The organism is Luteolibacter arcticus, assembly GCF_025950235.1.
In the GTDB taxonomy this organism is placed as follows: domain Bacteria; phylum Verrucomicrobiota; class Verrucomicrobiia; order Verrucomicrobiales; family Akkermansiaceae; genus Haloferula; species Haloferula arctica.
Map to the genome: position 1 here is coordinate 1 of NZ_JAPDDT010000002.1, position 57,671 is coordinate 57,671.

The 57,671-nt window shown below is 63.9% G+C and carries 45 protein-coding genes; 16 read left to right on the forward strand and 29 right to left on the reverse strand.

Features of this window, described 5'->3' with window-relative positions:
- Positions 1 to 227 precede the first annotated feature (227 nt).
- The 8 genes from OKA05_RS04795 to OKA05_RS04830 all read right to left on the reverse strand — a co-directional run bounded on the left by OKA05_RS04795 (position 228) and on the right by OKA05_RS04830 (position 7,818).
- Positions 228 to 1,205: an amidohydrolase family protein gene (locus OKA05_RS04795; RefSeq protein WP_264485967.1), complete on the reverse strand. Its 978-nt coding sequence runs from the start codon at positions 1,203 to 1,205 to the stop codon at positions 228 to 230.
- 254 nt (positions 1,206 to 1,459) lie between these two features.
- A complete protein-coding gene (locus OKA05_RS04800) occupies positions 1,460 to 1,798 on the reverse strand; it encodes a DUF6370 family protein (protein WP_264485968.1) in 339 nt (112 codons plus the stop codon).
- Between the two features lie 134 nt (positions 1,799 to 1,932).
- On the reverse strand, positions 1,933 to 2,727 hold the full coding sequence (locus OKA05_RS04805) for an alkaline phosphatase family protein (RefSeq protein WP_264485969.1): 795 nt from the start codon (positions 2,725 to 2,727) through the stop codon (positions 1,933 to 1,935).
- A gap of 59 nt (positions 2,728 to 2,786) precedes the next feature.
- A complete protein-coding gene (locus OKA05_RS04810; RefSeq protein WP_264485970.1) occupies positions 2,787 to 3,650 on the reverse strand; it encodes an alpha/beta hydrolase in 864 nt (287 codons plus the stop codon).
- A gap of 113 nt (positions 3,651 to 3,763) precedes the next feature.
- Positions 3,764 to 4,690 carry a PEP-CTERM sorting domain-containing protein gene (locus tag OKA05_RS04815; RefSeq protein ID WP_264485971.1) on the reverse strand — a complete coding sequence of 309 codons (927 nt, stop codon included), beginning with the start codon at positions 4,688 to 4,690 and terminating at the stop codon, positions 3,764 to 3,766.
- Positions 4,691 to 4,808: 118 nt separating this feature from the next.
- A complete protein-coding gene (locus OKA05_RS04820; RefSeq protein WP_264485972.1) occupies positions 4,809 to 6,284 on the reverse strand; it encodes a methyltransferase in 1,476 nt (491 codons plus the stop codon).
- A gap of 5 nt (positions 6,285 to 6,289) precedes the next feature.
- A complete protein-coding gene (locus OKA05_RS04825; protein ID WP_264485973.1) occupies positions 6,290 to 7,231 on the reverse strand; it encodes an Hcp family type VI secretion system effector in 942 nt (313 codons plus the stop codon).
- Positions 7,232 to 7,239: 8 nt separating this feature from the next.
- Positions 7,240 to 7,818 carry an Hcp family type VI secretion system effector gene (locus tag OKA05_RS04830; protein WP_264485974.1) on the reverse strand — a complete coding sequence of 193 codons (579 nt, stop codon included), beginning with the start codon at positions 7,816 to 7,818 and terminating at the stop codon, positions 7,240 to 7,242.
- A 195-nt stretch (positions 7,819 to 8,013) separates the two neighbouring features.
- Here OKA05_RS04830 and OKA05_RS04835 point away from each other — a divergent pair, with 195 nt between their 5' ends.
- The gene (locus OKA05_RS04835) at positions 8,014 to 10,656 is read left to right on the forward strand and encodes a PH domain-containing protein (protein ID WP_264485975.1); all 2,643 of its coding nucleotides are present in this window, start codon (positions 8,014 to 8,016) and stop codon (positions 10,654 to 10,656) included.
- Between the two features lie 12 nt (positions 10,657 to 10,668).
- Here the strand turns inward: OKA05_RS04835 and OKA05_RS04840 are convergent, their stop codons facing one another.
- Both OKA05_RS04840 and OKA05_RS04845 read right to left on the reverse strand, forming a co-directional pair.
- Positions 10,669 to 11,715: an alpha/beta hydrolase gene (locus OKA05_RS04840; protein ID WP_264485976.1), complete on the reverse strand. Its 1,047-nt coding sequence runs from the start codon at positions 11,713 to 11,715 to the stop codon at positions 10,669 to 10,671.
- A gap of 74 nt (positions 11,716 to 11,789) precedes the next feature.
- Positions 11,790 to 12,287: a GNAT family N-acetyltransferase gene (locus OKA05_RS04845; protein WP_264485977.1), complete on the reverse strand. Its 498-nt coding sequence runs from the start codon at positions 12,285 to 12,287 to the stop codon at positions 11,790 to 11,792.
- Between the two features lie 122 nt (positions 12,288 to 12,409).
- On the opposite strand from OKA05_RS04845, the gene OKA05_RS04850 reads away from it, so the two are divergent.
- Both OKA05_RS04850 and OKA05_RS04855 read left to right on the forward strand, forming a co-directional pair.
- Entirely contained in the window at positions 12,410 to 12,649 is a 240-nt protein-coding gene (locus tag OKA05_RS04850) for a hypothetical protein (protein WP_264485978.1), read from the forward strand.
- Between the two features lie 54 nt (positions 12,650 to 12,703).
- A complete protein-coding gene (locus OKA05_RS04855; RefSeq protein WP_264485979.1) occupies positions 12,704 to 13,741 on the forward strand; it encodes a hypothetical protein in 1,038 nt (345 codons plus the stop codon).
- Positions 13,742 to 13,747: 6 nt separating this feature from the next.
- Here the strand turns inward: OKA05_RS04855 and OKA05_RS04860 are convergent, their stop codons facing one another.
- From OKA05_RS04860 to OKA05_RS04870, 3 genes are all read right to left on the reverse strand, one after another.
- On the reverse strand, positions 13,748 to 14,524 hold the full coding sequence (locus tag OKA05_RS04860) for an ABC transporter permease (protein WP_264485980.1): 777 nt from the start codon (positions 14,522 to 14,524) through the stop codon (positions 13,748 to 13,750).
- Positions 14,517 to 15,437: an ABC transporter ATP-binding protein gene (locus OKA05_RS04865; RefSeq protein ID WP_264485981.1), complete on the reverse strand. Its 921-nt coding sequence runs from the start codon at positions 15,435 to 15,437 to the stop codon at positions 14,517 to 14,519. The genes OKA05_RS04860 and OKA05_RS04865 overlap by 8 nt, the downstream gene beginning before the upstream one ends.
- A gap of 235 nt (positions 15,438 to 15,672) precedes the next feature.
- Positions 15,673 to 16,719 (reverse strand): glycoside hydrolase family 43 protein, encoded by a 1,047-nt coding sequence (locus tag OKA05_RS04870; RefSeq protein ID WP_264485982.1) that lies wholly within the window; start codon positions 16,717 to 16,719, stop codon positions 15,673 to 15,675.
- A 95-nt stretch (positions 16,720 to 16,814) separates the two neighbouring features.
- On the opposite strand from OKA05_RS04870, the gene OKA05_RS04875 reads away from it, so the two are divergent.
- The gene (locus tag OKA05_RS04875) at positions 16,815 to 17,354 is read left to right on the forward strand and encodes a hypothetical protein (RefSeq protein ID WP_264485983.1); all 540 of its coding nucleotides are present in this window, start codon (positions 16,815 to 16,817) and stop codon (positions 17,352 to 17,354) included.
- A 52-nt stretch (positions 17,355 to 17,406) separates the two neighbouring features.
- Here OKA05_RS04875 and OKA05_RS04880 read toward each other — a convergent pair whose 3' ends face one another.
- On the reverse strand, positions 17,407 to 17,874 hold the full coding sequence (locus OKA05_RS04880) for a hypothetical protein (RefSeq protein WP_264485984.1): 468 nt from the start codon (positions 17,872 to 17,874) through the stop codon (positions 17,407 to 17,409).
- A 111-nt stretch (positions 17,875 to 17,985) separates the two neighbouring features.
- On the opposite strand from OKA05_RS04880, the gene OKA05_RS04885 reads away from it, so the two are divergent.
- From OKA05_RS04885 to OKA05_RS04900, 4 genes are all read left to right on the forward strand, one after another.
- The gene (locus OKA05_RS04885; RefSeq protein WP_264485985.1) at positions 17,986 to 18,513 is read left to right on the forward strand and encodes an SRPBCC family protein; all 528 of its coding nucleotides are present in this window, start codon (positions 17,986 to 17,988) and stop codon (positions 18,511 to 18,513) included.
- Positions 18,513 to 18,854, forward strand: a complete 342-nt coding sequence (locus OKA05_RS04890; protein WP_264485986.1) for an ArsR/SmtB family transcription factor — start codon at positions 18,513 to 18,515, stop codon at positions 18,852 to 18,854. The genes OKA05_RS04885 and OKA05_RS04890 overlap by 1 nt, the downstream gene beginning before the upstream one ends.
- Before the next feature lie 83 nt (positions 18,855 to 18,937).
- Entirely contained in the window at positions 18,938 to 20,560 is a 1,623-nt protein-coding gene (locus OKA05_RS04895; protein ID WP_264485987.1) for a family 43 glycosylhydrolase, read from the forward strand.
- 94 nt (positions 20,561 to 20,654) lie between these two features.
- Positions 20,655 to 20,960, forward strand: a complete 306-nt coding sequence (locus tag OKA05_RS04900) for a hypothetical protein (RefSeq protein ID WP_264485988.1) — start codon at positions 20,655 to 20,657, stop codon at positions 20,958 to 20,960.
- Between the two features lie 48 nt (positions 20,961 to 21,008).
- Here the strand turns inward: OKA05_RS04900 and OKA05_RS04905 are convergent, their stop codons facing one another.
- The 5 genes from OKA05_RS04905 to OKA05_RS04925 form a co-directional block, all read right to left on the reverse strand.
- Positions 21,009 to 26,090, reverse strand: coding sequence for a DNA repair ATPase (locus tag OKA05_RS04905; protein ID WP_264485989.1), 5,082 nt, complete (start codon positions 26,088 to 26,090; stop codon positions 21,009 to 21,011).
- A 21-nt stretch (positions 26,091 to 26,111) separates the two neighbouring features.
- Complete coding sequence (locus OKA05_RS04910; protein ID WP_264485990.1) at positions 26,112 to 26,462, reverse strand: hypothetical protein; 351 nt, start codon at positions 26,460 to 26,462, stop codon at positions 26,112 to 26,114.
- A gap of 35 nt (positions 26,463 to 26,497) precedes the next feature.
- Complete coding sequence (locus OKA05_RS04915; protein WP_264485991.1) at positions 26,498 to 28,570, reverse strand: flotillin family protein; 2,073 nt, start codon at positions 28,568 to 28,570, stop codon at positions 26,498 to 26,500.
- Positions 28,571 to 28,581: 11 nt separating this feature from the next.
- Positions 28,582 to 29,187, reverse strand: coding sequence for a hypothetical protein (locus OKA05_RS04920; RefSeq protein ID WP_264485992.1), 606 nt, complete (start codon positions 29,185 to 29,187; stop codon positions 28,582 to 28,584).
- Between the two features lie 171 nt (positions 29,188 to 29,358).
- A complete protein-coding gene (locus OKA05_RS04925; RefSeq protein WP_264485993.1) occupies positions 29,359 to 30,975 on the reverse strand; it encodes an FtsX-like permease family protein in 1,617 nt (538 codons plus the stop codon).
- Here OKA05_RS04925 and OKA05_RS04930 point away from each other — a divergent pair.
- The 4 genes from OKA05_RS04930 to OKA05_RS04945 all read left to right on the forward strand — a co-directional run bounded on the left by OKA05_RS04930 (position 30,974) and on the right by OKA05_RS04945 (position 40,655).
- Positions 30,974 to 32,557, forward strand: coding sequence for a sensor histidine kinase (locus tag OKA05_RS04930; protein WP_264485994.1), 1,584 nt, complete (start codon positions 30,974 to 30,976; stop codon positions 32,555 to 32,557). The genes OKA05_RS04925 and OKA05_RS04930 overlap by 2 nt on opposite strands.
- Before the next feature lie 85 nt (positions 32,558 to 32,642).
- Positions 32,643 to 33,296 (forward strand): response regulator transcription factor, encoded by a 654-nt coding sequence (locus tag OKA05_RS04935; RefSeq protein WP_264485995.1) that lies wholly within the window; start codon positions 32,643 to 32,645, stop codon positions 33,294 to 33,296.
- A gap of 204 nt (positions 33,297 to 33,500) precedes the next feature.
- Positions 33,501 to 36,278, forward strand: a complete 2,778-nt coding sequence (locus tag OKA05_RS04940; protein ID WP_264485996.1) for a beta strand repeat-containing protein — start codon at positions 33,501 to 33,503, stop codon at positions 36,276 to 36,278.
- A gap of 111 nt (positions 36,279 to 36,389) precedes the next feature.
- Positions 36,390 to 40,655 carry a hypothetical protein gene (locus OKA05_RS04945; protein WP_264485997.1) on the forward strand — a complete coding sequence of 1,422 codons (4,266 nt, stop codon included), beginning with the start codon at positions 36,390 to 36,392 and terminating at the stop codon, positions 40,653 to 40,655.
- Positions 40,656 to 40,685: 30 nt separating this feature from the next.
- Here OKA05_RS04945 and OKA05_RS04950 read toward each other — a convergent pair whose 3' ends face one another.
- A complete protein-coding gene (locus tag OKA05_RS04950; RefSeq protein ID WP_264485998.1) occupies positions 40,686 to 41,576 on the reverse strand; it encodes a hypothetical protein in 891 nt (296 codons plus the stop codon).
- Between the two features lie 201 nt (positions 41,577 to 41,777).
- Between OKA05_RS04950 and OKA05_RS04955 the strand changes: the two genes are divergently transcribed.
- The 3 genes from OKA05_RS04955 (at position 41,778) to OKA05_RS04965 (ending at position 44,654) form a co-directional block, all read left to right on the forward strand.
- Entirely contained in the window at positions 41,778 to 43,502 is a 1,725-nt protein-coding gene (locus OKA05_RS04955) for a tetratricopeptide repeat protein (protein WP_264485999.1), read from the forward strand.
- 136 nt (positions 43,503 to 43,638) lie between these two features.
- Positions 43,639 to 44,334, forward strand: coding sequence for a hypothetical protein (locus OKA05_RS04960; protein ID WP_264486000.1), 696 nt, complete (start codon positions 43,639 to 43,641; stop codon positions 44,332 to 44,334).
- A gap of 155 nt (positions 44,335 to 44,489) precedes the next feature.
- Positions 44,490 to 44,654, forward strand: coding sequence for a hypothetical protein (locus tag OKA05_RS04965; RefSeq protein WP_264486001.1), 165 nt, complete (start codon positions 44,490 to 44,492; stop codon positions 44,652 to 44,654).
- Positions 44,655 to 44,701: 47 nt separating this feature from the next.
- Here the strand turns inward: OKA05_RS04965 and OKA05_RS04970 are convergent, their stop codons facing one another.
- The 8 genes from OKA05_RS04970 to OKA05_RS05005 all read right to left on the reverse strand — a co-directional run bounded on the left by OKA05_RS04970 (position 44,702) and on the right by OKA05_RS05005 (position 52,992).
- On the reverse strand, positions 44,702 to 45,568 hold the full coding sequence (locus OKA05_RS04970; protein ID WP_264486002.1) for a sigma-70 family RNA polymerase sigma factor: 867 nt from the start codon (positions 45,566 to 45,568) through the stop codon (positions 44,702 to 44,704).
- 136 nt (positions 45,569 to 45,704) lie between these two features.
- Complete coding sequence (locus tag OKA05_RS04975) at positions 45,705 to 46,190, reverse strand: fasciclin domain-containing protein (protein WP_264486003.1); 486 nt, start codon at positions 46,188 to 46,190, stop codon at positions 45,705 to 45,707.
- Between the two features lie 119 nt (positions 46,191 to 46,309).
- Positions 46,310 to 47,062, reverse strand: a complete 753-nt coding sequence (locus OKA05_RS04980) for an anti-sigma factor (RefSeq protein WP_264486004.1) — start codon at positions 47,060 to 47,062, stop codon at positions 46,310 to 46,312.
- Positions 47,059 to 47,829, reverse strand: coding sequence for an RNA polymerase sigma factor (locus tag OKA05_RS04985; protein ID WP_264486005.1), 771 nt, complete (start codon positions 47,827 to 47,829; stop codon positions 47,059 to 47,061). Before OKA05_RS04985 ends, OKA05_RS04980 begins: the two co-directional genes overlap by 4 nt.
- A gap of 146 nt (positions 47,830 to 47,975) precedes the next feature.
- The gene (gene lpdA / locus OKA05_RS04990) at positions 47,976 to 49,358 is read right to left on the reverse strand and encodes a dihydrolipoyl dehydrogenase (RefSeq protein ID WP_264486006.1); all 1,383 of its coding nucleotides are present in this window, start codon (positions 49,356 to 49,358) and stop codon (positions 47,976 to 47,978) included.
- Positions 49,359 to 49,763: 405 nt separating this feature from the next.
- Positions 49,764 to 50,999 (reverse strand): DUF4832 domain-containing protein, encoded by a 1,236-nt coding sequence (locus OKA05_RS04995; protein ID WP_264486007.1) that lies wholly within the window; start codon positions 50,997 to 50,999, stop codon positions 49,764 to 49,766.
- Positions 50,996 to 52,441 (reverse strand): hypothetical protein, encoded by a 1,446-nt coding sequence (locus OKA05_RS05000; protein WP_264486008.1) that lies wholly within the window; start codon positions 52,439 to 52,441, stop codon positions 50,996 to 50,998. The genes OKA05_RS04995 and OKA05_RS05000 overlap by 4 nt, the downstream gene beginning before the upstream one ends.
- A complete protein-coding gene (locus OKA05_RS05005; RefSeq protein WP_264486009.1) occupies positions 52,438 to 52,992 on the reverse strand; it encodes a sigma-70 family RNA polymerase sigma factor in 555 nt (184 codons plus the stop codon). Before OKA05_RS05005 ends, OKA05_RS05000 begins: the two co-directional genes overlap by 4 nt.
- A gap of 151 nt (positions 52,993 to 53,143) precedes the next feature.
- On the opposite strand from OKA05_RS05005, the gene OKA05_RS05010 reads away from it, so the two are divergent.
- Positions 53,144 to 56,701 (forward strand): fibronectin type III domain-containing protein, encoded by a 3,558-nt coding sequence (locus OKA05_RS05010; protein ID WP_264486010.1) that lies wholly within the window; start codon positions 53,144 to 53,146, stop codon positions 56,699 to 56,701.
- A 59-nt stretch (positions 56,702 to 56,760) separates the two neighbouring features.
- On the opposite strand, the gene OKA05_RS05015 is transcribed toward OKA05_RS05010, so the two are convergent.
- Entirely contained in the window at positions 56,761 to 57,654 is an 894-nt protein-coding gene (locus OKA05_RS05015; protein ID WP_264486011.1) for a hypothetical protein, read from the reverse strand.
- Positions 57,655 to 57,671: the final 17 nt, after the last annotated feature.

Below are 57,671 nucleotides of genomic sequence, written 5' to 3' on the forward strand. Positions count from 1 at the left end.
GTCCGTGCTTTCCGCGTAGGCGCACTGGTGACAGTGCGGAGTGGTCCCTGAAAGCAGACTTGTTCCCGTGCTTCCGTGGTGTCACCACCACGCCTACGGATGCCAAGGTGAGCCCGCCGCGGTTGTCCGTGCTTTCCGCGTAGGCGCACTGGTGACAGTGCGGAGTGGTCCCTGAAAGCAGACTTGTTCCCGTGCTTCCGTAGTGTCACCACCACGCCTACGGGTACTCACTTCACGCCCCTCAACACGTCCGCCGCGCGGGTGAACGCCACATCGTTGAAGCCCATCATCCGCTTCAATGTGGCGTCCCGCTCCAGTGGATTCGCCACGCCCCGGCTATCCATGAAATCTTCCCACGGGATCATCCCGAAGGCCCATGGCAAGAGACCGCTGGGAGGCACCGGCAAGTCGCTGCCGTGAAGGATGCGCCCGTCCATCGCCGCCGAAGTCATCACGCGCAGCGCCGATGGCCGCAGGCGAAAGCTCAGGCCGGCGAGGGCACTGTTATCACCATAGAGATTCGGATACTTCGCGAGCATCTCCGTGAAGACATCGAAGTAATCCGGATCCAGCACCATCATGCCGGTGCCAGCGTGCGCCGCGATGCACGTGACGCCGATCTCCAGCGCGCGCGTCAGCACCCGTGGTGAAGCGAGCGCATGATCCATCACCGGCATGGTCCGCTCGCTGCCGGTGTGGGCGAGCAGTGGCAGGCCTGCCTCCGCCATGCGCTCGAGGAAAGCGGTGTAGCGCGGGCTATTCCAATCGATACCCTGCACATTCGGCAGACACTTCAGCGCCGCCGCACCGCCGGCGAGGCACTTCTCCAATTCCTCCATCGCATCCTTTCGCGCCGGATGGATCGAGACCCCGGCGAGGAATTCGGAGTGCTCCTGCGCGAGCTTCAGCACGCAGTCATTCGGCACATACAGCGACGATCGCTCGGGCAAGGACGTGCCGTCTTCCAGATGCGGCAGCTCGTGCGCGAGCAGCAACGCGCTATCGACTGACGAGCCGCGGATAAACTCTAACAGATTTCCGACATAGAGCTGGTCGAACTCCGGCCCGTGCAGGTCGCGGGTGGTCAGGCCGACCGCCTTCACCAGAAATGGCTCGCCGATCTTCGTAAGGCCCTTCGGCCGGTACCAGCAGCCGGTGCCGCCTGCGCCGGTGCCTACCATGTGGACGTGACAGTCAATGCGCATGGGATGAATGAGCCGCCCATCAAAGGGGGCCGCGCGTGCGGCGTCGAGCGGGACTTCCCGCTTGTGGCGGCGGCAGAGTCCGCTCCGCCGGTAGCTCCCGCGGTGCCACGACCGCGCCTACGAAGGACGATGGCAGTCCGCCGCGGAAACCGTAGGCGCACTCGTGAGAGTGCGGAAGCAAGGGTGAAGCCCGCTTCACAAGTGGCCTCCGCGGTGTCACCACCGCGCCTACAGAAGATCAGGACTCCCCCGAATCACTTCTTCGTCTTCTCTTCAATCGACGTGACTTCAAGCATCTTCTTGCCGTCCTTGTCGCTGACGGTACCGGTCGCCTTTGCCTCCTTGGAGGATTTGCAGATCTTCTTGTGGAACTCTTTGTCGGGCTCACCGGTGATGTAGTAGGTCACCGTCTTGTCGCCGTCCTTCACCTGGAGGACAGTGGCACAGGTATCTTCGGTCCCCAGATCGCATTTCGCGCAGGTGGCGGTGCCTTCCAAGGTCACGGTCTTGCCCTTGGTTTCTTCCGCGGCCAATCCGCCGGAAGCAAATGCGGCAGCGGCTGCCGACATGAGGATGGTGGTGAGAATTTTCATAATGAGCGTGAGTTTGTGGTGAAACGACAAGCATGCGCCTGTCCCAAAAACAGGCGACAATCGTATCACTACAGTTTGGCGAGCTCTCAGCTCCCCGCAACGTGCAAATCCGGCGCGTCGCCCGGAGCTCACAGCTACCCGGCTCGTGAGAGGAAGATCTCTTCGATGATCTTTCCTTCCCAATCCGGATGAGGGGCGATTCCCAGGAGACGGGCAATGGTAGGAGCCGAGTCCATGATCGAAACCGGCGCCTGGATCGTGTGCGCAGGCCTGATCCCGCTGCCCGTGGCGATCCACGGCACCAGCATGTCTTCACGGCAATCCGTTCCGTGGTTCCGCTCGTGTCCACCGTGGTCTGCGTGCACGATCACGGCGTAGTCGTCAGGAAGTGCATCGAGCACCTCACCGAGCAGGGAGTCCACGCGCTCGAGCTGTCCCAGATACTCCGGCGACATCCAGCCATGCCGGTGACCGGCGGTATCCACGGTGCCGAAATAAAGGAACACGAAGTCCCACCTCTCCGCGGGAATCCGGATCGCCGCTTCTCTCGCCAGACCATCATCACCATCGTCGTCCGCGCTGGTATCCGTGAAATAGGAGAACGATAGCGCCCCCGGCCGGCTGAGGTCGCGGAGCTGTTCCCAATTGTAGAAGAACGCGCACTTTTTCCCTGCGGCGGCGGCGACATCGATCAAACCGGGAATCGGTCGCGCCATCGGTACCCACGTGTTGCTGGTGATCCCGTGACGGGTCGGCGGCACGCTATGGAAGATGGAGGTATGGCAGGGCAGGGTGACCGAAGGCATCACGCTCCGCGCCGCGAAACTTGAAGCCCCCTGAGCCACCAGCCGGTCGAGCGTGGGAGTGCGCGCTTCCTGGACTGCGTCCGGCCGCACGCCATCAAGCATCACGAAAAGCACCGGCAGCATGAGCTTCGCTACACAGGCCATTCCCTGATGTCAAAGCCCGCCGGTTGCGATCAAAGACCTCACTTCATCAGCCCGCTCTCCGCCATCCACTTCAGCGCGCCGGCCTGCCATGCGTCCCACATCGGGCCCTTGTAGCCGTTCAGCCCATGGCCGCCGGAAGGCAGCTCGAGATACTCGTTCAACACGCCTTTCTCCTTGAGTGCCGCTTGAAAAGACCGGCTATGCGACGGGGGCACCACGGCATCGTCCGCCGCGTGGGTGAAGTAGATCGGCGGGGTCTTCGCGGTGACTTGCTTCTCCGCGGAGTAAAGCGCGATGGCCTCCTCCGTGGGGGTTGGCCCGAGCAAATTCTTCCGCGATCCGCCATGGGTGCTCTCGCCCATCGTGATGACCGGATACACCAGCACCGCGAAGTCCGGCCGGCATCCCTGGCGCTCGATCGGATCCTTCGCCGTGCGATCGCCCTCGTCGAAGCGCGTCGCCGCCGTCGCCGCGAGATGACCTCCCGCGGAAAAGCCGATGATGCCGACTTTCTTCGGGTCGCAGCGCCAGTCCCTCGCTTTCGCCCGCACGGTCCGCACCGCGCGCTGCGCATCGAGCAGCGGCACCTTCGACCGTCCATTCGGCAGGCGATATTCCAACACCACGCCGGTGATGCCGTGCGCATTCAGCCACTTCGCGATGCCATGGCCTTCCCCATCCACCACCAGCCCGCCGTAGCCGCCGCCGGGACAGATCACCATCACCGCGCCATTCGGCTTCTCCGGCCGATGCAGCGTCAGCTTCGCCCCGGTCTTCTCGGAGGTCCCATCACCCACCGGAGCTTGATCCGGCCATAGCGGGATCACTTCAGGTTCTGCGGGAGCAGCCATGGCGATGCCGAAAGCAAAGAGGGAACAGAGCACGGTGAAAATCCGGATCATGAGATGAGGAAGAAATGGCGGGGGAGCCAATTACCCCAAGCTACCGTCGGGCGCGTCCCGATCTTCCTGCGAAAACGTGCCGGGCCATTCATTCGCGGATTCCCGCCGGAGTCTCAAGCGGCCATGAGCCGCCGGCGGCGTCCTAACAGGACCAGTCCGCCAAGGCCCCCGAGGAGGACGGTGCCCGGCTCCGGAACGATTTCCAGGAAGCCGCCCGCCATGTTGTCGGCCGAGGTCACGACGATTTCGACATTGCCGCCATTGTGGTCGCTCCGCATGAGATTCTTGTTGTTGGTCCAGTAGAGATGCTCGTCATCGGCCACCATCCCGCGGGCCCATGTCGCGGAGACGATGACCTGGAGATTCTGTCCCTCGTGGTCCGAGCGGTAGATCACCCTTTCCATGCTATCGAACCAAAAGAGATAGGCGGCACTGGAGCTCAGGTACTGGGGCTCGCTCAATCCGGTCAGGATCGAAAGCGCTTGGCTGGGATTCGCGTGATCCAGGGTCCAGATCTGGGACCGGCCTCGCGAATCGCTCACGACTTGGGTCCAATAAAGGCTCTGGGCCGTTGCAGTCATGTAAGCCGGGGAGGGAGCTACGGTCGGAGAATCGAACACCATCTCCAGACCGCTGCCATCCAGATTCGAGCGGGTGATCGTGTCGTTCAGCGAGTCGCTCAGATACAAGTGATCGTCGGTGACGGCGAAGCCCCAGGAGGTGGTTTTATGGTCGATCTCATAGAGGTGCGTGGTCGACCCACCCTGGAGGTCGGTGCTGTAGACATTCCAACCGCTGTAGGACGAGTCCTTTGGCACGGCATAGTAGACGGTGCCCTTGTGCACCGTGACGCTCTCGGCGCGCTGCGGAAGCGCCAGATAGGAGTGGCTCCCGGCTTCGCCGAGGATCATCGAGTGGAGACCCGTTCGATTGTCGCCCGCAGGCCCGGTGCCGGTCCAACTGAGCCGGATGCTTGCAGCATCGCACGCCATCGGGATCGCGAGGAAAAGGAACCAGCGAGCAAGGGTGGGGAGATTCATGGGGGGAAAAGCGGCGGGCGCGAATCGCTGCCGCTTGACCGACTCGCATATCCCTTCATTCCCCCATCGCCAATCTAACAGAACCAGCGGGGATGCACCGCATGACCCGCCTTCCCGCTCAGCCCTGCGCGACCGGCACCAGCATCCCGTGGGACACGAGGTCTCTCACCAGCGCGGCAATGCGCTCGGGCAGATCCGGCAGGGCGGCGAATTCGAGGCGGCTGCGGATTTCAGCCACCATGTCGGCAGGCGTCCCACCGTCGCCGAGGAGGGCGAGCAAGCGCAGGATATTCTCGTCGATCTGGCCGTCGTAGGACAGGCGGGCCGGGCTGGTGAGGCGGATGGTGTCGCGCGCCCAGCTTCCCGTATGCAGGGTCATCCGCGCTTCCGCGGCGATGCCGGGAGGGACACGGAAGTGCGAGTGAAGAAGGTCGGGTTCTCGGGTCAGCCAGCTCTCGTTGGCGAGCACCCGCAGCACGTCATGCCCGGCATCGGCCTCGATGTTCTCCGCGGCGCGGCTTTCGGTGCGCACCCATTCCTCGCCGGACGCGCATTTCTGGAGAACCATGAAGCCACCGCTGATGCGCCGGACGCCAGTGTTCTGGTAGTGCCTGAGCCAGCGCCGGATTTCCTCCTCCGCCACTTGCTCCTCCTGGAAGCGCAGGTCAGGGGCGATCCACTTCCAAGCATAGTCCGCGGGGGACGAGCAGTCCGACTGGAACAGCCAGCGCCGGACCCCCGCGGCGGGCACCCACGAAAGCGGCACCTCGCTCCAATCGTCCTCGCCGGTGTGGGTCCAGTTGATCAGCACCACGGCGATGCCGCCAGGCGCGAGGTGATTCGGAATCTCCCGCAGCAGCCGCGCGCATACCGGGTCACCGGTCGGCGCTTCCTTGTAGGTCATCGAGCCCCCCGGCGACTGGACGTAGGGAGGATTGGCGACGATGAGGTCGAAGGTTTCCCCGGCCACGGTCGACAGGCCATCGCCTTGGCGGAAATCGATGCCGTCGAACCCGCCGAGCCGCGCGGAAAAGCGGCCGAGCTCGAGGGCGCGCGCATTGAGATCGGTCGCCACCACTTCCATGCCCCGGCTCGATAGCGCGCCCGCCAGCCAACCGATGCCGCACGCGAGCTCGAGCACGCGGCCCTTCACCTGCGGAGCCAGCGAGGCCAGCAGGATGCTGGAAGGACCCACGCCCATCACATAGTCATCCACGTCTTCGCCCTGGCGCTGGTGGAAATCGCAGCCGACCCATCGGTCACCGATCGGGCAAATCTGATAGTGCGAGCGAACCCGCCCGCCGCTCGCTTCCAGGAAGCCGATCTCCAGCAGCCCCGGCGCCGCATCGCCCAGCGCGAACAACACCGCCTCGGGCTCAACATCATCACCCAGCGTGAACAGCCGGATCAGCGTGTGGATCGGCGAGCCTGCCTGAGCGCGACCGAGCATGGCCGCGCGCCGCACCGATGACCTCAGCCAGTGCTCCGGCATGCCGAGCGCTTGCAGCGCCGTGCGATGGAAGCCGCCCTTTGAAAGCTGGGCCCGCAGCGGTGCAGGATCCCACGACTCCAGATCACGGAACAAGGAAGCCACGGCCGCTATTGGGGACGCACGCGATAGAAGCCGACCGCTCCTCCGGAGGTGATCGTTTCGCTGCTGCTGGTGGTGGCGGCGGTCACGGTGCGGACCGGGGAAAACGGCGTCTGGAGATCCGGCGACCACTCGATGATGTAGGTCTTCCCCACGACGCTGTTCCACGTCAGATGATAGCTGCCCGGCGTCGCTGGCACGGCGGAGAGCGTCGCCTTGAAGAAAGACGTCCCGGACTTCGGATGGGTGCCGAGCTGGAATTCGTCCAGATTGCTGAGCCCGTCGCCATCCGCATCACCGGCGGCATCATTGGTGCCCGCGCTGAGGCCATAGGCCGATTCCCAAGCGTCGGGCATCCCGTCGCTGTCGGTGTCGGGGTTCACGACGCTATCGAAGCCGGAGGTCGCCTTGTTCTTGACCATGTCGTAGCTGGTGAAGGCGGTCCGTGCGTCCGGCAGGAGGTAGAAGTAGGTGATCTTGCTGAAGTTCAGCGAGATGGTTTCCTTCGGAGTATCGGTTCCCGCTGCCGCGGCGAAGGTCTGGGAACCGAGGAGCACGCTCTGCAATTCCAGCCGTGCGATTGGCTTCCCCGTGCCGAAGTTCAGATCCAGCTTCACCAGCGGATACGGCTGCGTACCCGCGGCCGCCGCGATGAAGAGCGGTGGCGACGCCCGGTCGAGTTCCTTGGTGAGGAGAATCTCGCCCACCTTCGGCAGCGAGGGAATGGGCGACCCACCGGAGCCGCTCGTGAAGGTCCGCGTGGTATCGACGCCCAAGCCCTTGATCTCGATCCAGTCCTTATGATGTTCTTCCGTGGACTCGCCGGGGATGGTCCCATTGAAATCCAGCCACGCGACCGTCGGCCCGGCAGCCAAGTCAACCTGGCACAGCCCGATGACGATGGCCGGCAGGACCAGCCACGTGACGGAAGATGCCCGGCTGCGATCCATGCCCAGAGTCAGGAAGCGGTTCCCTTCGAAAGATCAAACTGCACTGGCGTGGCCGGGATGAGCCCTCCCTTCGCGTCTTCGTAGAAGTACTCGATTTTGATCCTCGTGAAATTCAGCGAGACGGTCTCCTTCGGCCGGTCCTCCCCGTCCGCGGTCACGTGTTTCTGGCTGGAAATCAGAACATTCGAAAGCGTGAGCCGGTAAAAGACTCCGGCTTGCTCCCAGCCGCTCTCCTGCAATTCCACGGTCACCGTGGGGATCGCCGTGGTGCCGCCCACCACATTGAGGAAAATCGCGGGCGACGCGCGGTCGAGGAGCTTGGTCAGTGTCAGCTCCGAGACCTTCGGGGCGGAAACTTCGCGCTGGCTCCCTCCGCTCGTCGGCGCGGTGATGGAGCGGCTGACGTTCCACTCGACCGAGTTCAGCTCGATCCAACCTGCGTGCTTCTCATCGGTGGACTCGCCCACGATGTCGCCGATCTTGATGAAGGCATCGAAGGCACCGCTCGCGTGTTGCGCCACCAAGGCGACCGCCGGAGGAACCAAGGCCAAGGTCTTGGACAGTCGGGAAGTACGAAGACTGGTCATAAAAGGGAGGCCATTTGCCCAGCCTAACGTCAGAAGTCAATCCAAGTGAACATTGTGGGTTAAATGCAATGCGGCACGATTCCGCGGGGCACGATCCCTCCCACCGCGAACTCGAAACTGAGGGCATCGTCACGCCCCGCCGGGCGAATTTCCGTGCCACCCTGGCGGCTTCCTTATATCTAAGTTGCATTAATTATGTCCGCGCGAGATCAACAGGATTGGCACTACGCCTCAAGGGATGGTCAACGGCTGGGGCCGGTTTCGATCCAGGAACTGAGCGCCTTGGCGACCCGGGGTGAGGTGGGACCCACCACCCTGGTGTGGAGCTATGGATACAGCGATTGGATCCCGGCCGAACAAATCTCGGATCTTCTGGCCGCCGCGCGGGAGGCTACGCCGATCGCGGTTCCACCGCCAGTTCCCGCTGCCACCCCGGTAGCCGGGGAGGAAAAGGAGGCAATCGCCACCCCGGTAACCGTGAGCCCGGTGACCGCTGCTGCCCCGGAGGAACCCGCATCGCCAGCCGCACCGGCCTTGGATCTCAAGCCGCGAAAAGGATCGTTCATCTGCCTCCGCATCGTGTTCGGGTTGATTGGTTGGGCGGTCCTCGGCGCGATCACGGCCGCGATCCTCGCGGCCACCGAAAATCCGCCGTGGCCCGGCGCGGTGGTATTCGTCGCGGGCAGCATCCTCGCGGTCTTCGCGAGCCTCGTGGCCTATCGCAAGGAACGCTACCAGATCCTCGACTCCCGCGTGCTCTGCCACAGCGGAGGTATGGTCAGCGACCAGACGACCGAGCTCGAGATCCGCAACATCACCCACGTAAAGCTCGTGCTGCCGTGGCTGCGCTACAAGTTCTACGGCGTCGGCAACGTCATCGTGGAAACCGCCGGCAATGCCCGGCCGGTGGTCCTGCGCGCCATCCCCGAGCCTGAGGCCGTCTATGAAGTCCTGCAGGAGCGGATGAAGAAGCACGGCTACGATCTCACCCGCCAACAGCTCTTGCTGGAGGAGCGGCCGGCGATGATCGGCATCATCGGCGAATGCCTCGGGCTGGCCGGGGGTGCGGTCGGGTTGGCCATTGTCGGCACGCCCTTCATCATGGGGATGAGCGAAGCCGCGCAGTCTCCCGTCTTCGATCTCGCGGCGAAAGTGGTCATCGCACTCGTCATCATCATGCTCATCGCCGGGGTCATCGTGCGCTTTCTCGATCTCCAGCGGCGGAAGTATCGCGTCTACAATGATGTCGTCGTTTATGAGGAAGGCTTCCTGACCCGTCACAACGCCTTCATCCCGTACGAGAACATTGCCGACGCGAACACCAAGAGTTCCTTTCTCGACCGGCTCTTCGGCCTCTACGATGTCCAAGTGAGCTGCCAGGGAAGCGGCTCGGACATCAAGTTCCGCCGTCTCAACAATGGCATCGCCCTCTCCGGCGCGATCGATCATCTCGTCGTCCTCGCCCGCCAGAAGGAAAAGCCAGCGGCAAAGAACGCGGCGCTAGGCTCGCAGATCCGCCCGCGCCGCGCCGAGCCCGAAGCGATTCCGGTCGGTGAGGCGATGGTCGCCGAGCTGCGCATGCACGCGGGCCGGACGCTTGTGCCGCTCTTGTTGATCTTCCCGATCCTGCCCCTTTGGATCGTGTCGATGATCCAGGCCTCGATCAGGCTGATGTCCACGCAGTACTCCGTGCGACCCGGCTCGGTGCGGCATTCCTACCGGTTCATGACGCTCCACGACCGGGAGTTCGCGTACGACAAGATCACCGGCGTCGTTGTCGCACAGAACCTCTGGGACCGGATGTTCGGGACGCTCACCTTGAAGTTCTGGTCGATCGGTTCCGGCGAGCCGATGGTGTTCGCCCACGTGGCTGCCAACCAGATCGACATGGTCGCGCTGATGAGGCAGGCAGGCATTCCTGCCGGGACCGCGGAGCACTATCAGGCCGCGGCTTCCTTCGGTGTGTTCACCTGGCTGCGTGCCCGCTTGAAATTCCTGCCGCTGCTGCTGCTCTTCGCCGGTGGCGTCATCTATGCGGCGATCGACATCGATCCAGTGCTCTACTACGCGCTGCTGTTGCCTGTGCTGATCATCGGGATCGCGGTCATTTGCGCGAAGCTCCGCTATTCCCGCCAGCGCCTCGTCTTCCACGACCACCACATCGAGGCGGAGCAAGGCATCATCGCCAAGCGCTGGTACTACGTGCGCTACGGTAACGTCAAACGCACCAAGGTCACCCGCTACCCCGGCGTCGAAACGGGAGACCTCGAGATCTTCGTGGCAGGCGAGGAAGAAATTCAACAAACCGGCGTCCAGAAGAAGCAAGGCCAGCGCGGCCTCATGAAGCAATGCTCATTCACCTCCGGCTTCCTGCCCGCGGTCCGCGACCAAGGAACGCTGCTGGATGACATCCTCTGCGGCCGCGTCGACCCCTCGCCGCAAGCGGTCGCCGCCGAACCGCTGGAGGTTTTGTTAGAAGCCCGTCGCTCGGTGGGCAACGCGGTGTTCAGGCTCGTCCTTTTCAGCATCCTGCTGGTGGTCCCGATCGTGCTGCTGCCCATCACCATCCCGCTGAAGGTGATCAGCGCAAGGCGATGGCGCTATCGCATCGAGGCCGCGCGCATCGTGCTGACTTCCGGCGTGCTCTACCGCAGCGAGACGAGCATCCTCCTCGATCGCGTCGATAGCCTCCAGCAAAGCCAGGGACCACTGAACAAGATCTTCAAAAACGGCAACGTCACCATCATGACCGCCGGCAGCAGCAAGCCGGACCTCCACATCATCGACTCACCGGAATACCTGCCGATGTATGAGGTGATCCGAGAGCGCTCACAGTGACGCTTCTGTCTGCTACGCTTCCGGCATCAAGCACCAGCGGACCGCTTCTTTGAGTTCGTCGCGCCAGCATTCTCCGGTATGTCCGCCTTCAAACTCGTGGAAATTGACCACGCCCCCGGCTTCGCCGAGCACCCGCACGGCGTTCTTCACCCCGTCGATCTGTGAGATCTTCTGATGCAGGCCGGTCGGCGGGTGACGGAGATCGGTCGCGGTCTCCTTGGTGCCCACACTCAACCAGAACCTGCCTCTAACAGGTTCCAGACGTTCCACCACGCTTTCGAAGTCCTCGGCGTCCCACCAATGCGATCCCGACTGGGAAATACAGGCACCGAAAAGCTGCGGGTACCGCAACGCGAGATGGACGGCCATCAGACCGCTCAGGCTCAATCCCACGACCAAGTGCCCGCCATCAGCCAGTCCGGCGACCTCTTGCTGCAACCAAGGGATCACCCGCTCCCCGAGGAAACGCGCGTACTCTACATTCGCCGTGAAATCCCGATGGCGGTCCGCCGCGCTCACATGACCGATGTAGGCAAGGGTCATGCCGGTCGGCATCGAGTCGGCGATGCTCCGGAAAACCGGCCCGGTCGCCATGTCCCTCCAATAGGTTTCCCCATCGAGAATCAGGCAAAGCGGATGCGTCCGGTCAGCGGGCCCGCGGCTCAGACGGATCAAGCGCCCGTAGCCGGTGGCGGGATCCTCGAGCCAATGCTCTTCTAACAGAAGCTTCGGCTTGTCGCTCTTCTTGATCAACCGGCCCTCATGTGCCGGTCCTTCCGCGGACCAACCCTGGCGCAGCAGGAAATCCGCGGGCACGCCGGAATCCACAGCCAATGAAATCGTTTCCCACCCATGCGAGAACAACCATGCCTCGGCTTGGCGGAGCAATTCGCGGCCGAGGCGCTGGCCACGGAACTCAGGATCCACCGCCAACGCCAGCAGTTCCCCGGACTCGCGGCAGGCGAGTGACACCGCCACCGGAACGTCATCGGAACAGGCCACCCAGCCGGTGCGGATCCCGGCGGGCTGCCAATCTTCGGGCTCGCGAAATAGCTCCATCCCATGACGAGAGGTAACCATGGGCGCCACCGCGAGAAGGTCATCGGTTCGGAGCTGTCGGAAGGCGATCATCGTCAGGCAAGACCGTTAGCCTTGGTCGGGACAAGCGCGAGTTCCATCGCGTAGTTCACCAGCTTCTCCCCACCCATGGCGACCTCCTGCTCGCGCAGGACTTCAAACCCGAGCCGCTCGAACAAGCAGCGGGCCCCGATGGACGCTTCCACATACACCCGGGAGAGATTCATCGCCGCGGCCACGTCGACCGCATGTTGGACGAGCGCCGTCATGATGCCGCGCCGTTGGAAGTCCGGGTTCACGTAGGCGCAATCGATGTGGCCGTCCGGGTCCAACTCAAGGAACCCAGCGATCTCCTCGCCCACCACGCTGACAAAGGGCTGCTTCCGCTCGCAGCGCTTCTCCCAGTGCTCAGGATTCGGCTTCGTATCGGACCACGCGAGGCATTGGGCCGGCGTGTAGTCCTTGCACCCGATCTCATGCACGGCGCGGCAGAAGATCGTCGCGATCGCGACATGATCGCCATGCTGATAGGTCCGGATGAAAGAGGAGCTCATTCGCGAAGATGCCCATCGCAGCGAACCCGGGCAATGGTTTTGGCAAGCGCATGAGGTCATCCCATGTCTCGCGCGAGATTGACGGATGGCTTGCGCAGGAAGTTAGCTGGCGCATCCCACTGATGCTCTCGCTCCGCCTTCTTCTTCCCATGCTCGCCGCCACCGGCATCTTGTCCGCCGTCGATCCGGGGGCCGTCCGGGATTGGTCGAGTGGCGATGGCAAGGTGATCAAGGCCACGATGATCGCAGCGACCGCCGACTCGGTGACGCTGAAGGTTTCCGGCACCGGGAAACCGGTGAAAGTCCCGCTTTCCCGGCTGTCCGAGGCGGATCGCGCCTTCGTGGCAGAGCACCGTGCCTAGCTGCTCCCGGAGTGGCCCGGCTGGCCCGCGGAGATCCGCACCGATTTCTCCCAAGTGAAGATCGAGGTGGAGAAGACACCGGAGGCCGGGATCATCTACCGCACCGAGCACTTTGAGATCGTCTCCGATGCCGAGCTCGCTCCGCCCGCCGCCAAGGAGGTGGCGGGAACCTTCGAGGCCATCCATCGTTTGCTTGCCGCTTCCCCCTGGGGAATCCTCGCGAATCCCGCCGGCGGGCGCTTCCGCATCGAGCTGCACGCGGACCCCGACGCCTACCTCAAGGCCGGCGGGCCGAGCGACCGGCCGGGCATCTACATCGCGTCGCGGAAGGTCTTCATCGCTCCCCTCGAATCGTTCGGCTTGGAAAAATCACCGAAGGGGTGGCAGCGACGCGAGGACATCGACACCTCCGCACTGACACGTGCACTCACCCCGATGATGATGAATGATGCCCTCGCCGGTCTTCCCATGTGGTTGATCGAGGGCGCGGCCGGTTACATGGAACTCATGCCGGTGAAGGGCGGCACCTTCAGCCCCGCCGGGCATTTGAAGAACGTGCAGCAGCGCGCCGGCGAGATCGAGGCCTATCCCCTCGCCCGCGTCTTCACGATGGATCGCCCGACCTGGGACAGTGGCGACAAGGACGCCCCCGCCGCCAAGGATCCATCGAACAGCACGGTCTTCGGCAACCGCAGCCTGCTCCCCCGCATCAACCACACCGGCATGCTCATCACGTGGTACTTCATCCACGCGGAGGGCGATGGCGATGCGGTGCTGCTGCGGAAGTTCATCGCCGCCTGTCGGGAAAACGCGCGCGTCGTGGAGGACCACCGCAAGGCACTCGCCGCCTACGACAAGGCCTTCGCGGAATTTATCCGTCATCCCGAGGTGGAGAAGTCGCCGGACGGCAGCTACAGCTACCCGAAAACACTGGCGCCACCGAAGTCTCCCGCCTTTCCTTTCGATTGCGCGCCGGAGCAAGTCGCCTTCAAGGACATCGGCATCCTTCTCAACGGCCGCAGTCCGGAAGCCTTGGCCACCGCGATGCGCGACGCGCTGGTGGCGAAGAAAATCCCGCTCCCGTCAAAGTAGCCGCTTTCACGTGGTCAGCTTCCGTCCGATGAACCGGAAGGACAGGCTGCACAGCACGAACGCAAACGCGCCTAACAGCACCACATGCCATAGGACGGCGCTCCACTCGGCATGGCCCCACACCGTGAACTGGATCAATTTCACCCCGTGATAAAACGGGGAGAACTGGACGATGGTGCCCAGGAATGAGCCCGAAGGAACCGGGAAGAACACGCCCGACAGATAGAAGATGGGCGCGATCAGGAACGAGTAAACGGTCTGGAATTGGTTGATGTTCCGCACCCACGCCGAAGCCAGCAGACCGATCGCCGCGCATGGCAGTGCCAGGGCCCCAGCAATGAGCGGACAAATCAGGATCGCCACAGGATTCGGCAACAGGCCCAGCACCAGCAGCACCAGCGACACGCCGAGTCCCATCAGCGCGGCGCGGACGAAGACCCACATGAACTCGCCCGCCACCACCTCGTTCACACCGATCGGCGTGGTCAGCATCGCCTTGAACACCGACTCGAAGGTCATCCGCACATAGAAGCCGTAGCTGCTCTCGAAGAACGCCGTGAACAATGCCGTGGTCGCAATCATCCCGGGTGCCAGGAACTGCGCGTAGCTCATGCCATCGATCTCTCCAACGAACCCGGACAGCCCCATCCCAAGCGAGCCGAGGATCAGCGCCGGATCGGCCAGTGTCGGCGAGATGTTAGCCAGGAAATCCTTCCGGTAGACCATCCAATTCCGGATGACCACTTGCCAGCTCAGGCGGAGGCTTGGGAAGCGTTCATTCATCGTCGTTCAGCTCGCTGCCGGTGAGTTTCAGATACACGTCCTCCAGATTGGCCGGACGCATTTGCAAGGCCGTCTGGCCGGACGCCCGCTGCAATTCTAACAGGTCATCGAAACGCGGCGCCCGCACGCAGCATTGCCGGCCCTGATGGAAGAGCACCCACGACGGGTCCAGATGCGGCTTGATCGCCTCGTCCGTATGCGGAGGGAAAATGCCGACGAATCCCGGGGCCTCGCGCTCGATCAATTCGCGCGGCGCGCCCGTCCCCACCACCCGGCCGCGATCGAGGATCACGATCCGGTCGCACAGCACTTCGGCCTCGTGCATGTAGTGGGTGGTCACGAGGATCGTTTTCCCGCGGTCGCGCAGCTCGATGACCTTTTCCCACAACAGGTGCCGCACCGAGGGATCGAGGCCGGTGGTCGGCTCGTCCAGGATCAGCAACTCGGGATCGGCCAACAAGGCGCGGACAAAGGTAAGCCGCCGCTTCATCCCTCCCGAGAGCGTCTTGATGGTCGCGTCCCGCTTGGTCTCCAGCATCATGTAGGACAGCAGCTCGGCGATGCGCGGTTCGGCCACCTTCTTCGAAAGCTCGCTGAAGCTCGCGTAGATCCGCATGTTCTCCAGCACCGTCAGGCCCTCGTCCAAGGCGTTCTCCTGCGGCACCACCCCGATCCTGCGCTTGATGCTGCGCGCCTGCGTCGCCGGATCCAGCCCGAACACCTCCAGCTCACCGCCACTGCGCACCACCACTCCATAGAGGCAGCCGATGAAGGTGGACTTGCCCGCGCCATTCGGCCCTAGCAGGCCGACGCATTCCCCCTTCTTCACCTCAAGGTCCAAGGTCACGAGAGCCTCGAAACTCCCAAAGCGCTTCGCCACGCCACGAGCCTGGATGATGGGGGATTCGTTCATGAGGGACATAGCGGCGGAGCGGGAGCAAACTCCGCGGACATCTTCATCGCGCAAAGGAAAAACGCTTTACCTCGGATTTGGGACTCTCCGTCAGATTTACGGGTCTTCTCTTCTTCAGCGCCAACGGCGCGGCCAGCCCTCAGCCCCGCCCAGCGGGAGGGGTCTCCGGCACGGGGAGGGAGGGCGGCCTGAAAGGTCGCGAGACGTGGGAGGCCCGCATCGTCATCGGGGAGAATCACTTCACACTGGCCGGTGCGCCGAACTGCTTCCTCAGCCGCTCCGCCTCGTCTGCCTTGAGCTTGAAGGCGCTGCCATGCCGGGCATCCGGAGGGAACTTCACGTCTTCCACCACCTTCCACTCCTTCAGGTCGGGAGACGAGGATGCGCCGAAGCGATTGGTCATGCAGTAGTCGTAGAGCAGCAGCCAGCCGGGCCCGCTCGGGTCGGGCATCACCGAGCAGCCCTCGGTGATCGTGGGAACGATCTGCCCCCGGTTGAGCGGGCCTTGATGGATTTCGTAAGGCCCCTCGATGTTGTTAGAGTAGGCGAGCCGGATGGCTCGGCGCTCACCGGTGCGCTCGCCGAACTCCTCCTCCTTGTGGAAAAGATAGAAGGTGCCGTCGACTTCCCGCAGCGTGCCATCGATGACCGAGTAGTCGGGATCGAACAACACCTTCGCCGGTGTGAACGATTTCCAATCCTTGGTCCGGCAAAACCACAGCCGGCTGTCTTTCCATCCCGCGTCCTCGAAGCTCGAAGACCAGAATACGAAGAACTCACCACTCTTTGGATCGATGAACCATTCCGGTGCCCAGATATTGCCCGGCTTCTTTCCGTCCGGACCGCTGACGCCCTCCATCAGCGGCAGCGATTCGACCGTGTCCCAGTGGATCAGGTCGCGCGAGGTGGCGTGCACACACACCGGCCGCTTTCCGTTCCGCGGATCCTTGGCGGCGCGCCCGGTGCCCATGAGATGCCAGATGCCGTCGGGCGCGCGTTGGATGAAGGGATCACGGAGCTGTTGATCCCACACCGGTTTGTTCCCGGCCAGCGGCGTCCAGTTCCGCCCATCGGTGCTCAGCGCGAAGTGCAGCTTCTCGACGCTCATCGGATCGGCCAAGGGCACGTCCCGGATTCTCCCATCCGCATCGATCTCGACGCGGGTCGGATAGCGCTGCCGGAAATACGCCAGCGCCCAGACGTCGCCCTTCGCTTCATCCTTGTCTTCAGCACGGGTATCGCCGGCCAGCAAGGCCGCGGCGAGGAGCAGTAGCCTTGGCATCCATCTCATCGACCTGACTTGTAAGGCGTAATCGGAAGAAGTGAACGGCTTTTTCACACATGACAGGGCAGCCCGGATGAGGTTCGCTCCTTGAAATGGCGCGATACCTGAAACTAAGCCAACGCCCGCTTTGGGGCGACTACGGGGACGTCTTGATTTCCGGTGAAGCGGAGTTGGATGACGATCGATTTCTCCTCACCCGCACGATCCCTTTCGTGCCTCCGGTCTTTTTCCCGCTGGTGCCCGGCCATGGCAACATCTGCGTCACGTCGCGTGAAGCGGCCGGGCGGTTTGCGGAAGCCGCCCCGGTAGAGAGCACGCTCCCCGCCTTTGTCGGTATCGGATTCGCAATCGATTGGCACACTTGGGATCTCGATGCGGAAGATCCGCAGGAATATCCTGAAGACGGCGATCCGGACTCCTACTTTCTCGACGCGTCACCCGTGGTGAATCCGCCATCGGGCCGCGCGCATGAACTCGTAGCCTTGGTGCTTCCGGTTGGCAACCCAGGCGCAGGTCTCCCGGCCTTCCGGGATCATGAGGATGTGAGCCTTGCAGACCTATGGATCCACGAGGATCTCATCTGCATGGTCAAGGAACTCTGGGGCGATTGGATCGCGTTCGAAGCAGAGTAAGAATACAGAAAACTGGAGGTGCTGGCGATTCGCTAACCGTGACAGTGCGGGTTCAATAGACATACTCCATCTCCTCCGGGTTTCCAGTGGCTTCCCCAACGGCCGCCCGGGCCCCCTGGGCTCCCGGCAGTGCCGCTTGGAAATCACCGAACGCCTTCCGGAACGACCGCTCCGCCACCTTGTCGCGGCCGATCATCGGCACCCCGGACCCACGGCCGTGGCCCTCTGCCAAGACCGTGCGGCCTTCGCGCAGTTCGATGGTCGTGTCGGTGTTGATCGGTCCTTCGGAGATCTCGAAGTCCAACCGCAGCTCGCCCGCACCAGCGCGCACGGGCTGATAGCCCTCGCTCCGCAGCGCCCCATCCACCTCGCTCACGTAGCTGCGCTCGCGATCCGATAGCTTGGCGGGCATACCGACAGTGATCGGCCCGCTCTCCGGCGTGAACTCGGTCCGCCCCGCGCATGCCGCGAGGAAGGTGAGCGGTGCAACGATAGCCAGCGAGCGGGTGAGGATCTTCATCCCGGAAATCTAGGAACGCCTCGCTGCCATTCAAGCGTAGCCGGACGCGCAACTTTTTAGTTGCCCATTCGCAAAAATGCCTCCATTAGTCTGGCAACCCCACGGTTGCCTATGAACGACATTACCGATCGCATCGAAAAGCAGATCCTCCTCCGCTCACCTCGAACCCGCGTGTGGCGAGCCATCGCCGACAGCCGCGAATTTGGCGCGTGGTTCGGCGTCGAACTCGATGGCGACTGGGTGGCCGGCAAGCCCATCAAAGGCCGCTTCAAGGGTGAGTTCACCCAAGAGATGATCGACGAATGGCTGAAGGAACTGGGCCTGCCTCCGTCGCCCGTCGCGAAGGTTCTGCCGGAGGTCTTCTGCGTGGTGGAGGCGATCGAGCCCGAGCACCGCTTCGCCTTCCGCTGGATTCCTTACGGGATCGATGCTGGCATCGATCCGGAGACTGAGCCGAAGACCCTCGTCGAGTTCCATCTTTCCGATGAAGGCGATGGCACCCTGCTGAAGGTGGTCGAGTCCGGCTTCGACGCCGTGCCGCCCGCGCGACGCAAGCGTGCCTTCCTGATGAATACCGGCGGCTGGGAATCCCAACTGGAAAACATCGCAAAGCATCTCGCAAAAGAGAGCGCATCCTGATGCCCAAGCCCCCGCCACCCCCCTCCGATCCCCCGATCTCGCGAGTCTTCTCCGCCCTCGGAGATCCCACTCGCCTCCATCTGGTGCACCGCCTCGTCGAGCGCTCGCCCCTTTCCGTGAGCGAACTCGGCCAGGGCTTGCCGGTCACGCGACAGGGAGTCACGAAGCACCTCGAGGTCTTAGAGGAGGTCGGGCTGGTCTCCGCCCGCAAGCAGGGTCGCGAGCGCCTCTACACCTTGGAGGAAACCCCTCTCCGACAGGCCCGCGAATTCCTCGCCGCCATCTCCGCCGGCTGGGACCGCGCGCTCACTCGCCTGCGCGAGCACGTGGAGGAGGATTGAGAGGAAGCCGCGGTGCCTCCTCTTTCAAGGCAAGTAGCGATGGCTCCTTGCCTTTCACGGCGAGGTAGGAGCCATATAGGCCCGTGAATAATTGTCTGATAAAACACGTTTTCGATCTGATCTCCGGAGCAAAGTGGCCATCGCTCCTGGCTGTCACCGTTGCCGGACTGGTTCTCTACGGAGGGGCACCGAAGGCCACAGGCCAGGAGCCCGCCGCCGCGACCTACCGGAATCCGGTCATCGCCGGGGATTTCTGCGACCCCAGCGTCATCCTCGTCGGCGACACCTACTACGCCTCAGGCACTTCCTCCGAATGGGCGCCCCATTACCCGATCTATACCTCGAAGGACCTCGTCAACTGGGAGCACATCGGCCACGTCTTCGAAAAGATGCCGGACTGGACTGTCGGCAGCTTCTGGGCACCCGAGTTGTATCATCACAACGGCACCTTTTGCGTTTACTACACGGCCCGCCGGAAATCCGACAATGTCTCGGTGGTCGCCGTCGCCACGTCCGACGACCCGCGCAAGGGCTTCACCGACCGGGGCATCATCTGCGAGTGGGGTTCCGAAGCCATCGACGGCTTCGTCTTCAAGGACAACGACGGGAAGCTCTACTTTTCCTGGAAAGCCTATGGTCTGGAAAGGGACCGCCCCGTCTCCATGCTGGCCAGCGAGATGACGGACGATGCCCTGAAGCTGAAGGGCGAGGCCTTCGAACTCAAGCTGGCGGACGGCAAGCCGATCTCCGCCGAGGGCCAGGTGATGACCCGGCGGGGCGACTGGTACTATCTCTTCTACTCCTCGAAGGGCTGCTGCGGCCGCGGCTGTGACTATCAAGTCGAGGTCGCCCGCGCGAAGAGCCTCAAGGGCCCGTGGGAGAATTCCCCCGTCAATCCCATCCTCGCCGGCGGCGACGCGTGGATCTGCCCGGGCCACGGCACCTTGGTCGATCTCCCCGACAAGCGGAGCTTCTTCCTCTACCACGCCTACAATGCGAAGGAGACCGTCTACACCGGCCGTCAGGGCCTGCTCGGCGAGGTCGTCTGGCAAGACAATGGCTGGCCGGTCTTCGCAGGCGGGCGCACTCCAGTCGCTACCGCCGCCTCGCCTCTGGGCAAGCCGCAGCAGGCTTCCGGCCCAGTCGATTTCGTGGACTCGTTCGATGAATCCAAGCTGGCCCCATCATGGCAGTGGGACCTTCAACGGCCGCCCACCACGCGCCTCGCGGATGGCTTGCTTCACCTCGGCGTCACCGATGCTCCCGACGCGAGCCCCGCCGGAACCTTCCTCGGCGTCCGCGTGCAACAAGGCGACTACACCCTCACCGCCACCATCGACCCGAGCGGCCCCGCGCAAGAAGGCATCGCCATCTACGGCGAAGCGACCAGCGCCCTCGCCCTCCGCATCGAAGACAAGAGCCTGGTCCTCTCGAAGATCGAAAAAGGCGAGCCCAAGCAACTCGCCACCACCCCCCTCCCCGAAGGCCAAAAGCTCCACCTCCGCATGACCGTCCGCGAAGGCCACCTCTTCCGCTTCTCCGCGAGTGCCAACGGCAAGGACTGGAAACCCATCGGCGAGCAAGAGATCGACGGAGCCTTCATCCCCCCCTGGGACCGCGCACCGCGGGCAGGCCTCGTAGTCTCCGGCAAACCCGGTGACACCGGAACGTTCGACTCCGTCGAGCTTCGCTACGAGCGGCCGTGAACCAAGCCTTCCTTGTGCCCTTGTTGTTCAACTCCGCGAGCGACTGCGGGACAGTTGCCCGCCGGGGTCTGATCGAGTACAGAAGGATGAAGCGATGATCGTGTGCGAACATGCCCCGGGAACCAGCGGATGGTACGACGACCTCGAAGCCGAGTTGCTGAACAGTGGCGTGCCGGTCGTTACCGAAAGCTTTTTGACGCGGGAGGTGGAGCGCATCATGAAGGAGTCCGGCACTTCGATCTTACCGGACCGCGGGCGGGCCGAGAAGGCACTCCGAGCCAGCGGCCTCCTGCCGGAAGGCATGGCCTTGGAGCAGTGGATGACTGCCAAGCGCCCCTTGGCGGAATCCGCCCATCAAGATCTTTTTGAAGGGGAATCAGGTCTCCGGAAGGCGTCTTGAGGCCGCGAGGAGGGATCCGCGCCTCGAGATCATTCCATCGCCACCGTTTCACCCCTGCCTCACGTCCGGGTCGAAGGCGAGGGGTGGCTTTTCGGAGGCGTCGAGGCTTTCGATGCTGTTCCGCTCGTCCTGCACGGGCACGACCTTGATGTCCACTTGGACGGGCACGGCGCGGAGGCCTTCGATGAGGGTGCGGAGCTGACCGAGGGTCTGGTCGGCGAGCGATTGCGGGGCGGCGTAGCGTTCGCCGGCTTGTGAGATACCGTCCTTGATCGCGTCGAGGCCGTCATTGAATTGGGAGAGCTGCGCGACCACGCGGGCGACAGGGTCGTTCTCGCCGCCGGCACCGAGGAGCTTGCGCCTGTTGAACTCCTTCTTGATCTGCTCCCAGCGCGTGGCTTGCGCTTCATCGAGCAAGCCTTCCATTTCGTAGAACTTCAGCAGGTTCGCCTCGGCGGCGGTGGTGAGGTTCTGCGACTCGCTGCGGTAGTGATCGATGACGATCTGCCGGACTTCCTCCGGCGTCATGAGCGGCAGCACTTTCTCCGCGATGCGGCTCATGTTGCGGTAGGAGCCCTGCAGCTTGAAGGACGGCTCGGTGCGGTAGGCGTCCTCCTGCGCGGCGCTCTTGATGTACTGCAGGTTCACGCGCAGGATGGTGTCGCGCACGGAAAGCAGGTGCTTCACCACCGCGAGCATTTCCTCGATCTCGGCGGGCGTGTAGTTGCCCTCGAAATCGGCGCCATCGCGGCTGCCGGTTTCGGCGACGCGGATGAGCATCAGCACGTCCTTTTGCGAGCGGCTGGCGAGCTTGGACAGCGTGGCATTCGAAGTCAGCGAGTTCTCGATGTAGCTCCCCTTGAATGCCGCCTCGTGGCCGCCGAGGATGTCGCCGAGGTTGTAGGTGTCGGCGCGGTTGGCGAGCATGTCCGGGATCTGGAACTTGCCGCCGCTCTCGGTGTAAGGATTGCCCGCCATGACGACGGCGACCTTCCGACCACGAAGATCGTAGGTCCGCGCCTGGCCCTTCCACACTCCCTCGATCTTCCGCTGGGCGTCGCAGAGGCTGATGAACTTTTGCAGGAACTCGGGATCGGTGTGCTGGATGTCGTCGAGGTAGAGCATCACATTGTCGCCCATCTCCAGCGCGAGGTTGGCGCGCTCGACTTCCATGCGCGCGGAGGCATTCGGCGCTTCAGCGGGATCGAGCGAGAGCACGCGATGTCCGAGCGCGGGGCCATTGATCTTCACGAAGGTGAGGCCGAGACGATTCGCCACGTACTCCATGATGGTCGTCTTGCCATAGCCGGGCGGCGAGATGAGCAGCAGCATACCCATGCGGTCGGTGCGCGTGTTCGCACCGGCGGTGCCGAGCTGCTTGGCGAGATTGTCGCCGATCAGCGGCAGATAGACCTCATCGATCAGGCGGTTGCGGACGAAGGAACTCATCACCTTCGGCTTGAACTCATCCAGCCGCATGGCCTGCCGCTTGATGCCGGTGAGGTGCGACTTGCGCTCGGCGAGGGCGCGAAAGGCCGCGGCATCCGTGCGCTCGTGCTTCTCCAGACGATCGAGGAATTCGCTGTAGTGAATCTCCAGCGCCGCATCCGCGATCCGCGGATGGCTGGAGCGCAGGCCCTCTGCACGCAACGACAGCGGCACGGACTTCACCGCGCGTTGCTCGAAGCCGCCGCGGGCGAAATGGACCGCCGCCTCATCGATCACCGCGGACAGCAACTCGGCGGGGGTGTCTGCCAAGGCTTCCGGATGATTCGCCGCGAAGCCCGCCAGCCAGTCGCGGGCGATCTCATAGCGGACGAAGGACGGGCTTTCCTGATCGCCCAGCAGTTCCTTGAAAACACTCTCCGCCCGCTTTGCCACCAAGGCCTGGTGGAAATGCCGGCTCAACTCGGAAGCGGCGGCGGAAACGAGGAAAGGACCTCCGCTCGCGAGTTCCTCGGAAAGATAGTCGGCGACCTTGCTGGATACCACGTCGGCGAACAGTCCGTGATCGGCGCTCCATTTCCCAAACGCTTCCGCCAGGCGGCTCTTCCACGTCTCCGTCTCATCGCCACCGGCGAACAAACTACGACGTTTGCCGTAGGACGCGAATTGCCCCGCGAGCCGGTTCTTCGCAGGATCGTCCCAGGACTCCCAGAACAGCACCGCCGCCGCACGGTCGCGCGGACCGAAGCGCAGCAAGCCGGCCTCGGCATGGATGGGCAGCATCTTCTCAAGAATCTTCGCGGCGTCCTCATCGTGGATGCCCTTGGTGTAGCCCTCGGCATAACGGGGCTGCATGAAGGCCTGCACGCTCGCTAGCAAATCGCCCGATGCGCCGCCGTGGCGGAGGAACTGCCAGACGAGATACTCCACGCGGGCGACGCGCGGACTTTCGCTCGGCACTTCCAAGTCCCACGCATCGCGCGTGGCGAGGAACTCCGGATCGGTGATCGGCTCGAAGAACTTGGTTCCTGTTAGATGGAAAGCCATCGCGTCCTCATGGGGCACGATGGTCATCTCAAGCGGCTGCGTGTTGACGTTGAAGCTATTCTTGCCGAAGCGGATGACGTTCTCGCCATCGACATAGAGATCCTTCTTGTCCTTGAGCTGCCGTACGCCGTCCTCGCGCAGGGTCTTGAGGCGGGTCTGCAAGTCGTCCGCCTTGACCGAGTCGCCCAGCGCCTGGAGCTGGCCGATCAGGTCGCGGACCTTCTCGATCATTGGATCGGTCGCGAAGTACGAGTGGATCTGCTCCACCTCGCTGAAGGCGAGGACGCGGTTCCGGATGCCAGCGAGGATGCGCTCGGCGGACTTGAAGAAGGCCCCCGCCCGCTTGCCGCGGGCCTCGACGAGCTGGGTGCGACGGCCCTCGAAGGCATCGTAGATCTCCTCGCGACGGGTGGCGATCTGCTCGATGTACTCGTCGAACTCGGCGAACTTTCCTTCGAGCTCCTCGACCTGCACCATTAGGCGGGTGAGCGATTCATCGCACTTCTCCGGCGTATCGCAGAGGTCGAGGTAGTTCGCCAGCGCCTGCGACAGCAGCTTCATCTGCGCCGCGAATTGAGCCTCGCCTTCACCACGGGCGAGCTCCCGGCGCTTGTTGCGCAGCGACCCGCGGGTGCCATTGAGGCGCGCGTAGAGCGAAGAGATCCGCTCGATGATCGCGGTGGTCTGCGTCGCGTCGGCGATCTTCAAGCCACCCACAATCTCGATCAGCATCTCCAACTCGGCCGCGGCTTGGTCGAGCGCGGTCGCGACTTCATCGGCCTCGGTGACCTTCGCGATCTTCGCCAGCGCAGCCTCCTGCGTGTCGATCGACGCGGCGTAGGACTTCAGCGAATCCTCGCCTAACAGGAAATCGACGGTCCGCGCCGAAACGGCATCGGTGGTCTCGACGACCTCCTTCTCGAACGCGGCAACGACCGCGACATCGGTGTAGCGGACATCGCGCAAGGAGATGATCTCCCCTCGCAATTTGCGAAGCCCTGCGAGCTGATGGACGAAACCCTGAAGTGCATCCGGCGGCGAGGTCTGCGTCTCGCGGACCAGCTTCTCAACCGCCGTACGGACGGCCGACGTGCGCTCGGTCGCGAGTGATCGCAGCTTCTGGACTTTCTCGAATTCACCGATGGCCGTTTCACCGGCCTTCTTGATCTCGCGGACCGGTGGCGCGAGCGACTGGCACTCGACGCGGTCGAGCCAGAAGTAGGCATCGAGCAAGTCACCGGCGCGCTTGACGATGTCGAGGTAGAGCCCGGCGAAGGAGTCGTCCTTGTTCAGTAAGGTCAGCAGCTCGCGCGCCTCCGCCATGCCGCGGACCAGCTCGGGATTGCCGATCTTGTAGAGGAAGGACTCCTTGTTAGTCGCGGCGGCGGTGCTCGTCTCGTCGTCCAAGTACGGCGTCTGCCAGATCTGCAGCGCGTGATGCTTCTGCGGCTCGCCATCGCCACGGAACAGCACGAGCTGGCCATCGCCGAAGAGCGAGTAGCCGGAGCAGACGATCGGCGTTTCCACCGACTGCTGGATGCGGTTGTAGGAAAGCAGGACGTAGTCGCCCGCCGCGCGATTGTAGAAGGAGTAAAGGACGTCCTCGCCATTCGAGCTGGGAACCTTGCGCTCGAAGCGCATGTCTAACAGACCATGATCGAAGGTCTTCACCTCGCCGCTCTGCAGCAGGTAGCCATTGGCGAAGATCAGGCCGTGATCATCGGGCAGCAGCACACACGAATCACCGATGGCATCGATGCGATGCACCGTCTTGGTCTTCTCATTGAAGACCAGATGGCGATGCATGCTTTCGCGATACGGCAGAATCTTCAGGAGGATCAGCGAGCCGACGGTGGCGTAGAAGATCTCCGCGTCATCGAGCGTCTGGTCGCTCTCCGTGACGGGCTCGGAGTAGATGCCTTGGCCGCTGGCGGTGTTGTCCTCAACCTTCACCGTCAGGTCGCCGCCAACCGTTTCGACGAAGACGCGGTCCTCGATCGAAATGTGCGGGTGCATGCCGGGGCGGTGCATGCCGCGGTGGGCGCGCTGCCACTGGAACTCCTGCTGCGCGGGAAAGACGCACTCGTGATCGAAGCGATTCCCGATGTACTCAAGCGTGCCATCGCTGGAGAAGCGCCACTTGAAGGCCTTGATATCATCGATCGACTTGCCGGCCCGCATCACCAGATACAGGTGCGGGCCGATGATCATGAACTTCAGGAAGACGGCCTCGCGGTAGTACTTGAAGAGGTACGCGAAATCCTCCGCGAAGCGCGGGTCGGCCAGCACCTCCTCCACCGGGAGCGCCGTGAAGGTACGCGCCTCAATGCTGAACTCGTAGGCCGCGAAGACGTCCTTGATGTCGGTCGTCTGCTTGAGGCCGAACTGGATGTTGTAGCCGAACAGGAAGCGGCGCTTGCCGATCGCAACCAGATCGCGGGCGACACAGTTGTGCTCGGTGGACACGCGCTCGGTCGCGAGCAGCGCGGTCTCGACGCCGCCGAATACCTCCAGGCGTTCGGCATTCAGCGCATCGAGCCCGCTCCGCAGCGTGGCGGCATGCTTGTCCAGCCGGGCGCGGATGACTTCATACGCGCCGCCTTCGAGCTGGTCGGGTTTAGGGGGTTCTTCGGACATGCCTTACAGCTAAAATGTCGATCAAAATGATGCGCGATGAACGATGCGGTCGCCTTCACGATCTCGCTCGGTTTTGTGGGACTTAACGGATCTGGCAGCGAAGAAAATGGCTGAGACGGCACAGGTCCCCAGTATCGAAACGTAGGTCCAGAAGCCGCTGGGATTCATTCCAATCGTACCTTTGCTCCATTCTTTCACCTTTCCGTGGTCCACGATAGCAGATCGCCAATTCTCGTTTGCATTGGCTTGCTGCAAAGCGTCAAGGTGCGAAACCGGCACAGCTGTGGTCCATGGAGCAATGACGGTGAAGCCGTAGATGGCTACTCCCCACGACACGAGCGCAAGTAAGGTGTATTGCAGGGTCTTCTTCATGCCTCGCTTCGCTCGTTTCGTCGGCGTCTGATTTCTTACTGAAGCACCTTGCCGGCATTCTGATCGGCCAGGCCGAAGCGGTCCGCGGCACCTAACAAGCTGATGAGCTTGCTGCGGGTCTCGCCATTCGCGCTGCCCAGGAACTGCGCGAGGGCGGCGCCCACGGTGAGGTTCTTCACGTCCTCGCTGGTGACACCAAATTGGCCGGCCCACTCGCGGAGCTGTGATTTGAAGTACTCCGGATCGCCGTTGAAGAAGGTCTCCTTCACGTCTTGCAGCACTTCGCTGTTAGACACCATGCGGTCCACCGACTTGCCGCGGGAGATGGCCCCGGCGATCTGATCGAAGAACTTGCCCTCGCCACCGATGATCTCGATCTTGGCGGACTTCATTGCCTCGCCCATGACCCTGGCCTGCGCCTCGGCGATGTCCTTCTGGATGTGGATGCCGGCGAGTTCGATGGCCTTCTCCTTCTCCAGCTTGAGCTTGAACTCCTCGTGAGCCTGACCGGCTTCTTCGAGCAGCTTCATCGCGCCGGCCTTCTTGTTGATGCCTTCGGCTTCCGCTTCGTACTTCAGGCGGCTGACCTCTGCTTCGGCGGTGCCTTGCTTCTGCGCGGCATCGGCCTTCGCGACCATGATCTCGGCTTCGCCCAGGCCCGGCGCGGCGGTTTCCTTGATGGTGGCTTCGGCCAGCTGCTTCTTGGCAAACGCCAGCTTCTCGCTCGCGGATTGCTCGGCTTCGGCAGAGATGACGATCTGCTCGGCCTTAAGCTCGGCAGCCTTCTTCTCGCCTTCCGCGGCCTTGACGCGTTCGTAGAGCCCTTGGTCGGCGCGCAATTTCGCGGCTTCCTGGGTGCCCTCGGCTTCCTTGACCTTCCGGATCATTTCTTCCTGCGCCACGGCCTCAGCGAGCGTGACGGTGACCTGTTTCTGACGATCCGCGCCGGCAAAGGCCTCGGTGTCCTTGATGCGCTCCTGCTCGACCACGACGAGCTTCTCGACCGCGACGCGTTCCTTGATCACGTCCTGGATCGCCTTCTTCTCGATCTCGACGGCCTTCTCCTTCTCGATCGACTTGAGCGCGGTTACACGCTCGCGCTCGATCGACTCGAGTTCCTGGTCGCGCTTCACCCGTTCGATCTCCACCACGTCGGTGCGCTCCTTGTTGCGCTGGGCGACGAGCACCTGGCGGTCCTTGTTCTGGGTCGCGACGTCGATCTCTTCCTGCGCGGCGATGCGGGCACGCTCGGACTTCTGGCGCTCTTCCTCCTGCACCTTCTTCGTCTCCGCTTGTTCGCGGGCACGCACGCTATCGACCTCGCGCTGCTGCTTGGCCTCGGTTTCGGAAAGCTGGCGCTCCAGTTCGAGGATCGCCTCGCGGGCCTCCACGTCCTGTTGCTTGATGACCTTCTCCTTGTCGCGCTGGATGTGGTTGGCGAGCTTCGCCTGGGTCGCCGTCAGCTCGGTGATCTTCTTGATGCCCTGCGCGTCGAGGATGTTGTCCGGATCCAGCGCCTCGATCGGCGTTTGTTCCAGATAGTCGATCGCGGCATCATCGAGGACGAAGCCGTTCAGGTTGGTACCGATGATCTTGATGATCTCGTCGCGGAAGGTCTCGCGCTCTTCATACAGCTCGGTGAAATCGAAGCGCTTGCCGACCGTCTTGAGCGCTTCGGAAAACTTCGCGTCAAAGAGCGAGCGGATCTCCTCGGTGTTCGAGGCGCGTTCGCAACCCACCGACTGGGCGACACGCAGCACGTCCTCATCGGTTTGATTCACGCGGACGAAGAAGGCGACCTTGATGTCGGCGCGCATGTTGTCCTTACAGATCAGGCCGTTCTTGGCAGTGCGGTCGATCTCCACTCGCTTGAGGGAAATGTCCATGGTTTCCAGGCGCTCCAGCACCGGGATCACGGTGAAGCCGTTGAAGGATACCTTGGTGCCGCGGACGCCGGTCTTGATGAGTGCCTGGCCGCGCTGGGCCTTGCGATAGAACATCGAGAACAGCACGCTGCCGCCGATCACGAAGACGAGGACGAGGCCGATCATCATCGCGATGACGGGTAACTCGATGGCTGCGATGTGGGTGGGGATTATCGGATTCATGGTCGGGTGGTTCAGGAGGTTTCAGTCAAAGAGCGGACGATGTAGATGCCAGTGGCATCGTCATAGCGGATGATGAGAACGGACGAGCCGCGCGGAAGCGGAGTGGAATCTCCCGCCGTGCGAGCGTTCAAAAGTAGCGGGGCACCGGAGTTCTCGACTTCGATCTGGCCTTCCCGCTCGTTCACGAAGGCAGTGCGGACGATGCCGCTGCGGCCCAGCACCGGCTTCGCGGCCTCGGGGTCATCCTGCATCAGGAGGAACAAAGGCCGGAGCGGAGAAACGGTCAGGCGGGTAAAGACGATCGCCGCCGCCAGGCCGCCGACCGAAACGAGCAGCCCCTTCCCACCGGTCAGCGCGGGATTGAACCACAGGTTCCCCAGCATCGAGCAGCCCCACAGATAGGCGATCAGGATGGACAGCACCATCATCACCGGCACGCCCTTGGCATTAAGCAGGCGCAGCGCGCCGTGCATCAACTCGCCCACCGGGTGGTCATCGCCGTGATGGCCATCGGTGCTGTCGAGATCGACGCCGAAAAGGTCGTGATCCACAGCGCCGATGATGCTCAGCAGCCAATAGATTCCCACCGGGACCAACAGGATGGTCAACGGTAGCATTGGTGTGCTGGTAGCGAGGTTCCAGATTTCCTTCACGACTCAATCATTCCAGACAAACCGCCCGGAACGCGCGACTATAAAACCGTCGCCGGTTTCAAGGCGGCGTCGGAGTTAGAGGATGTCCGGTTGTAGGGGAGGAGCCGGACATCCGCAAAAGGCACACAAGTCGTGTTAGAGGTTCCGCAGGGACTTAGCCGCATCGCTCCGGGAGGCGAAAAAGGCCGGCACGAAGGCCGCGACCGAGCACAGGACGAAGGCAGCGACCGCCACGATCAGGATTTCCATCGGCACCAGGTGAGCGGGCAACACGTCGAAGCCAAGGAATGCCTTCGCGAAGGGGTCATAGCCGAATTGGCGGAGGACCGCCTGCAAATTGCCGCGGTATTCGATGACCAGCAGCCCGAGCCCGGTTCCCAGCAGCGCACCGACGAAGCCGAGGATCATGCCCTGGTGCACGAAGACCCGGATGATCTGGCCCGGTGCGGCACCGAGCGCCTTCATCACGCCGATCTCGCGGCGCTTCTGGATCGTCACGGTGAACATCACCGCCATCATCGAAAAGGCTGACACGAGGATGATGAAGGAGAGCGCGAAATACATCATGATCCGCTGCTGCTGGAGCAGACGGGAGAAGTCGCCGAGTTCGTCGATCCAGGTGAGCGCCTGCCATCCTTCGGGCAGTTGCCGCATTAATTCATAAGAAACCGGTGTCGCCTGATAGGGATCTTGGAGCCGCACCGAGATGCCTTGCACGGCACCCTTCAGGCCGGCCAGTTCCTGCGCCAATGGCAGCGGCATGAAGATGTCCGGCGTGAGCGCCATCTGGGACGCCTTGTAAACGCCGATGACGGTGGCCTCCTTCGGCAGCACCAGTTCCTTGATGCCTTTCAGAATGGCAGCATCCATCTGCTCGACATTCGTCGTGTCGAGTTCGGCGAGGATGTCCGTCAGTTGTTTCTGAGCGCCCGCTTCGAAGAGAAGACCCTCATCCACCGTCCCCGCGCTATCGATGACCTTTAGGAAGCGTTCGAGGATCTCCTTCTCCGGATCACGCACCTCCTTTTGATAAATCTCCTCGTAGAGCGGGATGTAGATCGCATCCACATCGGCGCTGCCCAGGAACAACTGCTCGCCTCGCTTTTCCCACGGTTTGGCCAGCAGCTCCTTCACCTTGGCGAGGACGGGCGCGAATTCCTCCCGCACCGGCGGGCGCGAGGTGATCTCATAGACGTGCTTCACCTGCTCGAAGTTCCGCGCCGAATAGAGGCTCATCTTGCCACCGACGGTGATCCCGAATTGGTTGGCGATGATCGACGAGATCACGATGCGGTTGTCGAGGCCCATGTCGGCGCTGCTTCCCGCGTGGTCTTCCTGGTCAAGCATGGCGGCGATGCCGTCCACCTGGGACTGGTTCTGGGTATCGATACCCCGGAAGGACGCCGGCCGCTGGCGCGAATCCACGTCGAGCAAGGCATAGTCCTGGATGAAGGCGGTGGCCGACTCGACACCGGAGACTTTCTTCACTTCCTCAGCCGTCTCCCGCCACTCGGTGAGCGGCTCGCGGAAGCCGCCGAAGGGCGCGAACTCCAGCCGCACGTGCGGGGTGAAACCCAGGAATCGCTCCTTCACCTCCTTTTCCATCCCGGCCATCACCGACATCACCACCACCAGCACCAGCACGCCGAGCAGCACACCGGTCACCGAGATGAGCGTGACGGCGGAAAGCATCGCCCGGCGCGGATTGAGGTAGCGCCAGGCAAGCATCAGGCTGAAGGAACGTCGGGCCATGCGCTTGCCTAGCGGCGATGCCGCGGGTGGGCAAGGAGCGGGTGGCGGCAATTCCTCGTCACTCCACGCCTCGACTTCGCGATTTCACGCTTGCCCCGATCGCTTGGTCCGGATGATGGAGAGGTCGATGTGGGAGCAATCGTCCATGCCGGGCGCCATCCGGAATCCAGCAAGGCGGGTCGCGGCGGGTTGTCTGCTCGCGGGCTGGATCGTTTGCTTGCCGGCGGGCGCGGCGATCCTTTGGCAACGGCCACAGGAGACGCTGGTAAGGGACAATGGGCAGGGAGAAGACATCCTCCACGACGCGATTTCGCCACGCGACGATTCCGCCAGTGGGACGCTTTATTTCAGATTCACGGCGGACCCGCAGTCGGACGTGTTGGAAGAAGCCGCGACCCGCCAATCCTATTTGGCTGGCCTGGTGCTCTACCAGGACGGGGTCGAAAAACTCGGAATTGGGAATGCATCGCACGCCTGGGGCTTCGGCGCCTTCAGCCCGCCGTTCCGATTCCCTCGCAGCCAGCCCGGCGAACTTACCTTCAATACAGGCCAACCGGAGACGATTGCGCCCAATACCTATGAGGGACCGAGGCGCGGCGTCCGGAAAACCATCATCGTCAAAGTCGACTTCGTGCCCAACGGAGAAGACCTGGTCACCGTCTGGCTCGACCCGGACCTTTCCCCCGGTGCCACCGAGTCGTCCCAGCCCGAAAAGATCGTAACCCGATTCAAGACGGACGCCTCCTTCGACCAGCTCCGTCTGGTCCATCGCGGAACTGGCTTGGGCTGGACGTTCAAGGAGATCGCCATCGCGAACTCCTTCGAGGATTTCGTGCCGATTCCATTCTGGCGACGCGGATGGGTGATCGCACTGGCCGGGCTGGCGACGGCAGGCCTCGTCATCGGCGGGGTGGTCACACTGGAGCGGCGGCGGGCGCGGCGGCAAATGCAGGTCATGGAGCGCCAACAGGCCGTGACTGCGGAGCGGGTCCGGATCGCCCAGGATCTCCACGACGACCTGGGCGCGAAGGTCACCGAGATCGTGCTGCTCGGCGAACTGGCAAAGGGAGGCGGCACTGAAATGGACAGCGACAAGACCCAGATACGCTCGATCCTCGATGGGCTCCGGCAGCTTCATGCCAGTCTCGACGAGGCGGTTTGGTCGATCAATCCGCGGAACGATTCGCTGGCAGATCTGGTGGATTTCATCAGCGACTTCGCCCAGCGGTTCCTCCAGCACGCCGCGGTGGACTTTCATCTGGAGGTCGCCGGCGATTTGCCGCCGCTCGTCTTGTCGGCGACCCAGCGCCACAACCTCACGCTTGCCGTGAAGGAGGCGCTCAACAACGCCGTGCGCCACGCCGCGGCTACCACGATCTGGCTGCGCTTTGCCGTCGGGGACGGCCGTTTGAGCATCACCGTCGCCGACAATGGCCGCGGGATGAAAGAAGCACCGGAGAAGGCGGGCGACGGGCTTCAAAACATGCGCTCGAGGCTCCAGTCCATCGGCGGCAGCACCGAAATCACCAGCACGCTCGGGGGCGGCACTACAGTGACCTTCTGGCTGCCGCTCGCGTCATGATTTTTTGCCGGCAGGGTCGCGGTGCATCCGATCCGGAATCCAGTGTGGCGCCGATCTCGCCGACAGGCTAACTAAGGAAACAGGGATGAGCATCCGCGTTGGCATTGTGGAGGATAACCGGGGCGTGCGCGAGACGTGGGCGAAGCTGGTCGCAGCCGAGCCGGGTCTTGAGTGCGTCGGGTCCTTCGTCAACGGAGAGGATGCCCTCGCCAGCTTTCCCGGCTCCCCTCCGGATGTGGTGCTGATGGACATCCGCCTGCCGGGCATGACCGGCATCGAGTGCACCGCCCGCCTCAAGGCATTGCTGCCCCAGACGCAGATCCTCGTGGTCACGGTCTACACCGACAACGAATATCTCTTCGACGCGCTGAAGGCCGGGGCCAGCGGCTACCTGCTCAAATGCACGAACCGTGAAGAACTGGCCCACTCCATCCGCGACGTGGCGGCTGGCGGCGCGCCAATGAGTGGCAGCATCGCCCGGCGGGTGATCGAGGCATTTCACCGGCCGGCTCCCGCCCATCCCACGGCGGGCGCGCTGAGCCCACGCGAGAAGGAAATCCTCGGCCTGCTGGCCCAAGGGCTGGTGGCCAAGGACGTCGCCCGCCGGATTGATCTGAGTTATCAGACGGTGCGCGTCCATCTCCGGAACATCTACGAGAAGCTTCATGTCCACTCGCGCGACGAAGCGGTGGCCAAATACTTGCAAGGCGGCTTGACCGACGGCCGACGCCGGGAGTGAGGGATCGGCCGGGGCGCGGACGGAGGAGGAAATGAGGTGCCGCGCCGGGTGAGCGGAGGGGGGACTACCACAACCTACCTCAAGTGTTGGGTAGTCCACGGCCACTCTCTGGCCTACGAAGCTAGCTGCTTGGGCGATTCCCTCGCTTTTTGGCGGTCAAAATGCGCGTGGAAGTCGCCTTCCAAAAAACCTCCGTCTCAACCCATGAATTCCTCCTATTCCCGAGATCTTCTCACCTCCGTTGCGGCCAGTTTGCTCGTGGTGAGCGCGGCGAATGCCATCGTGACCACGCAGACTTATCAAGATGGCAACAGTCTCAACACCTGGAACTCCGGTGATACCAACTGGGATGCCGGGGTAGTCTGGACTGACGACAATGACGCCGTCTTCGGCGGGACCGGCGAGGCCATCACCGTCGGCACGGTGAGCGCCCACAACCTCACCTTCGACTCCGCCGGCTACAGCCTCGGTGGCGGCACGCTCACGCTGACCGGCACCACGCCGACCACTACCGCCAATGCCGACGCGACGATCAACTCCACCGTCGCCGGCTCGGCAGGCTTGGCCAAGGCGGGCGTGGGCGTGTTGACCCTCGGCGGCAGCAACTCTTACACCGGCACCACCAGCATCGACGGCGGGGTGCTCAGCGTGACCACCCTCGCCGCCAATGGCGGCAACTCCGGCATCGGCGCGGGAACGGATGTGACCTTGAACGGCGGCACGCTGCGCTACACCGGCGGCAACAACGGCAGCGACGCGGGAGCCAAGTTCAACCGCAATATCAGCGTCGGCGCCAGCGGCGGCACCCTCGATCTTGCAGGCACGGGCTTCCTGTTCTACGGCGGCTCGGTTTCCGGCAGCGGGGCGCTCAAGGTGATCGACAGCAGCGGCGACGCCAGCAACCGCCAGTTGCTTGTATCCGGGAACAGCGCGGGCTTCACCGGCAACTTGGAGATCGGCAATGGCTCGGCCAACAGCGGCTGGGTGCAATATCGCTCGAATGCGGCGAGCCCCTTCGGCAGCGGCACCATCACTGTGCTCACCGGCGGAGTCCTGTCTGCAGACAATGGAACCACCGGGCCCACCCTCTTGACGAACCCGATCCTGCTGAGCGGCGGCACTTTGATGGCCCAATCGTCCAACACCAACTTCAGCAACACGGTCACCGCGGTCACCGGGACCACCTCGAATTTCCAGACGCTCGCCAACGCCAACCTGCAGGTCGGCGGAGCCCTCCTCGGCGATGGCACATTGCAGAAAAACGGCGGCGTTTACTCCGTGCAGTTGTCCGGCGATAACAGTGGGTTCGCCGGTACCTACCGCCACACCGCCGACGGTGCCACCATCCTCTACACGGCGAATTCGGGCAGTGCCGCCGCGGTCTGGGACATCCCGACGGGCAGCGTCGCCAGCGCACGATTCATAGCAGGTGGGGCGAACCTGACCTACAAGCTCGGGGCCTTGTCCGGGGCCACCGGGCGGCTTGAAACGCTCGCCGGCTCGGGCAATTCGATCTTCGAGATCGGCGCGCTGAACACGGACACCACGTTTGCCGGCGCGGTTCAGAATGCCGCCGCCGACACCACTCTGGGCATCACCAAGGTGGGCACCGGCACACTCACGCTGGAGGGCACGACGCCCTACACCGGCATCACCACCGTCAGTGCCGGCCGGTTGCGTTTCAACTTCGCGGGCAACTCGCTCGGCAGCGTGGAAGTCATCAATCACTCGGAGGTCTATTTCTACCGCGGCGGGAACGGCGGGACCGTTGTCTCCAGCAAACTCAGCGGCAGCGGTACTTGGATCGTGGATGGTCCCGGAGGCGGGCCTGACCAATGGTCCAACCGCGTGATCCTGGCCGGTGTCGCCAGCGACCATACCGCCGCTATCCGTGTGATCAACGGCGGCAAACTCTGGTCGCAACCGACTTCCACTCATAATCCGATCGGCGACACCGCGAATGTCGATATCGAGTCGGCCGCGCTATTCAACCTGTATGGTCCTTTCGCCGCGAAGGAGACCATCGGCGCGTTGACCGGCAGCGGCACCGTGGACTTCTCCGACGGTGGTGGCGGCAAGGCGCTCACGCTGGAAGTCGGGGGCGGCGACAAGAGCGGCAGCTTCAGCGGCACGATCCAGAACACCGGCACCTCGAGTGGACCGACCGTTCTTTCGATTTCGAAGACCGGCACCGGCACCCAGGTGCTTGACGGCACCAACACCTACGGCGGCACCACCACGGTGAATGGCGGCACCCTGGAACTCGGCTTCAATGGTAGCCTGCGCTTCTCGCCGGGCGCCAACGGGATCGTCAACGGCATCTCCGGCACCGGCGCAGTCGTCCTCAACGGCGTCCTCGAGATCAACCTCGCGAATGCCGACCTCACCGACGGCAACTCGTGGCTGCTGGTCGATGTGGACAGCCTCACCGAATCCTACGGCGGGGACTTCCTGGTCGCCAACTTCAGCGAGATCTCTCCCGGCGTGTGGGAACTGGAAGACGGTGCCAACACGTGGACCTTCAAGGAGGCCTTCGGCACCCTCGAGCTGGCCGTCAACGACCCCTATCTGGCGTGGACCAACGCTGAGTTCCTGGGTGAAACAAACCCGGACATCACCGGCTCCGATGCCGATCCCGATGGAGACGGTGTGACCAATGGCATCGAGTTCCTGACCGGCAGCACCCCGGATGACAGCTCGTCGCACAACGCTCCCGTCATCACCCGCAATGGTAGCGGCGATCTGGTCGTCACCTTCCAGCGGGCCGATGCGGCGGAGGCTTACGAAGTAGCTATCGAGCACAGCACGACCCTGCAGGCGCCGTGGACCTCGATCATCGTTCCGAATGATGCCATCGCCGGCCCGCCGGTGACGGTGGTCGATAACGGAACGGCCCCGGACGACATCACCGTGGTGATCGCTGCCGGCGACGATCCGCGCAAGTTCGCGCGGGTCAAAATCGCGATCCCCGCCGCTCCTTGAGAAACGCCGGTCCCCTCGTGCCGGCCTCGCGAAGATGCCGGCACGAGGGACTTCTTCAATCTGCTCCCTGTCGACCCGATGCCTTCCCTCCCGCCCACGAATCTCCACCGAATGGTTCTATCCGCGGCGCTTGCCCCGCTGATCGTCACCCCGTGCTCGGCTGCCGCCACAGTCCAGGTCGAGCGGCTCAATCCCGCGCTGGCGGATTGGAAGTTCCAAACCATTCCCAAGCCATCGTTCGACGACTTGGGAAACAAGGCCACGATCGCCTTGGCCGGCGGCACGCTGCACGGATCCAGCGGTAACGTTCAGTCGCTGCTCAATGGCCGGGTCTCCTCGACGGGTGGGGCGACGTCACCGCAAACGCTTTTCTTCTCGAACGGCGCGGGTGGGAGATTCCACATCGATCTCGGCTCGGCTCAACCGGTCTCCGCGGTGGCTTCTTACTCATGGCACGAGTATGCGGCGGACCAAGGGGCGCGGGCTCCTCAGGTTTACACACTGTATGGTAGCGCCGCTGCCGCTCCGGACACCGCGAATCCCGCCACGTGGACCGAGATCGCCGACGTGGACACCCGGCCTAACAGCACGGGTACCGGATGGAACGGCCAGCACGGTGCTTATGTGAGCGATCCTTCCGGCACGCTCGGCACCTTCCGCCATCTGCTGTTAGTCGTCAGTCCCACCGGCTCGCCGTTGGAACCCGGCCATCCCGAGTGGACGGAGACCTTCTTCACCGAGATCGATGTCCATGGTCCGGGCACCTTGGCGCTTCCGGGTGTCAGCGTGGCGGTGGAGCAACGCCGGCCCGCGGATGGCACCTGGGCATTCACCAGCGTGCCGCGACCTTCCAAGTCCGATGTCGCCACGGGCGCCACGTTCCAGATTTCCGGCAACACGCTGGACGGAGCCGGTGCCCCCGGCGCGGGCACGCTCAACGGCCGCTTGCCCTCGGAGTCCAACGACCTCACCCAGTTGTCCTTCCTCACGAATGCCAACGCAACCGGCGGAAGCTTCCTCTACGACCTCGGCTCGGTTCAGCCGGTGACGGCCATCAACAGCTACTCATGGCACGAGTTCGGTGCCGACCAGGGATCCCGCGCCCCACAGGTGTACGCGCTCTACGGCAGCGCCGCGACCAGCCCGGACCCCGCCGATCCCACCGCGTGGACGAAGCTCACCGAAGTGGACACCCGGCCTAACATGTCGGGCACGGCTTGGAACGGCCAGCACGCCGCCTCGGTCACCGCCGGCAGCGGCACGCTCGGCAACTTCCGCCACGTGATGATGAAGGTGCAGCCGACCCTCTCGCCGCTGCAAGGGAACGCGGTCTATACCAACACGATGTTCGCGGAAGTGGACGTCCACACCTCGGCCACCCAGCCGCTCGCGGGGGATGCCACGATCATCGCACCGGTCGCCGTGACCGATGTCTGGATCGTCTTCAAGACGCACTTCGACCTCGGCTTCACCGACCTCGCCTCGAACGTCTTCAACAAATACCGCACCACCATGATGGACGGTGCGCTCAGCGTGATCGACGACAACCGCACCCAGCCGGCAGGTTCGCGCTTCGTGTGGACGGTGCCGGGCTGGCCCTCGGACCGGCAGATCCTCGGTCCGCTTCAGACCGAGCCCCGGCGCAGCCGCATCGATCAGGCCTTCGCCGAAGGATCGATGGCCGTCCATGCGCTGCCCGGCAGCACGCACACCGAATCGCTCGAGCTCGAGGACCTCGTGCGCGGCTTCCGCTTCTCTTCGAACATCGCCCGCAGCCACGGTCGTCCGCTGCCGGTCGCCGCGAAGATGACCGATGTGCCGGAGCACTCGTGGGTGATGCCGACCTTGCTCAAGAACGCAGGCGTGAAGTTCCTCCACATCGGCTGCAATCCTGCCTGCCAATATCCGCGCTTCCCGCAGTTATTCTGGTGGGAGGGACCGGACGGCTCGCGCGTGCTTTGCGGCTATACCATCGACTACGGCAATGGCGTGAACAAGCCGGCCGGCTGGCGCAGCCGTCACCTGCTGGCGATGATCATGACCGGCGACAACCACGGTCCGCCGACCGCCGCCGAGGTGGCCACGCTCAAGCAACAGGCCGCCACCGCCAATCCGGGCGCCACCATCCACCTCGGCACCCTCGATGATTTCGCCAACGCGGTGACCGCCGAGAACCCCGACCTCGATGTGGTCAAGGCCGACACTCCGGACACCTGGATCCACGGCACCATGAGCATGCCGGTGGAAACCAAGACCGCCCGCAATGTCCGCCCGCTGGCACCCGCGCTCGATGCGCTCGACACCCGCCTGCGCACGCTCGGCCTGATCACCCAGCCTGTCGCCGGACCTCTCGCGGACGCCTACGAGAAGAGCTTCCTCTACGGCGAACACACCTGGGGCATGAATGCCGAGTATGGACCGCGCACGCTCTACGGCAGCGCCTGGACCACTTGGCTCGCCCAAGCCGCCGCCGAACCCGAACCCGCGGGCGGCAACTACGCCGCGCTGCCCAACGGCAGCAAAAAGAAATGGCTGCGGTCCTACGAGGACCACAAGGACTACATCCGCGGCGCCTCCACCATCATCCGCACGGAACTCGACGCCCGGCTTGCCACGCTTGCGTCCTCCGTCGCCACCTCGGGCGATCGCCTCGTCGTGTGGAATCCGCTGCCGTGGACGCGCTCCGGCATCGTCGCGGTGCCGGATCAGCCGGGCAAATTCTTGCTCGCGGAGAACATTCCCGGCCAAGGCTACCAGACCTTCGATCCGGCGGATGCCGTGACCGAAACCGCCGCAACCGTGCCACCGGGTAATGTACTAGATACCCCGTACTTCACCGCCACCTTCGATCTCGCCCGCGGCGGCATCTCCTCGCTGGTGGACAAAACCACCGGCCGCCAGCTCGTCGATGCCACCAGCCCGTATGTGGTAGGCCAATTCCAGCACGAGCGTTTCAGCCGCAACGAAGTCTACACCCGCTTTTACAACAACTACTCGCGCCATGGCCTCGGCGGCTGGGCCGAGAACGACATCGCGAAGCCCGGCATGCCGGACGCCACCGCCTCGCCCTACTGGTCCGCCACGCCGCCGAACTGGGCGATTTCCGCCCGCTCCAGCGCCTTGGCCGACACCGTGGTGCTCGCCTGCACCGACACCCTCGGCCTCGCCGCCGGCTACATGCTGACCTTCACCTTCCCGCGGCATGAAGCCTTGCTCGATGTCGAGTGGGCGGTGAATGGCAAGACCGCGAACAAGATCCCCGAAGGCGGCTGGCTGTGCTTTCCCTTCGCCGCAGCCAATCCCCAGTTCACCGTCGGCCGACCGGGTGGCCCGATCAACCCCGCCACCGGCATCGTGCCCGGCGCGAACCGGCACTTGTTAGGTGTGGCCTCGGGCGTCGCGATCAACGGCGACAACGGAGCGGGCGTGGCCGTCTGCCCGCTGGACTCGCCGCTCATCAGCCTGGAGAAGCCCGGCCTGTGGTGGTGGAGTATGGATTTCGTGCCGGCCAAACCAACCGTCTTCGTGAACCTCTACAACAACATGTGGAACACGAACTTCCCGCTGTGGCAGGATGGCTCGTGGTCCGAACGGGTGCGGGTGTGGCCGCTTGCCGGCGGCACGACCCCGGCGGCCGAACTCAACGAGCGCTCGTGGGAAGCCCGGCTGCCACTGCTGGCTGCGCGCGCCACCGGTCCAGCCGGTGCCTTGCCCGCCCGCGCGCCCGGCCTGTCGCTCTCCCGCCGCGGTGCCCTCGTCACCGCCTTCGGCACCGATTCCGACGGGGTGGTCCCCGGCACCTTGCTGCGGGTCTGGGAACAATCCGGCCGCAGTGGTCCGATCAAGGTCACCCTGCCGCCCGGCTTTGGCGGAATCTCGGCGGTCCCCGTCAATCTCCGCGGCGAAGCGACCGGTGCTCCGCTGCCGTTGGACGGCGACCATTTCACTTTTTCGCTGCCCGCCTACGCGCCGGCCAGCTTCGTGATCTCCCGCGAGGTCAGCCCGGTATCCTTCGCGGATTGGCAGTCGCTTCACTTCGAGGGCACCACCGATCCCGAGGCCGCCGCCGGTGCCGATCCCGATGGCGACGGCACCAGCAACATGAACGAGTTCCTCGCCGGCACCGATCCGCTCGACTCCGGAAGCGTGCTTCGCACCACGGAGTTCAATGTCGAGTCCGGTTCATCCACCGTGAGCTGGAAAAGCGTGCCGGGAAAAATCTACCAAGTGGAGTGGTGCGCCTCGCTCGATGAGTCGTGGTCTGACTCGCTGCCCGCTTCGCGCGTCCTCGCGGATAGCGACGTGACCATCTTCACCGACCCAACGATCGGCGACGCCCCCCGCCGCTTCTATCGCATCCGGACGGTGGTCCCGTGACGACGAGAACTGTCCCCGGGCGTATGTCCGCTATTCCTCCCCGCGACGGCGGCAGCAGACCAGCGGCGACTTCCCGCCCTCGGAGACCAGGAAAAGCTCCGCACAGCTCCGGGAAAAGCAGATCGACTCGGCCTGCCGCAGGCGATGCGGCTCGAGGGCCACCGGCTCGCGGGCAAACGCCGTTTCCCAGCTCTCGCCCTGGGCTCGCGAAAAGAGGAACACGCGGAAGTAGGTCACCACCGCCGCCAGCTTTCCGTCACAACTCACGTCCAGCCCGGTCGGCTGGGTGCCGAAGGGAATCGGCGGCATCCCTGCGGCAAGCGGGTCGGTGATCTTCCCGACCTTGCGCGCGACTAGCGGCTGGTTCCCGGTGGGCTTCAGCGGCAGCTCGTAGAGAAAGGGCGGCGTGGTGCGCTTGCTGAGCAGCAGGATCTTGCCGGCCTTTTCATCGACCGCCACCGACTCGCAATCGCGCGGGCCATCCTCGTAGGTGAAGCGCACCGTCCAGGCGACCGCAGCTTCCCGGTCGGTCTCCTTTGGCTCGGCGACGACGTAAAGCTGGCACTCCGGCCGGACGGACCCGTTGTCCCCGGTGTCGGCAATCAGCAGGTAGGGCTTCCCGGCTTGGACGAAGGAGGAAAGGTCCTCCCAGTCGGTGTTCTTCACCCCTTGCACGGCCACCTTCCCGAGATCGGCACCGTCGAGGCCGGTCCGGTGCAGCTCCGCCGCGCTACCGCTGTCATTGATGATCCACAGCCGGTCGCCACGCGCCGGAGACATCGCCAAGCCGCTGGCCTCGCCGACCGCGGGCGACAACAGCGAGGCTACGGGCTCCTGGCGCACGAAAGGCAGCCCGGCGGCGACCTCCGCCCGCAGGGGCAGGGCCGTCAGGCAGAGCAATGCGAACCGGGCAAGCAGCATGAGCGTTGCTAGCCTCCGGGGGGAACTGCCGCAAGCCAGCGGGTGACGCCTCCGAAACTTCACAAATCCGAAATAATTCTTCCGGCCCCTCCGATGCCGCTGGTAGCCTAGGGAAGCGCCGCGCTGCCGGCCTGTAAATTGATGGGGCTTCCTGGAACACCCGCATCCGATCGACCGGAGAGCCGCGGCCCCCTGTTTGAGGTGCTGTTTCTCGCGGCGCTGCTGATGCTGGTCTGCTTCCTGGCATGGCCCGCCATGACCTCCGAGCCGCTGGTGGACGACTACAGCACGCTCCAGCACGTCGCCAAGTTCAAGGACTGGACCGATGCGTTCAAACCCGACGCCTTCCAGTATCTACGGCCCTTCAAGAACCTCGCCTTCTATCTCTTCCACCTTCACGGGATCCCCTCGATCGAGGCATGGCACATGGTGCCGCTCGGGGCCTACCTGATCGCCACCGTGGCGGTCTTCGCGCTGCTGCGGAGGATATCCTGTAGCCGGATCGCGGCGTGCCTCGGGACCGCCGCCTGGGCGCTGAGCCCCACAAATACCAGCACGGTCGTCTGGATGAGTTGCCTCCACATCAGCCTCGCGGTCATCTTCGTCGCCCTGTTCCTGATCGCCTACGACCGGTCGCGCGAAAGCGGCCGGTGGATCTCGTTCGGCCTTTCCTTGATTTTGCTGTTTCTCGCGCTCGCTTCTTACGAGACGGCGATCTTTGCGGTCGCGCTCGTGGTGGCACTCGACTGGATCCGGAAGCGGCCGCTCTTCAAAAAGGAGTCGCTGATCCGCTACGCCTGCTTGGGCGGGGTGACCCTCGCCTTCCTCCTGCTTCGCCAGCAGGGCGGCAGCACCCTGAACAGCCGCACCATCAACCTCGGCTTCGCGCCCGACATGCCCGCGTGGCAGTTCACCGTGGCCGCCCCGTGGTTCCTGTGGCGCCACTTCTCGATGTGGTTCGCGCCGTTCGGGCGCATCGAATTCTGCAGCACCTTTGTGTGGGGGAAATCCGCCACACCGCTGGATCTCGCCGGCGGATGGATCTTCCTCGCGCTGCTGGTGGCCGCGGTGTTCCTGACCGCGCGCAGGCTCCCTTTGTTTGCCTTCGGACTCGTCTGGTTCCTTCTGGCCAGCTTCCCGACCTCCAATCTGATCCCGCTGGGAACCGGGCCGATCGAGGACTACTACATCGTCCTCCCAGGCGTCGGACTGGCCGTCTGCATCGCGGGTCTGGCCGAGGCGATCCTCCAACACCGCAAGGCGACCGACACCGAGCCCCGGAAGCTCCGCCCCTCCCCTGCCCTCCTCGGCGCGGCCAGCCTCCTCTGCCTGCTCAAGCTCGCAGGCGTCCCGTGGTTCCACCACCAGGCGGGCCTCTGGCGCGACCCGCTGCTGCTCTACCTGCAAGGCAAGGACACCCGCACCGGCCAGTACCTGTGCAAGACTTTCGCCGCCAATATCTGCTTCTCCCGCGGCCAGTTTGCGGAGGCGAAGGAACTCGCTGCCGACGCCCGTCGCGACGCCCCGTGGTTCCACTCGGCGAGCATGACGCTGGCCGAGGTCGCGGTGAAGGAAGGCGACTATGCCGGGGCGCTTCAGATCACCGGCGAGGCCATTGAGAAGATCCCGCCGGGAAGCCGTCAGCTCAATCGCGCCCTCGTCATCCAAGGGAAGTCTCACTTCTATGCCGGTCACTTGGACCGGGCGCGGGAGAGCATCCTGACCATCCTCTCCAACTCGACCGCGCCCATGCACTTCGAGGCGACCTGGCTACTCGCCGCGATCTATCAGAAACAGGGCAACCCCGAGAAGGCCGGGCAGACGCTCGCCAAGTCGCTGGCCCTGCATCCGGATGCGAAGGCGATCATCGACGCGGCTCTCGAAAGCCTGCGTGCCGGCCAGCCGATTTCGCTGGAGGAGTCCTGACGAGTTCCCGTGGACCTTTGCCAACTGGATACCCCGGCAAGCCAGCAGGGGAATTCCTGCTCCAACCTGGTCACCGGGTTTCCCTCGACAGCGGCAGGGATCCGTCGAATCTACTAGCCGGTCTATCCTTGGTCCCATGAAGAAGCTCATTCTCGCCTTCGCCCTCCTATGCAGCGTTCCCGCAATGGGTGAGAGGAAATCCAAGTACGAAGACTATCAGAAGAAGGCCGAATCCTGGCAAAAGGCCGAGTCGGTCGATTGGCCGCTGGTCTCAAAGGAGCTGGGTGCCTACTTGACCGGCGTCATCGCCCACTTCAGCGCCAATCATACCGACGCAAAGATCTACGGAATCGTCATCGAGACCACGGAGAATTGGGATCTGTCGGTGTATCTCAATACCGAACAAGGCCTCGTCGAGGGAGTCGCCCTGTTTCGCAAGAACAGCGTCGGCTACGAAAAGAAGACCGATGACGAGATCCGCGAAACCATGGGCCGGTGGCACTATGACGCCTGGAAGTTCCGGTTCTACGAGCAGCAGTGCCCGGCCGGTAACAACAAGCTGAACGAGATTCACTATGAAGTCTTCGACAAGCTCTACGACCGGGAATCGGAGAAACCGACGGCTGCGCAAGATACCGCCGACCTGTCCCAACACTTCCAGCTCGCGTGCGCCGAAGCTATCGCCATGCTCGAGCAAAGTGCCGAGCTGAAGGCGCTTTCAAAGGCCCCCGACTTCAAGCTGCGGTTCTACGACCAGAATTCCCTGGAGTGGGGCACAGACAAGGTGATGGAAAAGGCACGCGCGAACGTGAAAAAGCGGGCGGGTGGCTAGTGTGGAAAGAATCCCGCTGATCATCGCGTTGCAATTCCGACTGTGAGCTGGGTGGCTGAGTCCGCTCGCTCAAGGACCCGGAAGATCTCAGGGAACTCGGCCACATCCTCATCGCAGCGGCGGTCGGGAACGACAACGACGCGGCAATCCGCCTGATGCAGGAGTTCTCCCTCAACAAGGACGGACAGGTGGTGATCCCGGCCACGGTGATGAAAGCCGCCGCGTTCCATGATTCGCTGAAGCAGACGCTAATCTCCCTGGGCCACCCGACGGAGCAGGTGACGCAATTGGTACCCCAGCGGCCAAGGTTGAATGAGTGAGGCCTAGCGAGGAGCATCTCCGGCGGCGCGAGTCGTTCTGCCTAAACCTAGAAGCGAATCGCGTGGCCTCCTGCGGGGAAGGAGGAAGGAGCGGGCCTGTCCTTTTCCGCGAGCACCCGCTTCATCTTCTTCAACGCCACGTTCTGAAGTTGGCGAATCCGCTCGCGGGACACGCCGAACTCGCGGCCAACGTCTTCTAGGAGCATGGGCTTCAGGCCGCGCAGGCCGAAGCGACGGTCGATGATGGTGCGCTCGCGCTCGTTGAGCACGGCGAGCATGTCATCGAGCTGGGCGTGGAGATCCTTGCTGGCCAGAACCTCGCCAGGATCTGCGGCGGCCTCGTCCGCCACAATTTCGCCGTGGACCTTCCCCTCATCGCCGGCCACCGGAGCATCGAGCGAGCTCGGGCGCTGCGAACTCTGTTTGAGGAGGGCGATCTTCTGGCGGGAAAGGCCGAGTTCTTCGGCGAGTTCCTCGTCGGTCGGTTCGCGACCGAGCGCTTCCGTCAGCATCGACTCGATCCGCCGCATGCGGGCGATCTTGTCGGCCGTGTGGATCGGCAGGCGGATGGTCTTCGACTGGTTCGCCAGTGCACGCTTGATCGAATGCTTGATCCACCACGCGCCGTAGGTGGAAAACTTGCCGCCTTTTTCCGGGTCGAAGCGGTCGACCGCGATCATCAGCCCGAGGTTTCCCTCGGAAATCAGATCGTTGATCGGGACGCCATAGCCGGAGTAGTCGCGGGCGATCTTCACCACCAGCCGCAGGTTTGCCCGGATCATGTGCGCACGTGCGTCCGCCTCACCGCGGTGAATACGCGCCGCAAGCTGGTTTTCCTCCGCCACGGTGAGGAGCGGCGTGCGGGCGATCTCGCGGAGATAGAGGTCGAGGCTGCTGTCGTTTTTCGAGTCCATGGCGGAGGTCCGGGGTGTTCTCCGGGGAGTTCGCCGCCGCGGCCGGAGCGGATTCAAATTTCCACGCGATCACCAAAAAAGCGCGATCCCGCCCTTGAACGGGCAGGATCGCGGAAAATTAATCCAATCGGTTAAATTACTTGGCTGGTGCCATGATCACGGTGTCGATGACGTGAATCACGCCGTTCGTGCACTCGATGTCCGCCTTGGTCACCTTGGCGCTGTCATTGAGCATGAGGGTCTCGCCTTTCACCGCCAGCTTGATGTCCTTCTTGTTAACAGCCGTGGCCTTGTCGAGCTTCACGGCATCCTTGGACGGGACATTTCCGCTGACGACATGATAGGTCAGGATGTCCGCGAGCTTGGCCTTGTTCTCCGACTTCAGGAGCTCTTCCACCGTGCCGGCCGGCAGCTTGGCGAAGGCCTCGTCGGTCGGCGCGAAGACGGTGAAGGGTCCGGTGCCCTTCAGGGTTTCCACCAGTCCGGCTGCCTTCACGGCGGCGACCAAGGTCTTGAAGCTGCCCGCGCCAACGGCGGTATCGACGATGTCCTTCTTCTCCGCGCCGAACGCGACCGAGCCGAGGGCGAAGAGGGCGAAGACGGATGCGATCAATTTTTTCATGTTCGTGTTAGTTTTAGAGTTAGATGGCGGCCTTAACCGGCTGCATGAAGGGAGTTCGCACCGCGGTGCCATCCGGATTCAGGAAAGATGAAAACTTTCCCATCTTCTCCGCCACGCGCTCAGGACTTGGCCACCGCGGCCACGACTTCCTGCTTGGAGCGCACCACGCCGCCCGGCTGTTCCAGCGTGATCACGAAGGCGGCGGGGTTCTTCACGGCCAGCTTGGCATCCACCGGGATTACGACGGATCCCGCGCCGGCCGGAATGTCGAACACTCCTCCATCCACCGGAATCTCGTCGCGCGCCGGATCCACGATCCAGAGCTGGTACTGCTTCTTAGCCGGGTCGTTCGCAGGGAGGTTGGAAAGGACCATGTAGCCCTCCTGCCGGGCATCGCTCCAGAGCACCTCGCCGGCGACCGTGGCATACGATCCGCCCGTTCCCGCGAATTTGATGCGGCGGAGGTCGGCAGCTTCCTTTACCAGCGCGTCCCGCCGATCCGCCGGCACGGGACCGGTGGCGGGGTCGCGCAGGAGGAGCAGACCGAGCAGGCACGCAGCGGCCCCCCACCCCAACCACGGCAGGAAAGTGACCTTCCGCGGCGGCGGCGCGGGAATGCCGAAAGGAACGATCTTCCCGGCACCCGGAAGGGCAGCCTTCAGCCGGGCGGCCACGTCGGCCGGCAAATCTTCCGCCGATCCACCAAGCGCGACTTCCAGCTCGGCGGCAAATCCGTCCAGCCCATGATCGGGGCCGAGGCCGAGTTCTTCCGCCAGCGCCGTCCACTCCGCGAGTTCGGCGCTGTCCAGGTCGCCGAGGGCGCGGCCTGCATCCAGCTCTTCAAAGCGTTCGAAGCGGGAGTCCTCTGTCATGATAGTCCTCCGGTGGATGGTTTGACCCGGGCCCCGAGACGGGCGACCAGCGCCCGCGCCTCGATGAGCCCGCGCCTGAGGCGGGTTTTCACGCTGCCCAGTGGCAGCCCGGTGTGCTCGGAAATCTCTCCGTGGCTCATGCCCTGCTCGAAGTGCAGGCGGAAAAGCTGCCGCGTTTCCTCCGGTAGCCGCTCGAGCGCACGCCACATCGTCTCGCGGTCGAGCCCGCTGCCCTCGGCGGCCGTGACGGCCGGGAGCTCAGGCGACTCATCGAGTGACCCCATCTGCGGGAGTCGCGACTGGCGGCGCAGCCAGTCAATCACCCTCCGGCGGGCCACCACGGCGACAAAGCCCGTCTCACTGGCGATGGCGGGATCGTGGCGGCCGGAATGCTTCCACAGGTCGGTGAATATCTCCTGCACCAGATCCTCCGCCGCCGTCCGGTCACGGACGCGCTTGAGCACGATCCCCCAGACCAGCGAGCCGAAGGCATCAATGCACGTCTCCATCGCCCGGCCGTCACCCGACGCGACGCGCGCGAGCAGGCCGGCGGTCTCAGGGGAGGAGTTGGCGGGAGAAGCCACGCCCTGCCTTAGATGCGGATTCTCATCGCGCAAGGGGCCATGATTTTTTTCCGTGCCATGAAGCCGGTGCACCAACCGGATTCGCCACGGCGCGCGGCGGATTGGCACAAGATCCAGCCACGCGCTCCCCGGCGGCGTGGCAGCCGCATTGCGGGAAAGGGCGGACATCGGCCGGGGATTCATGGCATCTCGTAATGAGATTCGCTGGAAACCCTCGTTTGGATTCCGGTTTCCCTCCATGAAGAAGCCGCCCCGGTTTCCCGGGGCGGCTTTTGGTGAAGTCGAGTCAGAGAAACCTCCCTGCCGCACACGGAGTGTGCGGACGGGTCTCAGAAGTGAATCGCGTGGCCTTCCGCGGCGAGGGTCGCCTCGTGGATGACCTCGCTCATGGTCGGGTGAGCGTGGATGGTCGCGTGGATCTCCTCGGCGGTGAGTTCCTGGTCGAGCGCCAGGCCCATCTCGGCGATGAGTTCGGTGGCATTCTCACCGATGATGTGCGCGCCCAGCAGCTCGCCGTGCTTCTTGCCGTAGAGCAGCTTGGCAAAACCGTCCGGTTCTCCGGAGGCGATCGCCTTGCCGATCGCGACGAATGGGATCTTGCCGACATTGTACTCGATGCCTTCTTCCTTCAGCGCACGCTCGGTCTTGCCGACCGAGGCGACCTGCGGGTGGCAGTAGGTGCAGCCGGGGAAAACGGTGACCTTGCGCGGCGTGTATCCCTCGACGTAGAGGCCTTCGACGCACTGGATCGCCTCGAAGGAAGCGGTGTGCGCGAGCAACGGCGGGCCGCTGACATCGCCGATGGCGTAAACGCCGGGGATGGACGTCTCGTAGCGGTCACCGACCTTGATGAAGCCACGGTCGGTGAGTTCCGGCTGCTGGCCACCGGGCATGACCGGTGAGACGCCGATGGCGACGAGCACGACGTCCGCGGAAAGCGTTCCGGTTTCCTTCGCGCCCTCGACCGTGACCTCGACATGGGTGCCCTTGTCCTCGGTCTTGGTGATCTTGTGATTCACGAGGCAGCGGATGCCCTGCTTGGTGAAGGATTTCTCGAGGGCGTCGCCAATTTCATCGTCCTCCACCGGCACCAGGCGCGGCAGCATTTCGACGATGGTGACCTTGGTGCCGAAGGAATTGTAGATGTAGGCGAATTCCACGCCGATCGCGCCGGCACCAATGATGATCATGCTCTTCGGCTGCTTTTCGAGGACCATGGCTTCCTTCGAGCTGATGACCGTGGTGCCATTGAAGGGCAGCGGCGGCAGCGGGCGGGGCTTCGCTCCGGTGGAGATAATGATGTGTTTGGCCTCGGCGGTCTGCTTCGAGCCATCGGCGGCGGTGACTTCCACCTTGCCGGGAGCGACGATCGAGCCCATGCCGCGGACATAGTCGATCTTGTTCTTTTTGAAGAGGAACTCGATGCCGCCGGCGAGGCGGTCGGCGACCTTCCGCGAGCGGCCGATCACGGAGGACCAGTCGTACTGAAGATTGTCGAAGGAAAAGCCGAACTCCTTGGCGCGGTGGGAAAGGGTGTGGAACAGCTCGGCGTTCTTGAGCAGGGCCTTGGTCGGGATGCAACCCCAGTTCAAGCAGGTGCCGCCGGCGCGGTCAGCCTCGACGCAGGCGACTTTTTTGCCGAGTTGGGCGGCGCGGATGGCGGCGACGTAGCCGGCCGGGCCGCCACCGATGACGATAAGATCGTAGGCCATGATTGGGAGTGCGTTAGGAATTCGCGCGGAGGGTGGGCGGGGGTTCCCGGATTGTCAAAGGGGAAGGCCCGGGGCATTTATGGACGCGTGAAAGGCATGATCCGGCCTTGGCGATACGTGCCTTCCAATCTCCGGAGGGATTCCAGCCAGTAGCCGGGGGTGAGCGCAGCGCCACCCCCGGGAAAGCCGCACCGGATCCAAACCCCGGATGGGGTTTCAGCCAGGCGGGTAGCATCCCGCGCATGAAACCCATCGATCGGCCGGAACGGGTTGGTTGCCCCGCGTCCGTTCTTCAAACCCGGCTGGAATCCCATCCGGGATTCGTTTCGCGTCCTTCGCTGTCCGGGGGTATCGCTGCGCTCAACCCCCGGCTACTCGCTGTAGCCCCTCCGGGGCATGGACGTCTCAGGCCAGCACATTCCACCCGCTCGCCTCGTCAAAGCGGACACCCTCGCTCGCCAGATGGAGGGCGTAGCGGCCGTCATCACGGAGACTGGCGGCAGGATCGGGCAAACGCACGGCCAGCACCGATCCGGAAGGCGCTGTGGGGAGCTTGAAGGGAACTTCGAGGCGGCCGGATTTCCCTTTCAGATCGACCTCGGTCGTCACGACCGCGCCGATCGGCTTCATGGCCGCAGGATCAAACCACGCGACCTCCACTTTCCGCGCCGTGTAAAGCGGGGCAAAACCGGTGTTCTCAAGGGTCACTCCCGCGGACCCCACTTGGCGCAGCACCCAGCGATGGCCGAGGCGCTTTTCGATCTCGCCGAAAATGCCGTCCCGCTGCCAGCGCTGGAGCGTTCCACCGTGATAGCCGCGGTTCAAATACGCGATCCGTAGGAGTTCCAGCTCGCGCATCACCTGTTCTGCGCCGGTGGCCTCACTGTCGGGCACGGTTTCCCCGCCGAAGGGAGTCTTCAGGTTCTGCCCATGGCTCCACTCCAGCTCCCGAGCACGGTCCCAGCCGGGTTCGGAATAGGTGCCCATGTCGTCGGGGTTCGCGAGCAAGGCGTCATTGTGCCAGCCGAGGCGATCCACCGCCGTGGGCGAGAGATCGCGGACGAACATCGCCCGCCGCACCAAGACGGGGATCTCCGCCGGCAAGCCCTCCAGCCAAGCCTCGGCCACCGTGCGGCGTGCTTCGAGCGAGGGCGGATCGCCGTGGTTCGAACCGTGCCACTCGCCCCAGGGACCGAGCATCCCGGCCTGCACCGACCACACCACCGGCGCGTGACGGGTCATCATGGAAGCCATCCGCTCGATGTGCTTCCGCACCAGTCCGAGATCGAGCGGATCGACGCGGTAGTCGGCATCGGTGAAACCGTAGGCCGCACGGAAAATCACCTTCAAACCGGCCGCGCGCACCGCCTTCAATGCGAAGTCGAGGCGCTCCAGCTTCGCATCGTCCAGAGGCCGGTTACGGTGGTTGCGAAGGTCCAGCGTGAGCAGCAGCAGGCTGATGCCGTCCTTGCGGACCGTTGTTAGATCGCCGGGATTTTCCGCCGCGCGCTGGAAGTAAAAGCCGCGCTCGGGATTGAGGACGTCGCCCGGCAGCTCCTTGAAATCACGGACGGCGATCACCTTCCGGCAACCCGCGAACGCCAGGCCCGTCGCGGCGGCCAGCCACTCGCGGCGCTTCATTTCCCCCTCCTCGCGTTGCGGTAGGGCTGGTTGATGAAGAGCAGGCTTTCGCGATCCCGCAGCAAGTGCTCTTCCGGCACGGAGGAGGCGGGGAAATTCACCCGCAGGATGCCGCCGCGGACTTCCCACGAGGCATCTTGGAAATAGTCGGACGGCGTGTCATCCACCCACAGCGAGCAGCTCCCGTCCGCATGAAACAGGCGGCGGTAGCGGTGGCCATCGTGCACGTAGTCCCATGGACCGGTGAAGTCATCCGGCCCGGCATCGAGCGCCACACCATTCTCGAACATCAGGATGCCCTCGCTGTGCCCGCCCTCGGTGGCCTGCACCGGCCAAGCGCGCAGCGTCCAGTGGCCGCGCTTCCAAGCACCCTCGGCGACCTTCAGCCGGTAAACATTTCCCACCGTGCTGGTCAGGTGTCCGACGCTGCACGGGTGCTCGTCCGAGCCGACGACCTGGCCGTCCAGGAGAAGCTCCATCTTCCGCAGGTTCAGCGCCTCGGGACCGTTCATCCACTTCACCACGCCCAGGTACTCGCCCGCCGACCAAACGAGGTGGCTGATGTCCCACTCGATGGCACTTTCGCCGCCGCGGTAGAACCACGGCAGCTCACGCGTGGGAATCCGGCGGATGAAGCGCTCCTGATCGAAGGGAATCGAACGCAGCCCGGTGGTTGAGGCCGAGGCCGTGCGCACCGCGTGGCCGGTGTAAAGCGGGGCCGCTTGCCCGGAAGTATCGCCGCCTTGCTCGATCCGCACCTCCCCGCGGAAGACGCCGACTTCCGCCGGCCCGTCATCCTCCGGCGCGTCGAGCGCGAACTCGGTGCCGAGGTCGACGACCTTCCCATCCGCGTATTCGACCACATAGCCCTCCGCTCCCGGCGGCACTTCGGCGACCAGCTTGCCGTGCTTGAGGCGCCCGGCATTCGGCCCGGTGACCTCGTACATCGCGGGTCCTTCGATCAGCAAGCGGGTGCCCGAGCGATGGGTCAGCTCGGCGAGTCCCGAGGAAAAGGCGACCACGCTGCCGCTGCCGAGCTTCTCCCCGGCGGTGTAGGTCTTGTCCTTCCACACGACGCCGACCTCATTGGTCAGCCGCGCCTCCGCACCACCGGCCGCCAAGGTCTTCGCGGGGTCAGCCGCCTTGTTCATGGAATGCACGGCCAGCCCTGCGGCGGCGACCAGCACCGCAGCGGCGGACAACCACAGCGGCCATCTCACCGGCTTCCTCCGTGGCAATTCCACCAAGGTATCCGCCTTCTCGCTGCAAACCTCCGCCAGCAGCGCCTCCTGGCCCGCGAGCGAGAGATAAAACTCCATCGCCCGCGGATCCGCCTCCATCCGCTCTTCCAGTCGCGCCACCTCGGCGCGCGACAGGGTGCCGCCGAGCATGCCGTCCACGAGCCGGCGCAATTCCGCATCCGCTTGCCACTTCATCATCATGAATGTTCGTTCCCGAGTTGTTTCTCCACGCAGTGCCGCAGCGCGAGGCGCAGCCGGGAGATCATCTTGTGCATCGCATTCGGCGCGCAGCCGTTCGCCTCGGCGAGTTCCGTCAGCGAGGCGCGCCGCGAGTACTTCCACTCCAGGATCCGCCGGTCCTGCGGACGCGAGCGATCGAGGCATCGGCGCAGCGCATCGAGCCGCTGGTCCGATTCGCCGAGTCGTTCCGCGGCGCGAGCGGCGAGTTGCTCCAGCATCGGCTCGCTGAAGACGACGCGCCCTTCGCGCAAGCGGTCGCGGCGCTCCGCCATCACCTTGAACCACGCCACGCGCATCGCCCAGGCGCGGAAATTCGAGCCGGGCAGGAATTCCTCGCGGCGCTCCCAGAGAAAGAGATTCGTCTCCTGCACCAGATCGTCCACGCCATCCGCCCCGCCCAGCAAGCCAGCGACGTACTCCTTCAATCCCGCTTGGAAGCCGCGGATTTCCTCCGCGATTTCCGAGGCGGAATCGCCGTGGTCTGCCAGGTTGTTGAGTTCTTCAGGCTCCATGAAAAAAGTGGCGCGGCGGTGCCGCAGGTTTCTCGTCTATGATTCAATACCGGGATCCGCCCGGATCTGACTGAAAAAGTGCAAGCTTCCGAAATGAGCTTCCTTTCACCCTTTCGTGGATGTCACGTGACGATGTTTTCCTCGTCAAATCATGAACTTATTCCACCGATCCGCTTGTTGCTCGCTCGCCGTTGCCTTGTCGGCCCCCTGCTTCGCCCAACGCGGACCGGTGCCGGGGTTCAGTAGCGCCACGCCGTACTTGATTCACTACGGCAACTGGGACTCGACCCTGATCACCCAGGCGCGCACCAACTACAAGCTGGTGATCCTCCACCCAAGCGCCAGCAACATCACCGCGGCCAATATCGCCACCATTCGCTCCGGGCCGGACAGCACCGTGGGAACCAGCGATGATGTGAAGGTGATCGCCTACATTTCCGTCGGCGAGGACGACCGGCCGGGTGCGCCTTTCCCCGGCGAAGGCAATGGTCCGCGCGTCGACCCCCGGCCCTCCAACGCCACGCCACTGGAAAGCATCACCGATCCGCTCGGCCAAGCCTCGCCCGGCGGCACCGGTTACGCCTCTTACTATCTGGACGACGTCGATCAGGATGGACAGCCCGACCAGAATGCCGTCTTCGGCGGCTACTACGTGAACCCCGGCGACCCGGCGTGGTACCAGATCCTCAAGAACAAGACCAAGGTCGGCAGCCAACGCGCCGGCATCCTCGAACTGCTCACGACCACCACCGGCAACGGCTACAACTGCGACGGCCTCTTTTTGGACACGCTCGACACCCCGGCGCCGGACAGCTTCGGCGGGACGTCCTTCGAGTGGACCACCGAAGCCTATCGCGATCTGGTGAAGCAGATCAGCGATGACCACCCGGCCAAGCTGCTGATGGCCAACCGCGGGGTCTTCTTCTACAATCCCAACCTCAAGAGCTACGCCTACACGCTGCGGCCCTACATCAACATGCTGATGTTCGAGAGCTACTATACCGATAGTAGTGGCTCCGGGATGGAGACCGCGTTCTTCGACGACAACAAGTTCAACTTCGCGCCGAAGATCAATGCCGAGGCCAACCGCCCCGATGGCTTCACCGTGGTCAGCCTGGGCTACACCTCTTCAGGCGAGCCGCCTTCATTGATCGCGCAGGACTTCATCGAGTCCCAGCAGCAGCAGGGTTGGCTGCTCTACCGCACGAATCCCGCGCTCAACGCCCTGCCCTTCAATACCCAGGCCGCGACGTGGAATGCCGCCAACCCGGATACCGCGCCGCCGGTGTGGGACAGCACGGCCGCTCCCGGTGCCGACTCCTTTCCCGAAGAATTTGGCAACCAACCCCCTGCACCGCGCATCGGCGTGCAGCAGGTCGCGACCAGCGATGGCACCGCCACGGTCCGCTGGGATGTGGCCCGCGACCAGACCGGCCCGGTGAAGTACCACATCTACTATACGACCGAAGCGGTCCTGAACTTCGCCACCGCGACCAAGCTCGCGAACGTCGCCCCCGCTGTGCCCGAGTCCTATCAGAGCGGTGCCGGCGCGGGACGCTTTCCGTATGAATTCACGCTGACCGGCCTGACGAATGGCACGGCCTACCGTTTCGCCGTCCGCGCCGAAGACGCGCTCGGCCACGAGGACACGAACGACGTGGTCATCGCCGCGACGCCGCAGCCCAATCCTTCCGGATACCGCGAGGTGACCATCGACGGCGCCTTCACCGATTGGGATGGAGCGCCGGTGCTGGATGCCGATCCCGCCGAGGCCACGCCGGTCGATTTCGCCAACGTGCAAGTCGCCAACGATGCGAACTACCTCTACGTCCGCTTCACCCTTCATGCCGGAGCCTCGCCCTTCAGCGACTTTAATACCCACCTCTTCCTCGATACCGACAACAACCCCGCCACCGGCCTGCCGGTCTCGGGCGCAGGCATCGGCTCGGAAGTCATGGTCGAAACCGGCACCGCCTACGACCAACGCGGTGGCGGCTTCAATGAGGGCGGCGTCAATGGCGTCGCTTGGTCGATTTCCCCCGCCGGGCCGGCCACCGCCTTCGAACTGCGCTTCTCGAGGTCTGCGACGTTCGTGAATGGTGGTGCGCCGGTCTTCGGGGGAAACACGATCCGCCTGGCGCTGCAGGACAACCGCGGCGACACGACCGCCGGCATCCTGCTCGACTTCGCCGCCTCGCCACCGCCGCCTTCGAACTACGCCGCGATCAACGTCGATGGAAACTCCGCCGACTGGGCAGGCATTCCGGTCACGGGCACCGATCCGACCGGCGACAGCATCCCCGACATCGCGTCGGTGAAAGTGGCCAACGACGCGGACTACCTGTACGTGCTCGTGCAATACAACGGTGCCGTCGATACCAACACGCTCAATGGCTCGCCCAGCACCTTCCTCTCGCTCGACAATGACGCGAACGCGGGCACCGGATTCAACATCTACGGTCTCGGCCAGGTCGGTGCCGAGGTGAGCTGGCAGAATGATTTCCCCTTCGCGCAGGACGCCGCGACCTACAATCGCGGTGCCGTCTTCACCAACGGCGCGGCCGGGATCTCCCCCTACTTCGCGAACACCACCTTCCAGGAATACCGCATCGCCCGCAATGCGACCTACTCGATCGGCGGTGGACCGCAGCAGCCCGTCTTCCCCAACAACTCAATCAAGCTCGCGCTGTGGAGCGACCATGGCGTCAGCGCGGAATTCGCCGGGGCAGTGAACTACACCTTCGCCGCCGCGCCCGTGGCAGGAAATTTCGCCCCGATCACGGTGGATGGCACCTTCACCGATTGGGCGGGCATCCCGGTCCGCGCCAGCCGCGCTTCCTCGGGAGCGGACATGGATTGGGCGACCCTCCAGCTCGCGAATGATGGCCAGTATCTTTACGGCCGCTTCACGCTGCATGCGGCACCGGCCGCTCCGCCGTTCTCCGAGTCCCAGACCAATCTCTTCCTCGATACGGACAACAATCCCGCCACCGGCTTCGTGCCGGGCAGCAGTGGCTTCGGCTCCTCGCTGATGATCCAGGGCGGCACCGGCTACGACCAGCGCGGCGGAGGCTTCAACGAAGGCACAGCAAGCGACCTCGGCTGGCTGATCGCGGGCTCCGGCACCGAGTGGGAATTCCGTGTCTCACGCACCGCCGCCTATGCCGGTGCGGTCCCGGTCTTCGCCAATGGGACGATCCGCCTGATGCTGCAGGATGACCGGCCGACGACCCCGGGCACGATGCTGCCAACCGCGGGCGTGAGCTACACCTTCCAGACCAATCCGGATGCCGCCATCTATGAAGCATGGCGCGCCGCAGAATTCACCGCGCCCGAGCTCGCGAACCTGCTCATCAGTGGCGACAACGCAGATCCCGATCACGACGGGACCGCCAACCTGCTCGAATTCGCCCTCGGCCTCTTGCCCAAGACCTCCGATCCCGAAGGCCTGCCCGACGGTGCACTCATGAGCATCGGCCCGGACCGCTTCCTCACCTTCACCTACATCCGCCGCCCGCTCACCGACGGGGTGACCTTCACGCCGCAGACCTCGTCCGATCTTGGCACTTGGAACAGCGATCAGAGTCAGTTCACCCCCCTCTCCACCACCCCCCTTGGCGGGAACCTGACGGAAGTGAAAATCCGCCTCAACACCCCCCTCCCCGCCGGCCCGAAGTTCGTCCGCCTCCAAGCGATCCTCGCTCCTTGAGCCGCGAGGCTCCTACGACCTCCGCGGCCGGGCTGAGCAGCTTGGTCGCGGCGGTAGGCTCATTTTTGCTTCGGGATGTCCCAGGCGGTCATCCACTCCTCGCCGGTCTTTTGCCAGCCTGCCTCCAGCAGCTTTTTCTCCATGTCCGGGAAATGGGCGGCGCCGTAGAAGATCCCGAGCTTCTTCTTCCCGGCCTGCACCTCGCGGTCGAGGACTTGCAGGCACTTGGCATTGCGGTCGGTGATGATGACGCTTTCGCCAGCGATCGCGGCGATCTGGTCGTCGCCGGCCCCGAGGGTGTGGACGAGTTCGCGCTTCAGGCCGTTCTTGTCACGGCGGACCAGCGAGGTGAGCAGCTTGAGCGTGCTGGGTTCCTTCGCGGGCCTCCCCTGCTCTTGGAAACCGGCCTTGAGGACAAATCCGATGAGGGTTTCCTTCCGCTCCGCCTGCAGCGCGGTGAATTCATCCACGCTCAGGTCCGCGTGCACGAAGTTCGCCTTCTGGTAGTCGATCTCCTTCATCTGGTAGCTCAGCCCCAGCCACTGGGCGCCCGACTCGTAGGCACCGTGGAGGCCGTCGAGCTTGCCCGGCTTCTTCTTTTCCGCGGGCGGAGCGGGTTCCTCGGCGGGCAGGGCGGGTGCCACCGGATCGGCATTCGCGGCGGGGGGTGGCGGCGGCGAGCCGATGCCCTCGAAAAGCACGGCATCGTAGCCGGTAAAACGGGTATTGAGGTCCTCGTAGTACTTTTTGTCCGCAATGTGAACGGCACCAACGAGTTCCACGGCGGCCTCGCCCTTGGTGTAGCGGACCACGGCGGTCTGGAGCTGGGTGGCGGTTTCGCTGTCATCCACCCGGATGAATTCCGGCGCTTCCGCCGCCACCTCGACGGCAGCGGGTTCGGCGCGGAGCCCCGTGAACAGGCAGGTGGCGAGGAGAAACAGACGCTTTTTCATCGGCACGAAAGACTACG

Excerpts from the sequence above, each read along its gene's own strand:
- OKA05_RS04960 (WP_264486000.1), top strand. The coding sequence starts at position 43,639 with ATGAAGAAGCTCATTCTCGCCTTCGCCCTCCTATGCAGCGTTCCCGCA.
- OKA05_RS05010 (WP_264486010.1), top strand. The coding sequence starts at position 53,144 with ATGAACTTATTCCACCGATCCGCTTGTTGCTCGCTCGCCGTTGCCTTG.
- OKA05_RS05000 (WP_264486008.1), bottom strand. The coding sequence starts at position 52,441 with ATGATGATGAAGTGGCAAGCGGATGCGGAATTGCGCCGGCTCGTGGAC.
- OKA05_RS04870 (WP_264485982.1), bottom strand. The coding sequence starts at position 16,719 with ATGCCAAGGCTACTGCTCCTCGCCGCGGCCTTGCTGGCCGGCGATACC.
- OKA05_RS04945 (WP_264485997.1), top strand. The coding sequence starts at position 36,390 with ATGGTTCTATCCGCGGCGCTTGCCCCGCTGATCGTCACCCCGTGCTCG.
- OKA05_RS04845 (WP_264485977.1), bottom strand. The coding sequence starts at position 12,287 with ATGAGCTCCTCTTTCATCCGGACCTATCAGCATGGCGATCATGTCGCG.
- OKA05_RS04880 (WP_264485984.1), bottom strand. The coding sequence starts at position 17,874 with ATGAAGATCCTCACCCGCTCGCTGGCTATCGTTGCACCGCTCACCTTC.
- OKA05_RS04850 (WP_264485978.1), top strand. The coding sequence starts at position 12,410 with ATGCTCTCGCTCCGCCTTCTTCTTCCCATGCTCGCCGCCACCGGCATC.
- OKA05_RS04875 (WP_264485983.1), top strand. The coding sequence starts at position 16,815 with ATGGCGCGATACCTGAAACTAAGCCAACGCCCGCTTTGGGGCGACTAC.
- OKA05_RS04940 (WP_264485996.1), top strand. The coding sequence starts at position 33,501 with ATGAATTCCTCCTATTCCCGAGATCTTCTCACCTCCGTTGCGGCCAGT.
- OKA05_RS04890 (WP_264485986.1), top strand. The coding sequence starts at position 18,513 with ATGCCCAAGCCCCCGCCACCCCCCTCCGATCCCCCGATCTCGCGAGTC.
- OKA05_RS04985 (WP_264486005.1), bottom strand. The coding sequence starts at position 47,829 with ATGAATCCCCGGCCGATGTCCGCCCTTTCCCGCAATGCGGCTGCCACG.
- OKA05_RS04930 (WP_264485994.1), top strand. The coding sequence starts at position 30,974 with ATGCGCTTGCCTAGCGGCGATGCCGCGGGTGGGCAAGGAGCGGGTGGC.
- lpdA (WP_264486006.1), bottom strand. The coding sequence starts at position 49,358 with ATGGCCTACGATCTTATCGTCATCGGTGGCGGCCCGGCCGGCTACGTC.
- OKA05_RS04860 (WP_264485980.1), bottom strand. The coding sequence starts at position 14,524 with ATGAATGAACGCTTCCCAAGCCTCCGCCTGAGCTGGCAAGTGGTCATC.
- OKA05_RS04965 (WP_264486001.1), top strand. The coding sequence starts at position 44,490 with ATGCAGGAGTTCTCCCTCAACAAGGACGGACAGGTGGTGATCCCGGCC.
- OKA05_RS04950 (WP_264485998.1), bottom strand. The coding sequence starts at position 41,576 with ATGCTGCTTGCCCGGTTCGCATTGCTCTGCCTGACGGCCCTGCCCCTG.
- OKA05_RS04840 (WP_264485976.1), bottom strand. The coding sequence starts at position 11,715 with ATGGAGCTATTTCGCGAGCCCGAAGATTGGCAGCCCGCCGGGATCCGC.
- OKA05_RS04815 (WP_264485971.1), bottom strand. The coding sequence starts at position 4,690 with ATGAATCTCCCCACCCTTGCTCGCTGGTTCCTTTTCCTCGCGATCCCG.
- OKA05_RS04905 (WP_264485989.1), bottom strand. The coding sequence starts at position 26,090 with ATGTCCGAAGAACCCCCTAAACCCGACCAGCTCGAAGGCGGCGCGTAT.
- OKA05_RS04865 (WP_264485981.1), bottom strand. The coding sequence starts at position 15,437 with ATGAACGAATCCCCCATCATCCAGGCTCGTGGCGTGGCGAAGCGCTTT.
- OKA05_RS04970 (WP_264486002.1), bottom strand. The coding sequence starts at position 45,568 with ATGGACTCGAAAAACGACAGCAGCCTCGACCTCTATCTCCGCGAGATC.
- OKA05_RS04900 (WP_264485988.1), top strand. The coding sequence starts at position 20,655 with ATGATCGTGTGCGAACATGCCCCGGGAACCAGCGGATGGTACGACGAC.
- OKA05_RS05015 (WP_264486011.1), bottom strand. The coding sequence starts at position 57,654 with ATGAAAAAGCGTCTGTTTCTCCTCGCCACCTGCCTGTTCACGGGGCTC.
- OKA05_RS04920 (WP_264485992.1), bottom strand. The coding sequence starts at position 29,187 with ATGCTACCGTTGACCATCCTGTTGGTCCCGGTGGGAATCTATTGGCTG.
- OKA05_RS04885 (WP_264485985.1), top strand. The coding sequence starts at position 17,986 with ATGAACGACATTACCGATCGCATCGAAAAGCAGATCCTCCTCCGCTCA.
- OKA05_RS04915 (WP_264485991.1), bottom strand. The coding sequence starts at position 28,570 with ATGAATCCGATAATCCCCACCCACATCGCAGCCATCGAGTTACCCGTC.
- OKA05_RS04910 (WP_264485990.1), bottom strand. The coding sequence starts at position 26,462 with ATGAAGAAGACCCTGCAATACACCTTACTTGCGCTCGTGTCGTGGGGA.
- OKA05_RS04795 (WP_264485967.1), bottom strand. The coding sequence starts at position 1,205 with ATGCGCATTGACTGTCACGTCCACATGGTAGGCACCGGCGCAGGCGGC.
- OKA05_RS04925 (WP_264485993.1), bottom strand. The coding sequence starts at position 30,975 with ATGGCCCGACGTTCCTTCAGCCTGATGCTTGCCTGGCGCTACCTCAAT.
- OKA05_RS04805 (WP_264485969.1), bottom strand. The coding sequence starts at position 2,727 with ATGCTGCCGGTGCTTTTCGTGATGCTTGATGGCGTGCGGCCGGACGCA.
- OKA05_RS04800 (WP_264485968.1), bottom strand. The coding sequence starts at position 1,798 with ATGAAAATTCTCACCACCATCCTCATGTCGGCAGCCGCTGCCGCATTT.
- OKA05_RS04835 (WP_264485975.1), top strand. The coding sequence starts at position 8,014 with ATGTCCGCGCGAGATCAACAGGATTGGCACTACGCCTCAAGGGATGGT.
- OKA05_RS04810 (WP_264485970.1), bottom strand. The coding sequence starts at position 3,650 with ATGATCCGGATTTTCACCGTGCTCTGTTCCCTCTTTGCTTTCGGCATC.
- OKA05_RS04825 (WP_264485973.1), bottom strand. The coding sequence starts at position 7,231 with ATGGATCGCAGCCGGGCATCTTCCGTCACGTGGCTGGTCCTGCCGGCC.
- OKA05_RS04995 (WP_264486007.1), bottom strand. The coding sequence starts at position 50,999 with ATGAAGCGCCGCGAGTGGCTGGCCGCCGCGACGGGCCTGGCGTTCGCG.
- OKA05_RS04830 (WP_264485974.1), bottom strand. The coding sequence starts at position 7,818 with ATGACCAGTCTTCGTACTTCCCGACTGTCCAAGACCTTGGCCTTGGTT.
- OKA05_RS05005 (WP_264486009.1), bottom strand. The coding sequence starts at position 52,992 with ATGGAGCCTGAAGAACTCAACAACCTGGCAGACCACGGCGATTCCGCC.
- OKA05_RS04935 (WP_264485995.1), top strand. The coding sequence starts at position 32,643 with ATGAGCATCCGCGTTGGCATTGTGGAGGATAACCGGGGCGTGCGCGAG.
- OKA05_RS04980 (WP_264486004.1), bottom strand. The coding sequence starts at position 47,062 with ATGACAGAGGACTCCCGCTTCGAACGCTTTGAAGAGCTGGATGCAGGC.
- OKA05_RS04975 (WP_264486003.1), bottom strand. The coding sequence starts at position 46,190 with ATGAAAAAATTGATCGCATCCGTCTTCGCCCTCTTCGCCCTCGGCTCG.